47 protein-coding genes and 2 tRNA genes are annotated in these 57671 nt (G+C 60.0%); 13 read left to right on the top strand and 36 right to left on the bottom strand.

The annotated features are described in order from the left end of the window. Nucleotides 1-254 precede the first annotated feature (254 nt). Nucleotides 255-509: a PAAR domain-containing protein gene (locus DBP26_RS21025; RefSeq protein WP_108239449.1), complete on the top strand. Its 255-nt coding sequence runs from the start codon at nucleotides 255-257 to the stop codon at nucleotides 507-509. A 709-nt stretch (nucleotides 510-1218) separates the two neighbouring features. On the opposite strand, the gene DBP26_RS21015 is transcribed toward DBP26_RS21025, so the two are convergent. From DBP26_RS21015 to DBP26_RS21005, 3 genes are all read right to left on the bottom strand, one after another. Further along, complete coding sequence (locus tag DBP26_RS21015; protein WP_108239447.1) at nucleotides 1219-1974, bottom strand: hypothetical protein; 756 nt, start codon at nucleotides 1972-1974, stop codon at nucleotides 1219-1221. Nucleotides 1975-1976: 2 nt separating this feature from the next. Continuing rightward, nucleotides 1977-2849 carry an NAD synthetase gene (locus tag DBP26_RS21010; RefSeq protein ID WP_108239446.1) on the bottom strand — a complete coding sequence of 291 codons (873 nt, stop codon included), beginning with the start codon at nucleotides 2847-2849 and terminating at the stop codon, nucleotides 1977-1979. Between the two features lie 188 nt (nucleotides 2850-3037). Further along, nucleotides 3038-5344 carry a YgiQ family radical SAM protein gene (locus DBP26_RS21005; protein WP_108239445.1) on the bottom strand — a complete coding sequence of 769 codons (2307 nt, stop codon included), beginning with the start codon at nucleotides 5342-5344 and terminating at the stop codon, nucleotides 3038-3040. A 214-nt stretch (nucleotides 5345-5558) separates the two neighbouring features. On the opposite strand from DBP26_RS21005, the gene DBP26_RS21000 reads away from it, so the two are divergent. Then, entirely contained in the window at nucleotides 5559-8507 is a 2949-nt protein-coding gene (locus tag DBP26_RS21000; RefSeq protein ID WP_108239444.1) for an RHS repeat-associated core domain-containing protein, read from the top strand. A gap of 34 nt (nucleotides 8508-8541) precedes the next feature. Here the strand turns inward: DBP26_RS21000 and dnaB are convergent, their stop codons facing one another. From dnaB to rnr, 7 genes are all read right to left on the bottom strand, one after another. Next, nucleotides 8542-9939 carry a replicative DNA helicase gene (gene dnaB, locus DBP26_RS20995; RefSeq protein ID WP_108239443.1) on the bottom strand — a complete coding sequence of 466 codons (1398 nt, stop codon included), beginning with the start codon at nucleotides 9937-9939 and terminating at the stop codon, nucleotides 8542-8544. A 161-nt stretch (nucleotides 9940-10100) separates the two neighbouring features. Then, on the bottom strand, nucleotides 10101-10547 hold the full coding sequence (rplI, locus tag DBP26_RS20990; protein WP_108239442.1) for a 50S ribosomal protein L9: 447 nt from the start codon (nucleotides 10545-10547) through the stop codon (nucleotides 10101-10103). Between the two features lie 20 nt (nucleotides 10548-10567). Beyond that, the gene (locus DBP26_RS20985) at nucleotides 10568-11464 is read right to left on the bottom strand and encodes a hypothetical protein (protein WP_108239441.1); all 897 of its coding nucleotides are present in this window, start codon (nucleotides 11462-11464) and stop codon (nucleotides 10568-10570) included. Between the two features lie 41 nt (nucleotides 11465-11505). Further along, on the bottom strand, nucleotides 11506-11736 hold the full coding sequence (gene rpsR, locus DBP26_RS20980) for a 30S ribosomal protein S18 (RefSeq protein ID WP_037015707.1): 231 nt from the start codon (nucleotides 11734-11736) through the stop codon (nucleotides 11506-11508). A 28-nt stretch (nucleotides 11737-11764) separates the two neighbouring features. Then, nucleotides 11765-12187, bottom strand: a complete 423-nt coding sequence (rpsF, locus tag DBP26_RS20975; RefSeq protein WP_108239440.1) for a 30S ribosomal protein S6 — start codon at nucleotides 12185-12187, stop codon at nucleotides 11765-11767. A gap of 248 nt (nucleotides 12188-12435) precedes the next feature. Then, nucleotides 12436-13197 (bottom strand): 23S rRNA (guanosine(2251)-2'-O)-methyltransferase RlmB, encoded by a 762-nt coding sequence (rlmB, locus tag DBP26_RS20970; RefSeq protein WP_108239439.1) that lies wholly within the window; start codon nucleotides 13195-13197, stop codon nucleotides 12436-12438. Continuing rightward, nucleotides 13194-15803 carry a ribonuclease R gene (rnr, locus tag DBP26_RS20965; RefSeq protein WP_108239438.1) on the bottom strand — a complete coding sequence of 870 codons (2610 nt, stop codon included), beginning with the start codon at nucleotides 15801-15803 and terminating at the stop codon, nucleotides 13194-13196. Before rnr ends, rlmB begins: the two co-directional genes overlap by 4 nt. A gap of 216 nt (nucleotides 15804-16019) precedes the next feature. Here rnr and DBP26_RS20960 point away from each other — a divergent pair. Together DBP26_RS20960 and DBP26_RS20955 are read left to right on the top strand one after the other, a co-directional pair. Continuing rightward, nucleotides 16020-16106: transfer RNA gene (locus tag DBP26_RS20960), tRNA-Leu, on the top strand. A gap of 252 nt (nucleotides 16107-16358) precedes the next feature. Beyond that, nucleotides 16359-16445 (top strand) — tRNA-Leu (locus tag DBP26_RS20955). A 121-nt stretch (nucleotides 16446-16566) separates the two neighbouring features. Here the strand turns inward: DBP26_RS20955 and DBP26_RS20950 are convergent. From DBP26_RS20950 to DBP26_RS20895, 12 genes are all read right to left on the bottom strand, one after another. Next, the gene (locus DBP26_RS20950; protein ID WP_108239437.1) at nucleotides 16567-18501 is read right to left on the bottom strand and encodes a methyl-accepting chemotaxis protein; all 1935 of its coding nucleotides are present in this window, start codon (nucleotides 18499-18501) and stop codon (nucleotides 16567-16569) included. 151 nt (nucleotides 18502-18652) lie between these two features. Continuing rightward, nucleotides 18653-19945, bottom strand: coding sequence for an adenylosuccinate synthase (locus DBP26_RS20945; protein WP_108239436.1), 1293 nt, complete (start codon nucleotides 19943-19945; stop codon nucleotides 18653-18655). 56 nt (nucleotides 19946-20001) lie between these two features. Then, complete coding sequence (locus tag DBP26_RS20940) at nucleotides 20002-21189, bottom strand: ATP phosphoribosyltransferase regulatory subunit (protein WP_108239435.1); 1188 nt, start codon at nucleotides 21187-21189, stop codon at nucleotides 20002-20004. Between the two features lie 296 nt (nucleotides 21190-21485). After that, nucleotides 21486-22355, bottom strand: a complete 870-nt coding sequence (gene hflC / locus DBP26_RS20935) for a protease modulator HflC (protein WP_108239434.1) — start codon at nucleotides 22353-22355, stop codon at nucleotides 21486-21488. Further along, nucleotides 22355-23536 carry an FtsH protease activity modulator HflK gene (hflK, locus tag DBP26_RS20930; RefSeq protein WP_108239433.1) on the bottom strand — a complete coding sequence of 394 codons (1182 nt, stop codon included), beginning with the start codon at nucleotides 23534-23536 and terminating at the stop codon, nucleotides 22355-22357. The genes hflC and hflK overlap by 1 nt, the downstream gene beginning before the upstream one ends. A 97-nt stretch (nucleotides 23537-23633) precedes the next feature. Next, a complete protein-coding gene (hflX, locus tag DBP26_RS20925; RefSeq protein WP_108239432.1) occupies nucleotides 23634-24935 on the bottom strand; it encodes a ribosome rescue GTPase HflX in 1302 nt (433 codons plus the stop codon). Between the two features lie 12 nt (nucleotides 24936-24947). Further along, complete coding sequence (gene hfq, locus DBP26_RS20920) at nucleotides 24948-25208, bottom strand: RNA chaperone Hfq (RefSeq protein ID WP_108239431.1); 261 nt, start codon at nucleotides 25206-25208, stop codon at nucleotides 24948-24950. 90 nt (nucleotides 25209-25298) lie between these two features. Continuing rightward, nucleotides 25299-26270, bottom strand: coding sequence for a tRNA (adenosine(37)-N6)-dimethylallyltransferase MiaA (gene miaA / locus DBP26_RS20915; protein ID WP_108239430.1), 972 nt, complete (start codon nucleotides 26268-26270; stop codon nucleotides 25299-25301). Next, nucleotides 26270-28204, bottom strand: coding sequence for a DNA mismatch repair endonuclease MutL (gene mutL / locus DBP26_RS20910; protein WP_256601406.1), 1935 nt, complete (start codon nucleotides 28202-28204; stop codon nucleotides 26270-26272). The genes miaA and mutL overlap by 1 nt, the downstream gene beginning before the upstream one ends. A 59-nt stretch (nucleotides 28205-28263) precedes the next feature. After that, nucleotides 28264-29703, bottom strand: coding sequence for an N-acetylmuramoyl-L-alanine amidase (locus DBP26_RS20905; RefSeq protein WP_218565116.1), 1440 nt, complete (start codon nucleotides 29701-29703; stop codon nucleotides 28264-28266). A 2-nt stretch (nucleotides 29704-29705) separates the two neighbouring features. Then, nucleotides 29706-30176 (bottom strand): tRNA (adenosine(37)-N6)-threonylcarbamoyltransferase complex ATPase subunit type 1 TsaE, encoded by a 471-nt coding sequence (gene tsaE, locus DBP26_RS20900; protein WP_108239428.1) that lies wholly within the window; start codon nucleotides 30174-30176, stop codon nucleotides 29706-29708. Next, nucleotides 30164-31660, bottom strand: a complete 1497-nt coding sequence (locus DBP26_RS20895) for an NAD(P)H-hydrate dehydratase (protein ID WP_108239427.1) — start codon at nucleotides 31658-31660, stop codon at nucleotides 30164-30166. Before DBP26_RS20895 ends, tsaE begins: the two co-directional genes overlap by 13 nt. A 63-nt stretch (nucleotides 31661-31723) precedes the next feature. Between DBP26_RS20895 and queG the strand changes: the two genes are divergently transcribed. Beyond that, nucleotides 31724-32821, top strand: coding sequence for a tRNA epoxyqueuosine(34) reductase QueG (gene queG, locus DBP26_RS20890; protein ID WP_108239503.1), 1098 nt, complete (start codon nucleotides 31724-31726; stop codon nucleotides 32819-32821). A gap of 66 nt (nucleotides 32822-32887) precedes the next feature. Here the strand turns inward: queG and DBP26_RS20885 are convergent, their stop codons facing one another. Together DBP26_RS20885 and orn are read right to left on the bottom strand one after the other, a co-directional pair. Then, nucleotides 32888-33499, bottom strand: a complete 612-nt coding sequence (locus DBP26_RS20885; protein ID WP_108239426.1) for a trimeric intracellular cation channel family protein — start codon at nucleotides 33497-33499, stop codon at nucleotides 32888-32890. Nucleotides 33500-33634: 135 nt separating this feature from the next. Then, complete coding sequence (gene orn / locus DBP26_RS20880; RefSeq protein WP_108239425.1) at nucleotides 33635-34171, bottom strand: oligoribonuclease; 537 nt, start codon at nucleotides 34169-34171, stop codon at nucleotides 33635-33637. A 110-nt stretch (nucleotides 34172-34281) separates the two neighbouring features. Here orn and rsgA point away from each other — a divergent pair, with 110 nt between their 5' ends. Next, complete coding sequence (gene rsgA, locus DBP26_RS20875) at nucleotides 34282-35313, top strand: small ribosomal subunit biogenesis GTPase RsgA (RefSeq protein WP_108239424.1); 1032 nt, start codon at nucleotides 34282-34284, stop codon at nucleotides 35311-35313. A gap of 135 nt (nucleotides 35314-35448) precedes the next feature. Here the strand turns inward: rsgA and motB are convergent, their stop codons facing one another. Together motB and motA are read right to left on the bottom strand one after the other, a co-directional pair. Beyond that, on the bottom strand, nucleotides 35449-36495 hold the full coding sequence (gene motB / locus DBP26_RS20870; protein ID WP_108239423.1) for a flagellar motor protein MotB: 1047 nt from the start codon (nucleotides 36493-36495) through the stop codon (nucleotides 35449-35451). Nucleotides 36496-36498: 3 nt separating this feature from the next. Next, nucleotides 36499-37350: a flagellar motor stator protein MotA gene (gene motA, locus DBP26_RS20865; protein WP_108239422.1), complete on the bottom strand. Its 852-nt coding sequence runs from the start codon at nucleotides 37348-37350 to the stop codon at nucleotides 36499-36501. A gap of 210 nt (nucleotides 37351-37560) precedes the next feature. Between motA and DBP26_RS20860 the strand changes: the two genes are divergently transcribed. The 4 genes from DBP26_RS20860 to DBP26_RS20845 all read left to right on the top strand — a co-directional run bounded on the left by DBP26_RS20860 (nucleotide 37561) and on the right by DBP26_RS20845 (nucleotide 42935). Then, nucleotides 37561-39096, top strand: coding sequence for an HDOD domain-containing protein (locus tag DBP26_RS20860; protein WP_108239421.1), 1536 nt, complete (start codon nucleotides 37561-37563; stop codon nucleotides 39094-39096). A 45-nt stretch (nucleotides 39097-39141) separates the two neighbouring features. Continuing rightward, complete coding sequence (locus tag DBP26_RS20855) at nucleotides 39142-39957, top strand: rhodanese-like domain-containing protein (protein ID WP_108239420.1); 816 nt, start codon at nucleotides 39142-39144, stop codon at nucleotides 39955-39957. 43 nt (nucleotides 39958-40000) lie between these two features. Beyond that, a complete protein-coding gene (gene asd / locus DBP26_RS20850) occupies nucleotides 40001-40870 on the top strand; it encodes an archaetidylserine decarboxylase (protein ID WP_177411104.1) in 870 nt (289 codons plus the stop codon). Between the two features lie 280 nt (nucleotides 40871-41150). Further along, the gene (locus tag DBP26_RS20845; protein WP_108239418.1) at nucleotides 41151-42935 is read left to right on the top strand and encodes a molecular chaperone; all 1785 of its coding nucleotides are present in this window, start codon (nucleotides 41151-41153) and stop codon (nucleotides 42933-42935) included. Between the two features lie 71 nt (nucleotides 42936-43006). Here DBP26_RS20845 and serB read toward each other — a convergent pair whose 3' ends face one another. Further along, nucleotides 43007-44224, bottom strand: coding sequence for a phosphoserine phosphatase SerB (gene serB, locus DBP26_RS20840; protein WP_108239417.1), 1218 nt, complete (start codon nucleotides 44222-44224; stop codon nucleotides 43007-43009). 130 nt (nucleotides 44225-44354) lie between these two features. Between serB and DBP26_RS20835 the strand changes: the two genes are divergently transcribed. After that, entirely contained in the window at nucleotides 44355-45881 is a 1527-nt protein-coding gene (locus DBP26_RS20835) for a HAMP domain-containing protein (RefSeq protein WP_108239416.1), read from the top strand. A 147-nt stretch (nucleotides 45882-46028) separates the two neighbouring features. On the opposite strand, the gene DBP26_RS20830 is transcribed toward DBP26_RS20835, so the two are convergent. From DBP26_RS20830 to DBP26_RS20790, 9 genes are all read right to left on the bottom strand, one after another. Next, the gene (locus tag DBP26_RS20830; RefSeq protein ID WP_108239415.1) at nucleotides 46029-46736 is read right to left on the bottom strand and encodes a PqiC family protein; all 708 of its coding nucleotides are present in this window, start codon (nucleotides 46734-46736) and stop codon (nucleotides 46029-46031) included. Between the two features lie 180 nt (nucleotides 46737-46916). Next, entirely contained in the window at nucleotides 46917-49175 is a 2259-nt protein-coding gene (gene parC / locus DBP26_RS20825; protein ID WP_108239414.1) for a DNA topoisomerase IV subunit A, read from the bottom strand. A gap of 10 nt (nucleotides 49176-49185) precedes the next feature. Beyond that, nucleotides 49186-49707: a TIGR02281 family clan AA aspartic protease gene (locus tag DBP26_RS20820; protein WP_108239413.1), complete on the bottom strand. Its 522-nt coding sequence runs from the start codon at nucleotides 49705-49707 to the stop codon at nucleotides 49186-49188. Next, nucleotides 49704-50687 (bottom strand): esterase-like activity of phytase family protein, encoded by a 984-nt coding sequence (locus DBP26_RS20815; protein WP_256601404.1) that lies wholly within the window; start codon nucleotides 50685-50687, stop codon nucleotides 49704-49706. The genes DBP26_RS20820 and DBP26_RS20815 overlap by 4 nt, the downstream gene beginning before the upstream one ends. A gap of 11 nt (nucleotides 50688-50698) precedes the next feature. After that, entirely contained in the window at nucleotides 50699-52603 is a 1905-nt protein-coding gene (parE, locus tag DBP26_RS20810; RefSeq protein WP_108239411.1) for a DNA topoisomerase IV subunit B, read from the bottom strand. A gap of 100 nt (nucleotides 52604-52703) precedes the next feature. Then, nucleotides 52704-53324 (bottom strand): YqiA/YcfP family alpha/beta fold hydrolase, encoded by a 621-nt coding sequence (locus DBP26_RS20805; RefSeq protein ID WP_108239410.1) that lies wholly within the window; start codon nucleotides 53322-53324, stop codon nucleotides 52704-52706. A gap of 116 nt (nucleotides 53325-53440) precedes the next feature. Next, nucleotides 53441-54250 (bottom strand): 3',5'-cyclic-AMP phosphodiesterase, encoded by an 810-nt coding sequence (gene cpdA, locus DBP26_RS20800; protein ID WP_108239409.1) that lies wholly within the window; start codon nucleotides 54248-54250, stop codon nucleotides 53441-53443. Nucleotides 54251-54418: 168 nt separating this feature from the next. Next, nucleotides 54419-54877, bottom strand: coding sequence for a DUF1249 domain-containing protein (locus DBP26_RS20795; protein WP_108239408.1), 459 nt, complete (start codon nucleotides 54875-54877; stop codon nucleotides 54419-54421). Next, nucleotides 54868-55485, bottom strand: coding sequence for an NUDIX domain-containing protein (locus tag DBP26_RS20790; protein WP_108239407.1), 618 nt, complete (start codon nucleotides 55483-55485; stop codon nucleotides 54868-54870). The genes DBP26_RS20795 and DBP26_RS20790 overlap by 10 nt, the downstream gene beginning before the upstream one ends. A gap of 231 nt (nucleotides 55486-55716) precedes the next feature. On the opposite strand from DBP26_RS20790, the gene DBP26_RS20785 reads away from it, so the two are divergent. Continuing rightward, nucleotides 55717-56463 (top strand): RsiV family protein, encoded by a 747-nt coding sequence (locus DBP26_RS20785; protein ID WP_108239406.1) that lies wholly within the window; start codon nucleotides 55717-55719, stop codon nucleotides 56461-56463. A gap of 263 nt (nucleotides 56464-56726) precedes the next feature. After that, on the top strand, nucleotides 56727-57671 hold a 945-nt coding region (locus DBP26_RS20780; protein ID WP_112235852.1), incomplete at its 3' end, for a DUF6861 domain-containing protein.

Genomic DNA, 57671 nt, shown 5'->3' with positions numbered 1-57671 from the left:
CGCCAACTTAGATAAGGGGTGCAAGGGGTGCGCGTGAATGGGGCAGTCATGGGTGAGCGAGAAAAACCCGTGTCTCCGCGCCGACACCATCACACACTTTTTCTTTCTTGTAGGACTTATTCCCTGCAGTCCGTCAGAACGCTCTTGAAAAAAATGGGACCCCCTTTCGACACCCTGGGTCGTGTTAGCGTCTGCCGGACCTAACACCTGGAGCATGGAAGCTCGGCCTATCCAACTGATCAAGGAAGTCTTGCATGCGCCCCATCATTGTTCTGAACGACCCCACCAGCGCCGGAGGACGCGTCATCGCCGGTGCGCCTTCTACCTTTCTGCATAACCTGAATGTCGCCCGGCTCGGCGATGCCGTCCTTTGCCCCCATGGCCTGTGCAAGATCGTCAGCGGCGACAGTTCACTGCTCATCGATGATCGGCCGGTCGCCCGCCAGGGCGACTTGCTCGCCTGTGGTGCGACACTGCTCGCCACCTACACCGACGTGATGATCGGGTAGAGGCGTCTATGTTGAAATCACTCTGGGGACGCTTGGTCGGCGGTCCCCCGCCGTCGCACGCCGTACCTGTCCACCCACCCTACATCCCGCAGCGCTGCATGTACGATCGCATCAGCGAACGGCGTCTGCTCGAGAAAGAAAGGCTGCGCCTGAGTCAACAGCACTTGCCCCCTCCAGGCAATTACTGCGTTCATTCCACCGCCCTTCAGGACGCATGGGCCTGGTTGCCGGGGTGTACGTTGGATGGCCAGGCTTGCGCCAGCGAACTCGTCTTCGCCGGATGGCAGAAGACACATGATGCCCGCCTGGTGACCCGACATGGGACCCGTCGCCCCCTGCGACGGCTTGATGTCGGTTCGGCTCGAAGGGTCTCGGTCAACGCGACGGAGCGCGCGGTTGAATTGCTCCAGGCCACCCTCGCGAATTGTCCGTTGCTGCCCCGAATGCAGGAGTGGGATCAGACCGAGGTCCATCTGCTGGCGCCCAGTGGCGTCGACGAGTTGGCCTGGCTCGAAAGGGCAATCGCTTTGTGGCCCGAGCATCACCGCCAGAATGTGCAAGGAAAAAGAACTCGACCCTGCCACAGGATGGCCGTTAAGCGGGTTGCGTTAATCGACCTAGCGCAGCGCAGCGGGCCAATGACGTGGGGTAGGCATTTTTCGTGGCGGAACAAGCCCACGTTGTCGGGGAAATTTGATGTGCAGGTGTCTCACTTACGGAGTAACAAGAGCACTCTCAAAAAAAGCGTGCATGCTCCGACAGTCAGTAAGTGTATTGCCATTGATAACCAATACAGCCAGGGCTGATCCGCCAGCGAATAGGCCCTCGGAGGCCCATTTCGATTTGCACCAACGACGATGCCGTCGCTCAGACCAAGGTAAATAAAATAGAGCTTGAGCGCCGACACCACCACAAAAAAAAGGCCAGCGAGCCAGCCTGCGATCGTCAACAGGGTGAAGCCAAAATCCGAGACTCCATAAGAGGTTTTCGACTTTCTCCTCAATAGATTCACCCCGGCGTGACGCTTGCAGAGAGCGGGCTGCGACTCAACGAAGTTTCCCAGCCGCATCGCTTTTGCTGCCTGCGCCATTGACCGGTAACGTAAGCTGTTCAGGCAATACAGCCCCGAGAGCGCGCTGATCAAAGTAACAACGTATAACCCCATGGGGGGACTATAAGTGATGGCGGGTATCGATATTATTAAGTTGAACAGAAATAAGAGCACCGATCCCGTTGCCCAGCGCGGGTAGCCTCGAAACACGTTTATGCTGCAAACCGATTGGATAATATTGACGACAATCATCAGTGCAAACGCCATCGTGAAATCCAGATCGACGCGCTTGAGATATGTACCGTTGACCATTACGAGGACGGAAGCAGTTGAAAGTATGCCTAAAAATATGGAACTGATGAACGGAGGAAAATGCTTTCTCCTGAATTCAGCTAGTTTCCGGGCGGTATACACGATCAAAACTCTCCGTAAACAGCCACAGCAATCGGCTTCAAATGCCCCGAGTGCAGACTGCCGCCGATCGATGCACCTGCTGCCAGCACATCCCTGAGCTGCGTGTAGGTCTGCTGTTTGATTTCTGTGTTCGAATAACGTCTGGGAAGTCCAAATGTATCCTTTCTGTACCTGTGCACTTCGTTCGTGAGAGCCAGTCGCTCCCGACGTGACAATCCCCGAAGGATTTCGCGGTAGCTCTTCCCTGTCGCCGCTTTTTTGGCCAGCGTATACCGCAGGGTTGAGTAGATTGAGAGAGCAGCGCCCGCAAGAGTTATGCTGTCTAGGACAGCCGTCATGGACTGATACCAGGGCTCGGCGTCGACTTCGTCAAGTGTCTCGGGGTTGAACATTGAAGTCCCGACTCTCCCTAAACTCACTAGGCACTGTAGGGACCCTGCCACCGCCGCCGTGGCTCCTATTGCAGTCACCAGTAAACCTACTCCTGCGGTGAACGGAGCGGCCATTATCCCGCCATATACAACCTTCCAGCTAAGATAGGCTCCGCCGCATGCAAGGCCGGCACCAATCGCTTCCTTGATAACCGTGGATTCGCGAACGTTGAATTCAAGCTGTTTGTGAAATTCGAGCGCACTCATATGGCGGGGTGCTTCGCGCAAGATCACTCGCTTCACTGCCACGCTGCAAATTGGCTGAAACTCCCTGAGCACCACGACATTGAAATCGCTGTCGATAAATACGATGCCTGCCCCGACGAGCGCAGGATCCGTATCAATGACCCGAAAAAGCTTCCTGAGGTCGATTGCGCTTTCGACCCGTTCCCTGGCCTCGCGTCGGGAGACTGAGAAACCATCCCGAACTGATAAACCGCTCATTCCTTGATTCCTGTGTGGTACCCGAAATCGAACGAGGATAAACATCCCTGCTCTGGGACGATGTAGGCAGGTTTGATCTGGCGTGTGGGAATGGTCCTAATGTACGCCCTAAACTTTCGTTGATTGGAAAGCGAAGGAATAAGAAAACGCCAGCTCAAAAGCTGGCGTTTTCTTCACATCGATTTCGATCAGCGCGGAAACACTGGCTGACGTGAGGGCTTTTTCTTGCCGCCCTTTCCGCCTTTGGCCGCTTCGGTTCGATCCTTCGCGGCCTGCTTGTTTCGCGCAGCGGCAGCCGCCTTCGCTTCTTCACGCTTGTCCCACGGCTTGCTGCCGTCACTGCCCCGTTGCGGCAGGCCGGTGTGCTGGGTGAGGAGTTTGGTGGTTTTCGCGACCTTGTGGCTGCCAGCAGGCGTCGAGTTCTTGCGACGGGCGCTCTGGTAGCTGTCGGTTTCCGGCTGATGCAGCGGAATCAACTGATGCTTGCCCGGGCCGATCAGGTCGGCCCGGCCCATGCGCTCGAGCGCTTCACGCAGCATCGGCCAACCTTTCGGATCGTGGTAGCGCAAGAACGCCTTGTGCAGACGGCGTTGTTCTTCACTCTTAACGATGGTCACCGGATCGCTCTTGTACGTCACCTTGCGCAGCGGGTTCTTGCCAGAATGGTACATCGCGGTGGCGCTGGCCATCGGCGACGGGTAGAACGCCTGCACCTGATCCGCGCGGAAGCCATTGGCCTTGAGCCACAGCGCCAGGTTCATCATGTCTTCGTCGGTGGTGCCGGGATGGGCAGCGATGAAGTAAGGGATCAGGTATTGCTCCTTGCCCGCCTCTTTCGAGAACTTCTCGAACATGCGCTTGAAGCGGTCATACGTGCCGATGCCCGGCTTCATCATCTGGTTGAGCGGACCTTGCTCGGTGTGTTCCGGGGCGATCTTCAGGTAACCGCCGACGTGATGGGTCACCAACTCCTTCACGTATTCCGGCGATTCCACAGCCAGGTCATACCGCAGACCCGAAGCGATCAGAATCTTCTTCACGCCCGGCAACTCCCGCGCGCTGCGGTAAAGCTGGATGAGCGAGGAGTGATCGGTGTTGAGGTTCGGGCAGATGCCGGGGAACACGCAGGACGGCTTGCGGCACGCGGATTCGATTTCCGGGCTCTTGCAGGCGATGCGGTACATGTTCGCGGTCGGGCCGCCGAGGTCGGAAATGACGCCGGTGAAACCTGGCACCTTGTCGCGAATCTCCTCGATCTCGCGAATAATCGAATCGTGCGAGCGGTTCTGGATGATGCGACCTTCGTGCTCGGTGATCGAGCAGAAGGTGCACCCACCGAAGCAGCCCCGCATGATGTTCACCGAGAAGCGGATCATGTCGTAGGCCGGGATTTTTTCCTCGCCGTACGCGGGGTGAGGAATACGTGCGTAGGGCATGCCAAACACGTAGTCCATTTCTTCGGTGGTCATCGGAATGGGCGGCGGATTGAACCAGACGTCAACATCACCATGCTTCTGCACCAATGCACGGGCGTTACCGGGGTTGGTTTCCAGGTGAAGCACGCGATTCGCGTGGGCGTAAAGTACGGCGTCGTTGCGCACCTTTTCCATCGACGGCAGGCGGATGACCGTCTTGTCACGGGTCATGCGCGGGCTGGCGAGGATCTGCACCACCTTGGCTTCGTTCGGGTCTTCAACGTCACCCTTCTCCTGCTCGATGGCACAGGCCGCGGTGTCTTGAGTATTGACGTACGGGTTGATGATCTTGTCGATCTTGCCCGGCCGGTCGATACGCGTGGAGTCGACTTCGTACCAGCCTTCAGGCGTGTCGCGGCGAATGAATGCAGTGCCGCGTACGTCAGTGATGTTTTCGATCTTTTCGCCACAGGACAGGCGGTTGGCGACCTCGACGATCGCCCGTTCGGCGTTGCCGTACAACAGGATGTCGGCGCAGGCGTCGATCAGGATCGAGTTGCGAACCTTGTCTTGCCAGTAGTCGTAATGCGCAATGCGACGCAGCGAAGCCTCGATGCCACCGAGGATGATTGGCACGTTTTTGTAAGCTTCCTTGCATCGCTGGCTGTACACCAGGCTCGCACGATCAGGGCGCTTACCCGCCAGGCCGCCTGGGGTATAAGCGTCATCGGAGCGGATTTTCTTGTCGGCGGTGTAGCGGTTGATCATCGAGTCCATGTTGCCGGCCGCAACGCCGAAAAACAGGTTCGGCTCGCCCAGCTTCATGAAGTCGTCTTTGGACTTCCAGTTCGGCTGGGCAATGATTCCCACGCGAAAGCCTTGCGATTCCAGCAATCGGCCAATGATCGCCATGCCGAACGAGGGGTGATCGACGTACGCATCACCGGTGACGATGATGATGTCGCAGGAATCCCAGCCGAGCTGATCCATCTCTTCCCGGCTCATCGGCAGGAAAGGCGCTGGTCCGAAACATTCGGCCCAGTACTTCGGATAGTCAAATAACGGCTTGGCTGCTTGCATGTCGATGACCAGGGTTCGTAATCAGGAGAGGCGATTCTTCTACGGGAATTCGCGGGCGCGGAGAATAGCACAAATTTTGATCAAATCCGACTGGAACAGTCAGTCTTGCGAGCGGTATTTTGAAGGGCGCACTGTCATTTCTGACAGTATCCCGCCGCCTGGCATCGCGGCTAGATTACCGGCACAGCCCTGATAACTGCAGGATGCAGGCATCATGACCGACTCCATGCATCGCCACACACCTTCGCTCACGGTTTTCGACAGCCGGGGCCTGACGGTGCGGCAGACGGCCTACTATCGCGCGCAGATCGACCTGGACGCTCAGGCCTGCGTCAACGCTCAGGTGTATGACAATCAAGGGCGGGTTATAGAGGTGTGGGATCCGCGCCTATTCGAGTTGCGCTCGATCCGACCTGATGTGCAACCCAATCTCGCCATGGTGTACAGCCTGTCGGGGGCCACGCTGTCCAGCCAAAGCGTGGATGCAGGTGCCGCCCTCTCCCTTTCTGCAGAATCTGGCGTTGTGCTTGAACAGTGGGACGCGCGGGCGACGCACTGGCAGACGGAATATGACGATTACCCAAGGCCGATTGCGATCCATGAGCAGATGGCGGGGCAACCGAGCCGGACCTGCGAGCGGTTTACCTATGCAGGCAGCGGTAGTGAATCGGCTTTGCGTAATCAGTGCGGGCAACTCATCCGTGTCGACGATAGTGCGGGCACGCTGGCGATCACCGAGTACGGGCTGCTGGGCGGGACACTCCTAGAGGAGCGTCGCCTGCTCACGATGATCGAGCCGCCTGACTGGCCGCCGTCAGCGGAGGAGCGTGACGCGCTGCTGGAGCCCGGTCAAGGCGCCGTTACCCGCAGGCAGTTCGACGCCACAGGCACCGCCATCAGCGCCACAGACGCACGCGGCCACCTGCAAAGCATGGGGTTGAACATCGCAGGTCATCTGGCACAAGTGACGCTCACGCTAAAGAACAGCCCTTCTCAGTTACTGTTGCGTGACGTGCAGTACAACGCCAACGAGCAGATCACATCGCAAACCGCAGGCAACGGAGTGATCAGCCAATACCTCTACAACGATAGAGACGCACGCCTGGCCACGCTGAAAACCACCCGCGCAGCCAACGACCCGCTGCAACTGCTGACCTACGGCTATGACCCGGTTGGCAACGTCACCAGCATCACCGACGATGCTCAGGCCGTGCGGCACTTTGCCAACCAGCGCATCGAGCCGATCAACCGCTACACCTATGACAGCTTCTATCAGTTGGTCGAAGCCCAGGGGCGGGAGACGGCCAAGGTCTCCAGCGGCCCGCAGTTGCCAGACATGCAGCCCCTACCCATCGACAGCAGCCAGTGGCTCAACTTCACAGAGCGCTACCGTTACGATTCGGCTGGCAACCTGACGCAGTTGCGTCATGAGGGTAGCCAGCCCTACACCCGCGACTTTGAGGTTGATGGGACCAGTAACCGTGCGCTGGTGAAGTTTGAGGGCAGCGCACCGCCGGACTTTGCCAGCGGTTTCGATGCTAGCGGCAATCTGCAACGCCTGTCTCCCGGCCAGACGATGTCGTGGGACGCGCGCAATCGCCTGTTGAAGGTCACCCCCGTCAGCCGCAAGGACGCAGATGACGACGCAGAACACTACGTGTACGACAGCAGCGGACAGCGGGTTCGCAAGATCGGCACATCGGCAGCCCGAGCCGCCTCCCACACACGGGAAGTCCGCTACCTCCCTGGGCTGGAACTGCGCAGCGACAGCGCCAACGACGAACAGCTGGAAGTCATCGTGATCCAGGCCGGCCGATGCACGGTGCGCTGTCTGCATTGGTCGAGCGGACGTCCTGCCGGCATCGAAAACGATCAATTGCGGTATTCGGTGGACGACCACCTGGGCTCCAGCGTGCTGGAATTGGACGCCCACGCACACCTTATTAGCTACGAGGGCTACTACCCTTTCGGCGGAACGGCTTGGTGGGCGGCGCGCTCGGCGGTCGAAGCGAAGTACAAAGTGGCGCGGTATTCGGGGAAAGAGCGGGATGCCAGCGGCTTGTATTACTACGGACTGAGGTACTACGCGCCATGGTTGATGCGCTGGGTGAGTTCGGATCCGGAAGGATTTGTGGATGGGCTTAATCTGTATTGCATGGTCAGGAATAACCCGATTAATCGGGTGGACGTGCAGGGAGGTCAGAGTTCAGATTTAGATGACGTGCCCGAAGAAGTGCAGCTTGCGATTTTTGTACTTGTGACACTGGCATCCGCAGGGCTTATTTTCTGGCAATTGCGAGACTTTTACGTGAGCGCCGCCACCGCTTACCAAGCTGAAACTAAGGCCAATCTGGCAGCTCGCGCCCAAAGAGATGAAGAACGGACTCAAAATATCAACCGGGCGGTGAAGGGGGCCACCTCCAACTACTCACTTACTTCTGGTGAAGCTGATTTGCTTAATGGACGCTACTTGAGGACGCAAAATCCGGTGAGTTGGCTGCATATTGCACAGGACAGTAAGGGCGCCATCAACCTGTACCAAGCGATTAGTGCTGACCAGCACAATGAGCTGGCTAAAGCGAGGCATATACCGTCGAAAGCCCAGAAGCTGGGAATAAACCCCTATCAGTTAAGAACGGCCCGTGAACCGAGGCCACCGCTCACTCTCAGCAACGACTCCTCTGCCAGCGCTAGTGCCAATTCGACGCCGCGCACGTCAATTGACGCCGCGGTGCCGGGTACGAGTGCAGAGCTCAGAGCTGTTCAAGAGGGACTCCCGCAAAAACGAGGCTCTACCGTATCGAACGCAAGCCTTGGTTCAGACAACGAAATCACCGCTCCAGCGCCTGCCAGCCGCGTAGCCGGACAAATTTTCACCATGGACCCCAGCGGCTTTTTCGAGGATGCAGATATTGTCGCCTGGCTTCGCGGCCGTCCTGGTATGAAAGACAATCTGAGAGCGGCATTAGATAGGTTCAACCCTAATCGCAAAGGACATACCGGATTACTCCGGATGAAAACGACGGATATCCCCAGTGGCACCGCGGGCGGCAGGGGAGATTTGCGTCTGGGCTTTACCGTCCGGGGTAACGTTTTTTACCCGCAAGCCATCCTGTCACATAAAGGCAAGAAGGGTACGATCCTCGCGCAGCGCCGGGCATAGTCGAACAATCCACACAGGCTCTGCGCAGGGCTCACTACTCATCATCATCAAAGTTGTAACTACCCGGCGCCAGGTTCTCGAAGCGCGTGTACTTACCGATAAACGCCAGACGCACGAAACCAATCGGGCCGTTCCGCTGTTTACCGATGATGATTTCAGCGATGCCTTTGTGCTCGGTTTCCGGGTGGTACACCTCGTCCCGGTACACGAACATGATGACGTCGGCGTCCTGCTCGATCGCTCCGGATTCCCGCAAGTCGGAGTTCACCGGCCGCTTGTTCGGCCGCTGCTCCAGCGAGCGGTTGAGCTGGGACAAGGCGACCACTGGGCAGTTGAATTCCTTGGCCAGCGCCTTCAAGGAGCGAGAGATTTCAGAAATCTCGTTGGTCCGATTGTCGCCACTGGAGCCTGGGATCTGCATCAACTGCAAGTAGTCGATCATGATCAAACCGATGTCGCCGTGCTCGCGAACCAGGCGGCGGGTGCGCGCACGCATCTCCGACGGGCTGATACCGGCGGTATCGTCGATGAACAGCTTGCGATCGTTGAGCAGGTTGACCGCCGACGTCAGGCGAGGCCAGTCATCGTCATCCAGTTGGCCCGAACGCACCTTGGTCTGGTCGATGCGACCGAGCGAGGACAACATACGCATCATCAGCGATTCGCCAGGCATCTCGAGCGAGTACACCAAGACCGCCTTGTCGCTGCGCAGCACGGCGTTTTCCACCAGGTTCATGGCGAAGGTGGTCTTGCCCATCGAGGGGCGACCCGCGACGATGATCAGGTCCGCAGGCTGCAAACCACTGGTCTTCTCGTCCAGGTCGGTGTACCCGGTCGACAGGCCGGTAATGCCTTCGCCCATGTTGAACAACGTGTCGATCCGATCGATGGCTTTGGTCAACAGGTCGTTGACCCCCACCGGGCCACCGGTTTTGGGCCGGGCTTCGGCGATCTGAAAGATCTGCCGCTCAGCCTCATCGAGAATCTCTTCGGCAGTGCGCCCTTCTGGGTTGAAGGCACTGTCGGCGATTTCGTTGCTGATACCGATCAACTGGCGCAACGTGGCACGTTGGCGGACGATTTGCGCGTACGCCTTGATGTTTGCGACCGACGGGATATTTTTCGCCAATTCGGACAGGTAGCCGAGCCCGCCCACTTGAGAAGTCTGCCCCTCCTTGTCCAGTTGCTCGGCAAGGGTCACGACGTCAATGGGCAGGTTCTGATCGGCCAGTTTCGCAATGGCCCTAAAGATCAGGCGGTGGTCATGACGATAGAAATCGCCGTCCGACACCTGATCAAGTACCCGCTCCCACGCGTTGTTGTCCAGCATCAAACCACCGAGCACGGCCTGTTCGGCCTCGATGGAATGCGGCGGTACCTTCAGCGCAGCGGTTTGCAGGTCGTATTGCTCGGGAGCGGAAATATCGTTCATGGCCACACGGTGTCTGGGGTTTGAATCAAAAGTTGATCAACAATACCTAGAAAAGACAAAGGGCACGACCTGTATAACAGGAGCGCACCCTTTGCTGACCGGCTGACGCACAGGTCGTCAGCCAATCGGATCTCGGCACCGAAGCGCCAAAATCGAACAGCTTACGCAGCCACCACGACAACGCGGACGGTCGCTTCAACGTCGCTGTGCAGGTGCACGGCAACGTCGTACTCGCCAACGTTACGGATGGTGCCGTTCGGCAGACGAACTTCGGACTTGGCCACTTCAACGCCAGAGGCGGTCAGTGCGTCAGCGATGTCGTGAGTACCGATCGAACCAAACAGCTTGCCTTCGTCACCGGCGGTGGCAGTGATGGTCACTTCCAGTTCGCCCAGTTGAGCGGCGCGAGCTTCAGCCGAAGCTTTCTTCTCGGCAGCTGCTTTTTCCAGCTCGGCACGACGCTCTTCGAATGCAGCCAGGTTGGCAGCGGTCGCAGCGGTGGCTTTGCCGAAAGGCAGCAGGTAGTTACGGCCGTAACCAGCCTTAACGTTTACTTTGTCGCCCAGGTTGCCCAGGTTGGCGATTTTTTCCAGCAGGATCAGTTCCATTTGGTAATAACCTCTTAACTTTAACCTTCACCGTTCGCAGCGCCGTCATCAGGGCCTTTCGGCACCAGGCGGCTGCGAAAATCAATCAGGCTGTCGACAATGGCAAACACCACCAGCAACGGATAAATCAACTGCATGAACAACACCAGCGTGACGTACAACCCCACCAGCCAGAACCGTGTCAGGTGCTTTGCAGCCACCATACCGTGAACCAGTGCCAGGCCCGCGAACGCCAATGGGACGCTGCACAGCGGCGTAAGCATTGCCAGTTGCGGCCCGAAATTCGGCGCCACCAACATGCACACCAGCAGCACCAGCATCGGTGCCCGCGGGAGCCTCAAGCTGCGAAACTCGCGACCGAAGCCTCCCGGGTTGTACAACAGCGCCTGCCAGTACCGCCCAAGAATCAGGCAGACCACGCTGACGATCTGCAACACCGCCGCTATCAGGCCGTTGAGGACCGGAGTAATCAGTGCGCCCAGACGCGCTCGCTCTTCTACCGACATTTGCTGGTAGACCTCACCGAAAACATGGGGCAAAAGCTTCTGCAGCTCTGCGGCCATGGCCTCGATGGGCTCGCGAAACACGGCGCCCAGGATCACGCCATACAACAATCCAAGCCCCACGCTGACCAGCAGCACGCGAACCCAGGACTCGCTGGCGCGCAACAGCGCCGCCAACCCCCACGAACCCACCAGCACCATCAAGGTGCGAGGGTCCCCGAAGTACCACCAGGCAACCGCCGGCAGCAACCCCCAGGCGAGGACGCTCGTCGCATCACCCAACCCGCGTCGCAGGAGCACCAGGCACCCTGCGGCAGCACTCAACCAGAACAGCAGCGGCAATGCCGCACACCCGACCACTACCAGAGTGGCCTGCACGCGACCGCGCATGATGAAGTCAGCCATGGCGCGCATGCGATTTATCCCTTACTGCGTTTTGTCGACTGAACCTGGTCTCAGCGGCCGTGGCTGTCGGTGTAGGCCAGCAGGGCCAGGAAGCGGGCGCGCTTGATAGCGGTAGCCAGCTGACGCTGATAACGAGCTTTGGTACCGGTAATGCGGCTAGGAACGATCTTGCCGGTTTCGGATACGTAGGCTTTCAGGGTGTTGAGATCTTTGTAGTCGATCTCTTTAACGTTTTCTGCGGTGAAACGGCAGAACTTACGACGACGGAAGAAACGTGCCATGTGATTGGCTCCTCAAAAGGTCCGTGGATTACTCGTCAGCGTTATCGCTGTTGTCGCTGTCATCACTGTCAACGCCTTCAGCGTCGGAGTGCTCAGGACGGTCGCGACGCTCACGGCGCTCACTGCGGTTCTCTTCAGCCTTGAGCATCTCGGACTGGCCAGTGATGGCTTCGTCGCGACGGATGACCAGGTTACGGATCACGGCATCGTTGTAACGGAAGTTGTCTTCCAGCTCGGCCAGTGCCTTGCCGGTGCACTCAACGTTCAGCATCACGTAGTGAGCCTTGTGAACATTGTTGATTGCGTAGGCCAGTTGACGACGGCCCCAGTCTTCCAGGCGGTGGATCTTGCCGCCGTCTTCTTCGATCAGCTTGGTGTAACGCTCAACCATGCCGCCGACTTGTTCGCTCTGGTCCGGGTGAACCAGAAAGATGATTTCGTAATGACGCATGAATGCTCCTTACGGGTTGTAGCCTGCCGCCAGAGCGGTCAGACAAGGAGTGAAAAACACGGGTTTGGCTTGCACAGGAACAGGCACATCAGTGCCTGCCATGACAGCAAGGGGCGCAATTGTAGAGAAGGGCCCGAAACGGCGCAAGGTAATTGGCGATTATTTGAACAAACGCGGATTCAACGGTATTGAGCCACAAGCCACAAGCTGATCACGGACGGCTTCAGCTTGTTGCTTGCAGTTGAAGCTCACGACGACCGAGCGGCGGCCTTGGCGGCGCGCTGGCGCATGGCTTCGAACAGGCAAACGCCCGTGGCTACCGAAACGTTGAGGCTGCTGACGCTACCGGCCATCGGCAAGCGAACGAGGTAGTCACAATGCTCGCGAGTCAGGCGACGCATGCCTTTGCCTTCGGCACCCATGATCATGATCAGCGGCCCCGTCAGATCCTGCTGATACAGCTCCTGCTCCGCCTCGCCTGCCGTGCCGACGATCCACAACCCACGCTGCTGAAGTTTTTCCAGTGTGCGCGCCAGGTTGGTGACGGCCACGAGAGGAATGACTTCCGCCGCACCGCAGGCAACTTTTCGCACTGTCGGCGTCAACGTCGCTGACTTGTCCTTGGGCACGATCACCGCCAACGCACCTGCAGCATCAGCCGTGCGCAGACAGGCGCCGAGGTTGTGCGGGTCCGTCACACCGTCGAGCACCAGAATCAATGGCGCCCCCTCTGTGCGGTCCAGCAGCTCGTCGAGCATCGCTTCGCCCCAGACCTGGCTGGGGCTCACCTCAGCGACAACGCCCTGGTGCACGCCTTCGACCCACGCATCCATTTCTCGCCGCTCGGCCTGGCCGACTTGCACTCGATTTTGCGCAGCCAGATCGACCAGCACCTGAACGCGCGGATCGCTACGCCCCTCGGCCAGCCAGATTTGCTTGACTCGCTTGGGGTGATGACGAAGCAATGCCTCCACGGCATGCACACCGTAGATTTTTTCCAACTGACTCATGATTTGGCCTTAGGTTTACGTGCGCCACCGCTTTTGGAAGCCGTGGACGAGCCCGATCCGCCCTTGCGATGCTTGGTTGGCTTCGAGCTTTTGCCCGAACCACTGTCGTCACCCTTGGCAGACTTGCCGCCGCTCTTGGCTTCGGCCAGCAAGGCCTTTTTCATCTCGCGACTCTTGCGGACTTCAGCATTTTTGGCTGCAGCATCGCTGGCGCGGTAGGCTTCGACAGGCTCCTTGGCAGGACGACGACTCGGCTTGGAGAGCGTCACCGTTTCCTTTGCCTTCTCGGCTTTCTGCACCGGTGCAGGCTTCGCTTCGGCAGCCTTGCGCTTGCGACCTGTGGGTGCCATGGCAGGCTTGTCCGACATTTCGAAGTCGATTTTCCGCTCATCGAGATCGACGCGCATGACTCGCACTTCGACCGAATCCCCCAGTCGGAAGCTTCGACCTGTGCGCTCGCCCGCCAGGCGGTGATGAACCGGGTCGAAATGGTAGTAGTCACCTGGCAGTGCGGTGACGTGCACCAAGCCCTCGACGTAGATGTCGGTCAGCTCGACAAACAGACCAAAGCCGGTGACTGCGGTGATCACACCGGGGAACGACTCGCCCACGCGATCCTTCATGAATTCGCACTTGAGCCAGTTCACAACGTCGCGGGTAGCCTCGTCAGCGCGGCGTTCGCTCATCGAGCACTGCTCGCCCAGTTGCTCCAGCGCCGCTTCGTCGTACGGATAGATCCGCGCCTTCGGAATGGTGGGAGCCCCGGCGCGTCGCACGTGGGGCGTATCCTGCTTGGAGCGAATGACACTGCGAATGGCGCGGTGGGTCAGCAGATCCGGGTAACGGCGGATAGGCGACGTAAAGTGGGTATACGCTTCGTAATTGAGACCGAAATGCCCGTTGTTGTCGGAGGTGTACACCGCCTGGCTCAACGACCGCAACATGACGGTCTGGATCAGGTGATAGTCCGGACGATCCTTGATCGACTCCAGCAGCGCCTGATAGTCCTTGGGCGACGGGCCGTCCTTGCCTTTGTGTAGCGACAGTCCCAGTTCACCCAGGAAAGCGCGCAGCTTTTCCAGACGCTCTGGCGGCGGACCATCGTGAACCCGATACAACGCAGGGATTTCATGCTTCTTGAGGAACTCCGCCGTGGCCACGTTGGCGGCCAGCATGCACTCCTCGATCAGTTTGTGAGCGTCGTTGCGCTGCGTCGGCCGAATTTCCGCAATCTTGCGCTCCGAGCCGAAGATGATGCGCGTTTCCTGGGTTTCGAAATCGATCGCACCCCGGGCATGACGCGCGCCCAGCAGAACTTTATACAGCGCATAAAGCTGCTTGAGGTGTGGCAGGACTTCGCCGTATTCACCCCGCAGCTTTTTCGCGTCGGCCGTTTTCGAGTGCTCCAGCAGGGTACTGACCTTGTTGTAGGTCAGCCGCGCGTGGGAGTGAATAACAGCTTCATAGAACACGTAATCGGTCATCTCGCCGGTCTTGGAGATGGTCATTTCGCAGACCATCGCCAGGCGATCGACCAACGGGTTCAGCGAGCACAACCCATTGGAGAGCTGCTCAGGCAACATCGGCACCACGCGCTCGGGGAAATACACCGAGTTGCCACGCACCTGCGCTTCGGCGTCCAGTGCGGAGCCGATCTTCACGTAGCTGGAAACGTCCGCGATCGCGACGTACAGCTTCCAGCCCCCGGAGAAAAGCCGCAGCTTGCCGGGTTTGGCTTCGCAATAAACAGCGTCGTCGAAATCACGCGCGTCTTCGCCGTCGATCGTGACAAACGGAAGATGGCGCAGATCGACACGATGCTCCTTGTCTCGCTCCAGCACTTCGGGCTTGAGCCGTCCGGCTTCCTTGAGCACGCCCTCGGGCCACACATGGGGAATGTCGTAAGTGCGCAACGCCACATCGATTTCCATGCCCGGCGCCATGTAGTTGCCGACCACTTCGATCACATCGCCCTGTGGCTGGAAGCGCGGGGTCGGCCAATGGGTGATTTTCACCTCGACGAACTGACCGACCTTGGCGTTGGCGTTCCGCCCTGGCGTCACCAGGACTTCTTGCTGAATCTTGGGGTTATCGGCAACGACGAAACCGATGCCCTGCTCTTCGAAATAGCGACCGACGATGGTTTCGTGCGCGCGGGAGACGACTTCCACGATCACACCTTCGCGGCGGCCGCGACGATCCAGACCCGACACACGCGCCAGGGCGCGATCGCCATCGAACACCAGACGCATCTGCGCTGGACTCATGAACAGATCGTCGGATCCATCGTCGGGCACCAGGAAACCGAAGCCGTCGCGATGCCCGCTGATACGACCCAGGATGAGGTCGAGCTTGTCTACGGGTGCGTAGGTGCCGCGCCGGGTATAAATCAGCTGAGCATCACGCTCCATTGCGCGCAGACGTCGGCGCAGGGCCTCGATCTGGTCTTCAGTCGTCAGGCCAAACTCGGCAACCAGTTCTTCGCGGGCAGCGGGCGAACCACGCTCGGAGAGGTGCTGCAGAATCAGCTCGCGGCTGGGGATGGGGTTTTCGTATTTTTCCGCTTCTCGAGCGGCCTCGGGATCGAGGGACTGCCAATCGGCCATTAGAATGAATTCACCTTATCTGTATGCAATTAGTTTGGCATATACCCGATTGAAACGCGAAGCCAGCGTTAATAGGGCAATTGCGCGCTTTCAAAAAAAATTTCACTGCGGGTCTTTACAGGCCCGAATCTCATCCGTAAGATGCGCCCCACAACGACGGCACTGCCCACGTTGTAGTTGAAATCAGACGAAATATTCGATTGAAATCAACGACTTGCCCAGATGGTGAAATTGGTAGACACGCCAGCTTCAGGTGCTGGTGACCTTACGGTCGTGGAAGTTCGAGTCTTCTTCTGGGCACCAATTCAACGAAACCGAGCCATGCGCTCGGTTTTGTGCTTTTCGGCATATGAAAAACCTCTCCGCACGAAACAGCCTCCAGCCTAGAACATTTTTATTGCCGCTACCCACTGGGGGCTATGGCGGTCCACGTTGTGCTCATTCCAAGAAAACGCGAAAGAAAAGCGCCTCTGCCGACGGCCTGAATGCCCCAGCGGTAAAAAATCTCAAATTTATGTTGCACTTGGACGAAATATCTAATTAAATCAGCGCCATGCCCAGGTGGTGAAATTGGTAGACACGCCAGCTTCAGGTGCTGGTGACCTTACGGTCGTGGAAGTTCGAGTCTTCTCCTGGGCACCATACAAAACGAAACCGAGCCAAGCGCTCGGTTTTGTGCTTTATGGGGTATGTAAAATCGCCTCGATCACCTGCAGCGATCACCAAGATGCTGCAGGCGCCCTTCCCCACGATCACTCACCCCTCAAGCGCGAAACTGGCCGAGACTGGCCTTGAGCTGCGCCGCCAGTTTGTCCAACGTCTTGCCACTGGCGGTGGTTTCGACGACGGCCTGCGCGGCTTTCTCCGCCTGAGCATGGATCACTTCGACGCGTCCCCTGACCGCTTGAGCGTCTTTGGCCTGATGCTCGGCGGCCCGTGTCGCCAGCCCGATTGCGGCATGAACCTGCTCGACAGAAGCCTGGACACTTTGCTGCAGACGCGCACTGTCTCGAAGCACTTCAAGCCCTTCCTTGGCTTGCCTTCCCGCCAGACCGATGGTGGCGACCGCCTCTTTTGCACCCGATTGCAGTTTGGTGATGTGCTCCTGGATGTCTCCCGTCGAACTCTGTGTCTTACTGGCCAAGGCGCGTACTTCATCGGCAACCACCGCAAACCCGCGACCGGTTTCACCCGCACGGGCTGCTTCGATCGCTGCGTTGAGCGCCAGCAAGTTGGTCTGCTCAGCGATGCCATGAATGACCTCCAGCACCACCTCAATCTGTTCGCTCTGCTTGGCAAGACGCTCGATCACCTGAGCCCCGGCATCGACCTGCCCGGCCAAGGCCTCGATGAGGCTGCCCACCTGATTCGAGGTTCGCGTGTTTTCATCGGTGGCCTGTCGAATATCCACAACCTGCTGCAAAGCCGCCTGCATCGCCTGACTCTCGGCCTGCGCCTCATCGGCCATCTGGGACAACGCCTGAAGACTGGCCGCGACCTCGTCACGCTGCAATTCAGCCGCTGCATCGGCGCCTGCGTTGCGTTTGCTCATCGCACCGATCTCGACACCCGTCTGCTGGGCAACATCCCCTGCCTCACGGACGATGGGCTGCAACTTGTCAACGAAGCGGTTGACGGCGGAAGCCATATCACCGATCTCATCATTGCTGTTGAGTTTGACGCGCTTGGTTAGGTCACCCTCCCCGGCCGCCAAGTCATCCAGCGCGCGGTTGAGCAGTTGCAGGCGCAACACGACACGACGCCCCAGGACTACCGCCAAGGCAAGAAGAACACCCAAGCCGACCAACGCCAGACCGACACCGATCCTCCAACGCAAGGTCGTCGCAGCATCCTGCACGGCGGCGCTGGTATTGGTCGCCATCGCATCAGCGGAGGACTGGGCAGTTTGCAGCCGTGCACGCAGGGCCGACGAACTCTCGGCAGCCGCTCCGCCCAGGCTGTCAGACACCAGTTGCTCGCCATTGGCGATCAGCGCAGCGAATCGCTTGTCCAGGGCAGCCAAGTCGGCCTCGACCGATGCAGTCGACACGCCCATGCGGACTTTGCCGATCTCAACCCCGTTCGGACTGATCGACGCTTCGACGTAATACACGGAAGGGTCTTTTTGAGCCGCATTCAGCACTTTATCCATCGCCCGCTCCCCTTCACCTTTAGCGAGCAGGTTCTTGATCGATTCGTTATCGCGATTCAAGTAACGAGTGAGGTGTTCACCCTGAGCATCGTCGTAAACCATGAACAGAACGTTGGGATTACGCTGTGCGCGTCGTGCGAATTCGGAAAGTGTTGGGGTGTCGTTGTCCCACATGGCCCGCGGCGCTACAGCCGCCAGAAGCTCGGCCATATCAGTGGCGGAGTCCTTCAGCGCTTTCTCCAGCGTTGCTCGAAGTTGTTTCTGCTCATCCTTCAGACGAGTCGAAAGCCCTGCGCTCAGGCGCTGCCGGGTATTCTGCGAGAGGCTGTCGAGGCTCGCGGTAACGTCGCGGCTCGCTTGCTCAAGTTCGCCCGACAAGTGTTGCGAATCTACACCCAGGCGCGCTGCCAGATCAGCTTCGAGCGCAGTGACGGTGCTCCGGGTAAGGGCGACAGCCACCAGCACTTGCACCAAAAGGGCAATGCCAAGAGCGATGAAAACGGGACGCAGCAAACGACTGCGCAGAAGCGATAGGACGGCTGACACTGGAGACTCCCCCGACAACGAACGCCATTAAAATGGTGGCATCTTGTTTGACGTTATCTACAGCAAGGGGCGTGCCGTTCTGATGATCAGGATCATAAACACATAAAAAAAGGGTCGCAGTTGCGACCCCTCTTTGCATTTCAACGACTTATCAGCCAAACGGGTGACGCAGGATGATGGTCTCGTTGCGATCCGGGCCCGTCGAAATAATGTCGATGGGCGCCCCAACCAGCGCTTCCAAGCGCTTGATGTAAGCGACAGCGTTGGCTGGCAATTCTTCCAGGGTCTTGGCCCCCAGGGTCGACTCCGACCAGCCGGGCATCTGCTCATACACGGGTTTGAGGCCCACGTAGCTGTCGGCATCGGTCGGTGCATCGATCACAGCGCCGTTTTCGTTTTCGTAGCCTACGCAGATGTTGATGGTTTCCAGTCCATCCAGGACGTCCAGCTTGGTCAGGCAGAGGCCCGAGATACTGTTCACGTCGATGGCGCGGCGCAGGATGACGGCATCGAACCATCCGCAACGACGGGCACGGCCGGTGGTAGCACCGAACTCGTGGCCACGCTTGGCCAGGAAGGCACCGACGTCGTCGAACAGTTCGGTCGGGAACGGACCGGAACCGACGCGAGTGGTGTACGCCTTGGTGATGCCCAGGATGTAGTCGATGAACATCGGGCCCACACCGGAACCAGTGGCGATACCACCAGCAGTGGTGTTGGAGCTGGTGACGTAGGGGTAGGTGCCGTGGTCGATGTCCAGCAGCGAACCTTGAGCGCCTTCAAACATGATGTCTTTGCCAGCGCGACGCATCTCGTGCAGCGCAGCAGTGACGTCCAGCATCATCGGCTTGAGCAGTTCGGCGTATTCCATGCACTCGTCGAGTGTTTTCTGAAAGTCGATCGCAGGCTCTTTGTAGTAATTGACCAGCACGAAGTTGTGGTAGTCCAGCAGCTCGCCCAGCTTGGCGGCGAAACGCTCGCGGTGGAACAGGTCACCGATGCGCAGGCCACGACGTGCAACCTTGTCTTCGTAGGCCGGGCCGATGCCACGACCGGTGGTGCCGATCTTGTGCTCGCCACGAGCCTTTTCACGGGCCTGATCGAGCGCAACGTGGTACGACAGGATCAGCGGGCAGGACGGGCTGATGCGCAGACGCTCGCGCACCGGAATGCCTTTCTCTTCCAGCTTGGTAATTTCACGCATGAGCGCATCAGGCGCTACGACCACACCGTTGCCGATCAGGCACTGCACGCCTTCGCGCAGTACACCGGACGGAATCAGGTGCAGAACGGTTTTCTCGCCATCGATCACCAGGGTGTGACCGGCGTTGTGGCCGCCTTGATAGCGAACTACCGCGGTAGCATGTTCGGTCAGCAGATCAACGATCTTGCCTTTGCCCTCATCACCCCACTGGGTGCCCAGGACTACGACATTCTTACCCATAACACTTGTCCTCATTCACGCAAACTGGGTGCCGGCCTGCAGCCGACTGGAATAACTCAAACGGCCAGCGGCATTACCTGCCAGCGCTCGCCATGCTGAACCAATTGCCGATCGCAATCGGCTTCTTTCGCTGCCGAGACCGGCTGGCCAGGCAACGCTTGAACCACGCGCTGCCCCTCACTGCGCAGTTGGCAGACTGCCTGCCAAAGGGCCGCATCCGTACTGTCCGGCATCCAGATGCCGCCAGACGGCAATTCGATCTGCGCCCGCCCCAACGTGACCAGGGTTTTCAAATCGGTAGAAAAGCCCGTTGCCGGACGTGCGCGGCCAAAGTCAGCGCCGATGTCATCGTAACGACCGCCTTGTGCGATGGACTGCCCCACGCCAGGCACGAACACCGCAAATACCACGCCGGTGTGATAGTGGTACCCACGCAGCTCGCCGAGGTCGAAATACAGCGGTAGATCCGGGAAACGCGCCGACAAGCGCTCGGCGATCTCCGTCAGATCATCCAGTGCATCGATCACTGGCCCAGGCGCCTTGGCCAGCCGCTCACGTGCAGCGTCCAACACTTCGCGACCGCCGCACAGATCGACCAACGCGCGCAGCATGGCGGCCAGGTCGGCTGACAACCCTTCGGTCAAGGCGACGACCTCGTCGATGGCTTTGCGCTGCAGCGCATCGAACAACTGTTGCTCGACTTCGCCGGATAACCCTGCCGCACGGGCCAGGCCACGGTAGATGCCAACATGTCCCAAGTCCATGTGAACATCGGGCACCTGCGCCAGTTGCAGCATGGCCAGCATCAGGCTGATGACTTCGACGTCACTGCTCGGACTGGCGTCGCCGTACAACTCAGCACCGAGTTGAATCGGGCTACGCGAGGACGACAACGCTCGAGGCTGAGCGTGCAGGACACTACCAGCGTAGCAAAGACGGCTCGGACCCTCGCGGCGCAATGTGTGGGCATCGATCCGCGCCACCTGTGGCGTGATGTCTGCACGAAATCCCATCTGGCGACCTGATTGCGGATCGACCACTTTGAAGGTGCGCAGATCCAGATCCTGACCCGCGCCCGTGAGCAGAGATTCGAGGTATTCGATGTGAGGGGTCACGACGAACTCGTAACCCCAGCTTTGAAACAGATCCAGCACCTGACGACGCGCCACTTCAATGCGCGCCGCTTCCGGCGGCAGTACTTCTTCGATGCCATCCGGCAGCAGCCAGCGGTCAACCGTTGCCATTACGCCTTTCCCCTATGATCCGGGCGGCCAACCCCTTGGGCGAGCCTTGAGTGAAGCAGACAGCGTTCAACAGGACGGCCGCGCCGGGTCGATGATGCCCAGACAAAACCGCCCTGCGCGTTGCGAACGCCGCCCTCGAAAAAACTGCCGGGCACGAGTTACGCCACGGCCAATCAATCGTGTAGACGCAAAAAAGCCGGGAATTTCCCGGCTGCCGCATCATACACACGTTTTGCCTTGCGATCACCCCGCCGGACAGTTTTGCCGCCCGGCGGAGCTCTCGGATACGCGTGCAACTACGGTTTGGCTTTTTCCATATAGCGGAAGAACTCGCTGTTCGGATCCAGCACCATCACGTCGCTCTTGTTTGCGAAGCTCTCGCGATAGGCGCGCAGACTGCGGTAGAACGCGTAGAACTCCTGATCCTGAGCGTAAGCCTTGGAGTAAATCGCTGCGGCTTGCGCATCACCGTCACCGCGGGTTTCTTCGGACTCACGGTAGGCTTCGGCCAACAGAACGCGGCGCTGGCGATCGGCATCGGCACGGATACCTTCCGCCAGCTCGTTACCCTTGGCGCGATGCTCGCGGGCTTCTCGCTCGCGTTCGGTGCTCATGCGCTCGAACACGCTGCGGTTGACTTCCTTCGGCAAGTCGATGGCCTTGACCCGAACATCGATGATTTCAATGCCCAGCTCCTTTTCCGCCATCTTGTTGAGGGACGCCGTGATGTCAGCCATCAGCGCGTCACGCTCGCCCGACACTGCTTCGTGCAGGGTGCGCTTACCGAACTGATCACGCAGACCCGACTCCAGGCGACGGGAAAGGCGCTCATCGGCATTCTGCTTCAGGCCCGACGTTGCGGTGTAGAAACGCTCGGCGTCCTTCACGCGCCATTTGGCATAGGCATCCACCATGACGGCTTTCTTTTCCAGCGTCAGAAACCGTTGTGTGGGCGCATCCAACGTCAGCAAACGCCCGTCGAACTTGCGCACCTGGTTCACATAAGGAACCTTGACGTGCAAGCCGGGCGGTACGTCCGATTCGACGACACGACCGAAGCGCAGCATCACCGCGCGCTCGGTCTGAGCGACGATATAGAAGCTGTTCCACGCCACCACGGCCAGCACGACACATACAATCAAGGCGACCAGAGATTTATTGCTCATCAACGACTCTCCCTAGTGCGCGTGTCACGTGGCGTTTGCATGTCCGATGCGCGTACGCCCGGATCGGTGGCAGTCGTCGAGGCGCCGCTCGTGGAAGCCCCTGAACCGCTACGGCTGCTGTCGATCATTTTGTCCAATGGCAGATAAAGCAGGTTGTTCTGGCCTTTGTCGCCGGTCACCAACACCTTGCTGGTGTTGCTGAAGACTTCCTGCATGGTTTCCAGATACAGGCGCTCGCGAGTGACCTCGGGGGCCTTGCGATATTCGGCTACCAGCTTGGTGAAGCGATCCGCCTCACCCTTCGCCCTGGAGATCACTTCATCACGGTAACCATTGGCGTCTTCAACGATGCGCTGTGCCTGACCCCGGGCTTCCGGAATCACGCCATTGGCATAGGTTTCCGCCTGGTTGCGAGAACGTTGCTCGTCTTCACGGGCACGGATCACGTCATCGAAGGCTTCCTGCACTTCGCGCGGGGCTGCGGCACTTTGCACGTTCACCTGAGTGACCGTAATACCGGTGCGATAGGTATCGAGGAAACGCTGTAGCCGCTCCTTGATTTCGCTGGCCATCAGCTCACGCCCCTCGGTCAGCACCTGATCCATCGCGGTCGACCCGACAACGTGACGCAAGGCACTTTCAGTGGCGTGCTGCAGGCTGACTTCAGGCTGATCGACGTTCAGCACGAAGTCCTGCAGGTTAGTGATCTTGTACTGCACGGTCAGCGGCACTTCGACGATGTTCTCGTCTTCGGTGAGCATCTGGCCCTGCTTGCTGTACGCCCGCTCACGCGTGACGTTTTCGAGGTACTTGCGATCGAACGGCGGGAAGTAGATGTTCAGGCCCGGACCGACGGTTTCGTAGTATTTGCCGAACCGCAGGACCACGGCCTGCTCCTGCTCGTCCACCACGTAGATGGCGTTGTACAGCCAGATGGCAAGCAACACGACCAGGCCGATACCGAGCAGACCGAAGCCGCCGCCCTTGCCCGAACTGCCGCTGCCGCTGCCGCCACCGTCACTGTTGCGTTTTTTTCCACTACCGAACAACCCATTCAGGCTTTCCTGCAGCTTTCGGAAGGCCTCGTCGAGATCCGGGGGCCCCTTGCGGTCGCCGCCTTTGCGCTTGCCACCCCAGGGATCCTGATTATTCGAGTTGCCACCCGGCTCATTCCAAGCCATAGCGCTCTCCATCTGATAAAGCAAAGACGCGCCCGCGGCGCGCCGACCAATGCTACAGAATGCCCGTCGCGGCAGGACTACCGCCGCGAAGGGCTTTTTATTGCAAAGTGTGTTGCTCGATGAATTCCAGCGGCTGCAGTCCTTCGCGACTCACCAGGCGATTGAATTCAACACGGGGCAAACGAACTGCCAACAGGCTGCTACCCTCGTCATCGTGCGCCTCGCTCTGCACGGCACCCAGTTGGAAAAACTGAGCGCGCAACCGCGCGAAACGCTGCGACAAACGCAAGGTGCCAACGAACAGGTCGTCCCCCAACAGCTCGGCAATGGCTTGCTTGAGCAAGTCCAGCCCTCGACCATCACGCGCAGACACCCAGACCCTTTGCGGTTTGCCATTGGCATCGCGCTGAATCTGAGGCTCGACCCCCTCGAGCAGATCGAGTTTGTTATAGACCTCCAGCATCGGCAAGTCCTGCGCACCAATCTCGCGCAGCACCTCCAATACCTGTTCGATCTGCTCCATCCGGTCAGGCTCGTGGGCATCGATCACGTGCAGCAACAGGTCCGAATTGCTCGACTCTTCGAGCGTAGCCCTGAACGCCTCGACCAGCTTGTGCGGCAAGTGACGAATGAAACCTACGGTGTCTGCGAGCACGATCGGCCCCAGGTCGTTCAGCTCAAGGCGGCGCAGCGTCGGGTCCAGCGTTGCGAACAACTGATCAGCAGCGTAGACCTGCGAATCGGTCACTGCATTGAAAAGCGTGGATTTCCCGGCGTTGGTGTAACCCACGATGGAAACCGTAGGAATATCCGCCCGAGAACGCCCGCGACGGGCCTGGTCGCGCTGGCTGCGAACCTTCTCCAGACGGCTTTTGATCTGACGCAGGCGAACCCGCAGCAAACGGCGGTCCGTTTCAAGCTGGGTTTCGCCCGGCCCACGCAGGCCGATACCCCCACCCTGTCGTTCAAGGTGAGTCCACCCTCTGACCAATCGGGTACTCATGTGCTCAAGCTGAGCGAGTTCGACTTGCAGCTTGCCCTCGTGGGTGCGTGCACGCTGGGCGAAGATGTCGAGAATCAGACCCGTGCGATCGAGCACGCGACACTCGAACACACGCTCGAGGTTGCGCTCCTGACTGGGCGTAAGGACGTGGTTGAAAATAACCAGATCGGTTTGTTCGGCGTGGACCAGGTCGCGCAATTCATCGACCTTGCCGCTGCCGACCAGAAACTTGGCGGTTGGCCGATGCCGGGGCACGTTGACGAACGCAACGATGTCGGCACCTGCCGAAAGAGCCAGCTCCCTGAACTCCTGCGGATCTTCGCGCGCCTCAGGGTCCTGACCATCCAAATGAACGAGGATCGCCCGCTCACCACCACCGTGGCGCTCAAAGAACAAGGCAGACTCCTATCAGGCGTTACCTGGCTCAGCGTCACTCTGGTCGGATTCGGAAGCGCTAGGCAGACGAATTGGACGGACCGGAACAACGGTCGAGATTGCGTGCTTGTAAACCATTTGGCTGACAGTGTTTTTCAGCAGAATAACGAACTGGTCGAAGGACTCGATCGTGCCTTGCAGCTTGATGCCGTTTACCAGATAGATCGAAACCCCAACCTTCTCTTTACGCAAAGTGTTCAGGTAAGGGTCTTGTAGCGAATGCCCTTTTGACATGTGCCGCACTCCTTTAAGGATCAATAGAATAAATTCGAAAACATTGGCTCAGGCCGTTACCCCCCAAGGATAGACGGCAATTGCAAGGACTCAGCCCAATATGGAGACCGATCCCAGGTATTTCAAGGTGCGTGGCAGATTGTCGCAAGCCAGGCTGTCCAACCAGTGTAAATTTTCCCAGCTTCGCAGCCAGGTGAACTGTCTCTTGGCCAACTGCCGCGTGGCGATGATGCCGCGTTCCTGCATCTCGTCCCGGGTCAGGCTGCCATCAAGATAGTCCCAGACCTGGCGATACCCTACAGCTCTTATAGACGGCAAATTCGAGTGCAGGTCACCCCTCGAACGTAACGCCATCACTTCCTCAACGAACCCCTCATCAAGCATTTGCCTGAAACGTAGCGCGATTCGGTCGTGCAATACCTTTCGATCCTGAGGCGCGATCGCAAGATTGGCGACAGTATAGGGCAATTGATGTCGCCCCGAAGCGCCAGCTTGAGCACTTTGCGCACTTTGTTGCGCTCTGTGTTCGGTCATGCTGATCCCGCTCACCCGGTACACTTCCAGCGCGCGGACCAGCCGCTGCGGATCATTGGGATGAATACGGGCCGCCGATACCGGGTCAATGGCCGCCAATTCATCATGCAACGCCTGCCAGCCGCGGCGGGCGGCCTCGTCTTCCAATTGGGCACGCACCTGCGCATCCGCCGCAGGCATGTCCGCCAGGCCTTCCAATAGAGCTTTGAAATACAACATGGTGCCGCCCACCAACAACGGAATTTTTCCCCGGGCGGTTATTTCGGCCATGGCCTGGAGCGCATCGGAACGAAAATCCGCTGCCGAATAGCTCTGCGCCGGATCGAGGATATCGATCAAGCGGTGGGGATACTTGTCCAGAAGCGCTTTTGCAGGCTTGGCGGTGCCGATGTCCATGCCGCGATAGACCAGAGCCGAATCGACGCTGATCAGCTCACAGGGCAGCACCTTGGTCAGTTCGATGGCCAGATCGGTTTTGCCAGCGGCAGTGGGGCCCATCAGGAAGATGGCCGGAGGGAGGGCACTCATCAGCGGCCGCGCAGAAACAGTTTGTCGAGATCATCCATACCCAGTTGAGTCCAGGTCGGCCGCCCGTGGTTGCACTGGCCGCTGCGTTCGGTGTTTTCCATGTCTCGCAGCAAGGCGTTCATCTCCGGAATCGCCAGCCGCCGGTTGGCGCGCACCGCGCCATGACAGGCCATGGTCCCGAGCAATTCATTCATGTGTGCCTGAACGCGGTCACTGGTGCCGTACTCCATCAGATCCGCCAGGACATCGTGCACCAGCCGGTTGGCCTCCGCTTGTTTGAGCAATGCCGGGATCTGCCGGATAGCCAGGCTTTCAGGCCCCAGGCGTTGCAGCTCAAAGCCCAACTGCTGGAAGGTGCCCATGTGTTCTTCGGCACAATCGGCTTCGCGCTGACTGACGGCGATCGACTCGGGCACCAGCAGCGGCTGACCGCTCAAGCCTTCGCTGGCCATGGCGATCTTGAGGCGCTCGTACATGATCCGCTCGTGCGCGGCATGCATGTCCACCAACACCATGCCGTGGGCATTTTCGGCCAGGATGTAGATGCCTTTGAGTTGCGCCAGCGCATAGCCCAACGGCGGAATGTCGCCGTGGGATTCGGGTAACGCGACGCTCGCAGGCGCACTCGCGCCGGGCTGGGCTGCGGGCAATGGGGCGAAGAATGCGCTGTAGGCGGCCCGCGCCTCTTCGGCAGGCAACACAGAGGATGGTCGCGGTGTGTACTGATACCCATAACCTGCACCGCCGGAACCCGCGGAGGGCGATGCAGCAGACCCTGCCGAGGTGTTCCAGGCAGAGCCTTGAGGCGTTTCCAGCAGGTTGTTGGCCAGGCGCATTTCACCCTGCGGGCCAAACTCTCCCGCTTCGGGTCCCGTAGGGCGTACCAATGCAGCCACGGACGTGGTACCCGCGAGTTGATCGTCGGGACGCACGTCACCCAGGGCCCGGTGCAAAGTGCCATACAAGAAGTCGTGAACCATGCGGCCGTCGCGGAAGCGCACTTCATGCTTGGTCGGGTGCACGTTGACGTCGACAACGGCCGGATCGACTTCGAAGAACAACACGAAGGTCGGGTGACGCCCGTTGAACAACACGTCACGGTACGCCTGACGCACGGCATGGGCGACGAGCTTGTCGCGCACTGCACGGCCGTTGACGAAGAAATACTGCAGGTCTGCCTGACTGCGCGAGAAGGTCGGCAACCCGACCCACCCCCACAATTTCAGGCCATTGCGCTCGACCTCGATCGGCAGCGCCTGCTCCAGAAAGCCCGGGCCGCAGACTGCGGAAACCCGTCGCGCGCGGGAAACGTCATCGCGGGCTTCGTGCAGGCTCAGAATCGTCTTGCCGTTGTGACGCAGGTGGAAGGCCACATCGAAACGCGCGAGCGCCATGCGCTTGATCACTTCCTGAAGGTGGTCGAATTCGGTTTTCTCCGCCTTCAGGAATTTGCGCCGCGCTGGCGTATTGAAGAACAGATCGCGCACTTCCACCGACGTGCCCACCGGGTGGGCGGCGGGCTGAACCCGGGAGGCCATGTCGCGCCCCTCGGTTTCGACTTGCCAGGCCTGATCGGCACCGCGCGTTCGGGAAGTCAGCGTCAATCTCGAAACGGAACTGATCGATGCCAGGGCCTCCCCCCTGAAACCGAGACTCATGACCCGCTCAAGGTCTTCCAACTCACGAATCTTGCTGGTGGCATGGCGTGCCAGGGCCAGGGGAAGGTCGTCGGGCGAGATACCGCCGCCGTCGTCGCGCACACGCAGCAGTTTCACACCGGCCTGCTCGACTTCGACATCGATGCGACGAGCACCGGAATCGAGGCTGTTCTCCAGCAACTCCTTGATGACCGAAGCGGGTCGCTCGACCACCTCACCGGCAGCGATCTGGTTCGCCAGCCGGGGGCTGAGCAATTCGATGCGTGCGGCATCCACAGCCGGGCTGTGGTCACTCACGGCAAGGTCCAGGCCCTCTCCGTCCACTAACAAGTCGCTCACGGCTCACCCGCCAGTTCCGCGCTTGGAATTTTCAGTTGCTGACCCACCTTCAGCTCATTGGAGCTGAGTTTGTTGGCGTTGCGCAGTGCTTCCATGCTCATGTCGTAGCGAATGGCGATCATGCTCAGGGACTCTCCCGCTCGCACGGTGTGTTCACGGGGGCCCATGGCCAGCTTGCCGTTGTCACGCAGCCACGCGATGTAGGTGCCTTGTGGCGGATTCTGCTGGAAGAACTGCTTCACGCCTGCCGTGATCGAGCGAGCCAAGGCCTGCTGATGGCTGGCGCCTTCAAGCTTGTTGGCTTCGGCGGCGTTGGAGATAAAGCCTGTTTCGACCAGGATCGATGGAATGTCCGGGGACTTGAGCACCATGAAACCCGCCTGTTCCACGCGGGATTTATGCAGCGGCGTCACTCGACCGATGTTAGTCAGGACCTTTTGCCCGACGTTCAGACTCGACGTCAGCGAGGCGGTCATCGACAGGTCCAGCAGGACACCGGCCAGCATCCGGTCCTTGTCATCCAGACTCACCGCGCCGGCACCGCCGATCAGGTCCGAGCGGTTTTCGCTGTCCGCCAGCCAACGCGCCGTTTCAGACGTAGCGCCACGGTCGGACAGGGCGAACACCGAGGCGCCGAAGGCCGCCGATGAGGGTGCGGCGTCGGCGTGAATGGAGACGAACAGGTCCGCACCCTTGGCCCTGGCAATTTCGGTCCGCTTACGCAGCGGAATGAAGTAGTCGCCGGTACGGGTCAACTCGGCACGGTAGCCCTTTTCGGCGTTGATCTGACGCTGCAACTCCTTGGCGATCGACAGCACCACGTTCTTTTCCTTCTGCCCTCGCCCTCCCGACGCACCAGGGTCCTCACCGCCGTGTCCCGCATCGACGACGACCACAATGTCGCGCTTGCCATTGGGCACAGGCGGCAGTTTGATTTCCGGCTTGGATGGGCTGACCGGCACGGCAGGCGTGGCTGGAGCAACGGTGGCAGGCGTGTCGGCAACGGTCGGTGCCGGGTTGGCATCGGCGGGGTTGTCGTACAGATCCACGACCAGGCGATTGCCGTATTGCTGGTTGGGGGCCAAGGTGAAGCTTTTCGGGGTCACGGTCTTTTTCAAGTCGACGACCACGCGCAGGTCGTCGGGCGTACGCTGAGCCGACCGGATGGAGGTAATGGGGGTGTTGGCGGTGGCGATATTGAGCGAGCCGCCTAACGTCGCACCATTGATGTCGATAACCAGGCGATCCGGGGATTGCAGAGTGAAAACGCTGTGCTGAACCGGGCCCGAGAGGTCAAAGACCAGCCGGGTGTTATCCGGTGCACGCCATAAGCGGACACTTCGTACCTGTGAGGCGGCAAACGCGTCGACAGCCAAGGCCATCAGCAGCAATCCAGTCACAGTCACCAGCGCGCGCATGCGCATACCAAACCCCATATCTATTTGAATTCCAAAGCCAAAGCGGCACACCACGTCTCGCCTCGCGAGCTCTCGGGGCTCAGCGTCAGGGCTCGACCATCCGCGTGCGGCCTAATGGTAATGATCAGGTCAGGCTTTGGCAAAAAGCCCGCCCCCAGATCAGGCCACTCGATCAGGCAAAGCGCTTGCCCTTCGAAGTAGTCGCGTATGCCGAGGAATTCTAGCTCTTCTGGATCAACAAGTCGGTAGAGATCAAAGTGATACGCGCGATTTCTCCCAATTTCGTAAGGTTCTACCAAGGTGAACGTCGGGCTTTTTACCGCACCGGTATGGCCCAGCCCCTGGATGATGCCTCGCGACAGCGTGGTCTTGCCCGCGCCGAGATCGCCCACCAGAAAAATAATCCCATTGCCTTCAGTCACTTGGGCAATCCGTGCGCCAAAGTCCGTCATTGCCTCTTCACCTACCAGGTGCAGGGTTACCTCAGACACGGTTGTTGCTCCTCCAGCAGCTTGCGAATTTCGGGAATCAGATCAGCGGCAGCCATGCCGCGCCCGTTTGCCCCACATTTTTCCCCCGCGTACGCATGCAACCATACGCCCAGACACGCCGCCTCGAATGGGGGCATCTTCTGCGCCATCAGCGCGCCGATCACGCCAGAAAGCACGTCGCCCAGCCCGCCCGTCGCCATTGCCGGATGACCGTGATCAGCCAGCGCCAGGTCGCCTGCAGGGTTGGCGATCAGGCTGCCACTGCCCTTGAGCACGCAGACAGCATTGAACCGCTTCGCCAACGCACGCGCGGCAGCAGGACGATCGGCCTGTACCTGTGCAGTGTCCATTCCCAGCAGCCGGGCCGCTTCACCGGGATGCGGCGTGATGACGCATCCTTCGGGCAACTGCACGTTGCCTGCAGCCAATTGATTGAGTGCGTCAGCGTCCCAGACCTGCGGCCGCCTTGCATTGGCAGCCGCCGATAACAGGCTGCGCCCCCATGGGTGTTGGCCCATGCCAGGGCCGACTACCAGCACCGTGGCTGGCCCGATCAGCTCCATCAATTGATTGGCCGACTGAATCCCGGCGGCCATCACTTCGGGAAAGCGCGTCAGCGCCGCGGTTACATGTTCGGGGCGGGTCGCCAGCGTGACCATCCCAGCGCCGCAACGCAAGGTGCTTTCGGTGGCCAACAGCGCAGCGCCGCCGAAGCCGAGATCCCCCCCGATCACCAGCACCCGGCCAAACATGCCCTTGTGAGCGGTCGGCGAACGCGGGTTGAGTGTCGGCAGGTTAAAGGTATCGAGCCGCTTAACGCTGGCGGGGGTTTGGGCGACGATGACGGAGTCGGCCTGCAAGTCGTCGAACACCAGCTCGCCGACCCGGTCAGGCCCATCGGCGGTGAACAGCCCGACCTTCAGCCCGATGAAGGTGACCGTCAGGTCAGCACGAACGGCGACCCCCAGCGTCCTGCCAGTGTCTGCACACAGCCCCGAGGGTATGTCCACCGACATGACCGGCAAGCCACTGTCATTGATGCACTCGATGGCCGAGGCATAGGGCGCACGGACATCTCCCTTGATACCCGTGCCCAGCAGCGCATCGACCACAATGCCGGCCAGCCGCTGTTGATGCCAGGGCAATACCTCGACCTGCTCATCCAGTGCATCTTTATAAGCTGCCGCGGCATCACCGGTCAGAACAGCCGTGCTGCCGACCGCGAGGACGGTCACTCGCCATCCCGCGCGCCGGGCCAGCATGGCAATGAGGTAACCATCGCCCGCGTTGTTGCCGTGACCGGCTAGTACTGTAAGTTCGCGGCCTTCCGGCCAGCGACGCCGGATCGCACGCCAGGCGGCATGCGCCGCTCGGTGCATCAATTCGAAGCCCGGCGTGCCCGCTGCAATCAGCCGTGCGTCGAGGTCGCGGACCTGCGCGGCGCTGTACAGTGCGTCGGGAAATGTGGGTTTGCTGTGCAACATGCGTCTTTGGGCTCCGATGTCTGGCAGAATTATACGCACCTGTACCCCGGTGTCCTCTTCAGCATGTCCGCGATTACTGTCGATCCCTCCACAAACCCCGCATTGCTGTCGGCTGCCGGGTTGGCTGAGCTTGCCCAATCGATCAAGGACTGGGGGCGCGAACTCGGCTTTCAGCAGGTCGGCATCTCGGGGCTGGATCTGGCGGAGCATGAGCAGCATCTGCAACGCTGGCTCGAAGCCGGGTACCACGGTGAGATGGACTATATGGCAGCGCATGGCAGCAAACGTTCGCACCCTGACGAATTGGTGCCGGGCACGCTGCGAGTGGTGTCGCTGCGGATGGACTACCTGCCTGGCGACACTTCGATGGCGAAACGGCTGGCCGAGCCGGAAAAAGCCTACGTTTCCCGGTACGCGCTGGGACGTGACTACCACAAACTGATCCGCAAACGCGTGCAACAACTGGCGGAACGGATTCAACAGGCCATCGGCCCGTTTGGTTTCAGAGCCTTCGTCGACAGCGCGCCGGTGCTGGAAAAAGCCATTGCCGAACAGGCCGGGCTGGGCTGGATCGGCAAGAACACGCTGGTGCTCAACCGCAAGGCGGGCAGTTACTTTTTCCTGAGCGAGTTGTTCGTCGATCTCGCATTGCCCGTCGACTCGCCTCACGCGACGGAGCATTGCGGTCGTTGCAGCGCGTGCCTGGACATCTGCCCAACCAACGCCTTCGTCGGCCCTTATGTTCTCGATGCGAGGCGCTGCATTTCCTACCTGACCATCGAGCTCAAGACGTCGATCCCCGAAGCGCTGCGTACGCTGATCGGCAACCGTGTGTTCGGGTGCGATGATTGCCAGATCGTCTGCCCCTGGAACCGTTTTGCCCGCCCAACGGATCAGAACGACTTCAAGCCTCGCCACGGGCTGGATAACACTGAGCTGGCCACACTGTTCCTGTGGGACGAACCCACCTTCCTCAGCAATACCGAAGGTTCACCGCTGCGACGGGCAGGCTATGAGCGCTGGTTACGCAACCTGGCGGTGGGGCTGGGCAATGCGCCGTCCACCATCCCAGTGATTGAAGCATTGAAGGCGCGCCGAGATCATCCCTCGGAAATGGTCCGTGAGCACGTCGAATGGGCACTGCGGCGGCATGACGCCTGATCGAAGGATCGCTGCTGAATGCGGGCCACCGATCACCCGCCGCAACCGGCGACACACGCCACGCGTTTAATGCCCGTCCTTATAGACGAACTTGGGCATCTCCCAGCGAAATCGGATCGCCAACAACCGCAGCAACAGCCCGCCTGACAGCGTGATCAGCGTTCCTTGCTCAATGGGCAGGCCAGCCCACTGACACAGAAGAAAGCACCACGCGGCCGCGAAGGAAACGCTGGCATACAGCTCGCGACGAAAGATCAGGGGGATGTCGTTGCAGAAGATGTCGCGCAGAATCCCGCCGAATGTGCCGGTGATCACCCCACTGACAGCCGCGACCATCATCCCCAACCCCATGTCCACCGCCGTCGTGCAGCCGATGATGGTGAACGCCACCAACCCCAGGGCGTCTAGCACCAGAAACAGCGAACGCAGGTGCCGCATGAGGGGCGCGATGCAGATGGTGATCAACGCTGCAACGCTGGTCAGTATGAGGTATTCAGGATGCTTGACCCACGTCAGCGGGTAATGCCCCAGTAACACATCGCGCACCGAACCACCGCCCAACGCCGTGATGCAGGCGATCAGCACCACCCCAAACCAGTCCATGCCGCGGCGCCCGGCAGACAGCGCGCCCGTCATGGCTTCCGCGGTAATGGCGATCAGATAGAGCATCAACAGCATGGCGGCGATCCGTGCGAGTCAGGACGAAGTCCTCTTCGTAGGAGCGCGCTTGCCGCGATTGCGGCGTTTCAGCTACCCGCGATGTCGAGGCCGACAACGTATTCGCGGGCAAGCGTGCGCTCCTACACTGAAGGGTTAAACCTTGATGAAGTGTTCGCGATAGAAACGCAACTCCGCGATGGATTCACGGATATCGTCCAGTGCCAGATGCGTGCTGCCCTTTTTGAACTTCAGCTCGGGGGACCAGCGTGCCGCGAGCTCCTTGAGGGTGGAGACATCAAGGTTCCGGTAGTGGAAATAGTTTTCCAGCGTGGGCATGCGCTTATAAAGGAAGCGGCGATCCTGGCAGATGCTGTTGCCGCATATGGGCGAGCTGCGCTCAGGCACCCATTGCTTGATGAACTCTAGCGTCGTGGCTTCAGCTTGTGCGGTGGTGATCGTGCTCTCACGCACGCGCTGAGTCAGCCCCGATCCACCATGCTGGCGGGTGTTCCACTCATCCATGCCGTTGAGGATGTCGTCGCTTTGATGGATGGCGATGACCGGGCCTTCGGCCAGCGTGTTCAATTCGCTGTCGGTAATGATGGTGGCCATCTCGATGATGACGTCGTTATCCGGGTCCAGACCGGTCATCTCCAGGTCGATCCAGATCAGGTTCTGCTTGTTCTGCATATGTCGGCTCCTCAGCGTAGGCGCGCAGTTTAGCTCAGACAAGCGTGCTAGACTCCCGGCGTTTTACTCAATCCTCTGCTTTACACCCCGAAACGGATCACTGAACACCCATGGCCAAACGCCAACTCAACCGCCGCCAAAACTGGCGTATCGAAAAGATTCAGGGCGAGCGCGCCGCCCGAGCGGCCAAGCGTGAGTCCTTGGCCCTCGAAACCCTCGAAGGCGGTGATCTGGGGCCGGAGCAAACGGGCCTGGTGATCGCCCACTTCGGCGTTCAGGTGGAAGTCGAAGCGCAGGAAGGCGAGCTGAGCGGCCAGGTATTCCGCTGTCATTTGCGGGCTAACCTGCCCGCGTTGGTGACGGGCGATAAAGTCGTCTGGCGCCCGGGCAATCAGGGTATCGGCGTGATTGTTGCGCAACTGCCGCGTAGCACCGAACTGTGCCGACCCGACTCTCGTGGCCAGCTCAAACCGGTGGCTGCCAACGTCGATTTGATCGTCATCGTCTTCGCGCCTGCACCGGAACCCCATGCCAACCTCATCGACCGCTATCTGGTAGCGGCTGAGCATGCGGGGATTCGTCCACTGCTGCTGCTGAACAAGTACGACCTGATCAACGAACAGAACGCCCCTGCGCTCGATGCGCTGCTCGCGGTATATCGCACGCTGGGGTATCCGGTGCTGGAAGTGTCCGCCCATCACGGCAACGGCATGCAGCAGCTGCAGGATCTGTTGGACCATAACACCAGTGTGTTCGTGGGCCAGTCCGGCGTCGGCAAGTCATCGCTGGTCAACAGCCTGCTGCCGGAGGTCGGCACGCGAGTGGGGCCGCTGTCCGAATATTCAGGCCAGGGGACACACACCACCACCACCGCCCGGCTGTTCCACTTCCCCCACGGCGGCGACCTGATCGACTCCCCCGGCATTCGCGAATTCGGCCTGGGCCACGTCAGCCGCGCTGACGTTGAGGCCGGCTTCATCGAGTTCAACGACCTGCTCGGCCGCTGCCGTTTCCGCGACTGCAAACATGACCGAGAGCCCGGCTGCGCCCTGCTCAAAGCCCTGGAAGACGGCCGCGTGCAGCAACAGCGGATGAACAGCTATCGCTCGATCATCGCGAGCTTGCCTGAAGACAGTTACTGATCGAGTGCACCCCGCTGTATCAGGGGACGTCTGCAAGATTGCTCCCGCCAGCAAGCCAAGCGGCTATAACTCACCTGTAATGCCTCGAAAAACAAAAACGCCGCGATGATCGCGGCGTTTTCGTCAGACCATAGTTCAGTTCTTGGTCTCGTCGATCTTCAATTGCCCTTGGTCGAAGATGTTCAGCTTTTGCCGGATTTCGTGAGGCTGAGCGTAGGCCTGGGGGTCTACCGGGGGCGCTGCCGTCGATGCCTCCGGCCGAGCGCCGGGTGCCGTTGGCGCAGCAGGCGCGGCAGGGGCAGGTGGCACGTCCGTTTTTGGCGCATCCCCCGTGCCTTGTGCGCCCTCGATGCGCTCCTGGGCCTTCTTGGTCAGCACCACAATGTCGATCCGGCGGTTGATCGGGTTGGTGGGGTGTTCCTTGTCGTACAGCGCGGACGAGGCGTAACCCACCACACGAGCGACTTGCGGGTCCGGATAGCCTCCTGCGGTCAGCGCACGCCGGGCCGCGTTGGCACGGTTGGCTGAAAGCTCCCAGTTACCGAAACCGTTGTTACCCACATAAGGCGTCGCATCGGTGTGCCCACTGATACTGACCTTGTTTGGCACCGCTTTGATGGTATCGGCCATGGCCAGCAGAATGTCCTCGAAATACGGCTTGAGGCGTGCGCTGCCGATGTCGAACATGGGCCGGTTTTCTGCGTCCATGATCTGGATACGCAAGCCATCCTGGGTAATTTCGAACAGGATCTGGTCTTTGAATTTGGCCAGTTGCGGATTTTCGTTGACCTTGGTCTGCAGTTCCTGCAGCAGCATCTCAAGACGCTCCTGCTCGACCTGCTCGGCCGCGGAATCCTGTTGATCCGCATCCACCGGGACCTTGTCGGGCGCTGGGGTGGATTTGACTTCAGGGTTGAGGGTCTGGTCCGGCGACATCTCCGGTGAACCACCCAGATCAATGACATACGGGGATCCGCTGTCCGAGAACCCCACAGGGTCCTTGAAGTAACCCGCAATGGCGATCAACTGCTCGGGCGTGGCCGAAGACATCAGCCACAGCACGAGGAAAAACGCCATCATTGCCGTCGCGAAGTCGGCGAAGGCGATTTTCCAGGCGCCACCGTGATGACCGCCGCCGAAGCGCTTTACGCGCTTGACGATAATGGGTTGATTGTTTTCCATGGATCAGCGACCGCGAACAGCTTGTTCCAGCTCGCTGAAGCTGGGGCGATGGGCCGGGTACAGCACCTTGCGGCCGAACTCGACAGCCAGCGAGGGTGGCACGCCCGACGCAGAGGCGACTAACGAAGCCTTGATCGATTCGAAGACGTTCATCTCTTCTTTCGCGTCGTGGGCGAGACACTGCGACAGCGGACCGAAGAAGCCGTAAGCCGCGAGAATACCGAAGAAGGTACCGACCAGTGCGGCGCCTACGTGCATGCCGATCGCGGCCTTGTCTCCAGAGCCCAGCGACGCCATGGTCACAACGATACCCAGTACGGCCGCGACGATACCGAAACCGGGCATGCCGTCGGCGATACCCGTCACGGCGTGGGAAGGGTGCTCCAGCTCTTCCTTCATGCTCAGCAGCTCCATGTCGAACAGGCCTTCCAGCTCGTGGGGGGCCATGTTGCCGGAGGACATGATGCGCAGGTAATCACAGATGAAGGCGATCATCCGGGTGTCTTTCAAAACGCTGGGGTACTTGGCGAAGATCGGGCTGTTTTCCGGCTCTTCGATGTCGCCTTCGATGGCCATCATGCCTTCGCGGCGGCTCTTGTTGAGGATCTCGTAGATCAAGCCCAGCACTTCGAGGTAGAAGGCGTGCGTGAAGCGCGAACCGAACATCTTCACGGACTTCTTGATGACGTGCATGGTCATATAACCCGGGTTCGCCTGCAAAAATGCACCGAACGCGGCACCGCCGATGATCAGGACCTCGAACGGCTGGATCAGCGCCGCGATTTGACCATGGGACAGTACGTAGCCGCCGAGAACGCTCGCGATAACGACGATGATGCCGATAATTTTTGCCATAGATAAAAATACTTACTGAGTCGGGTTCATGGTCATTGTGCGAGAAGCGGTCGAAACGCTTGTTCTACTTATCGGCATGAGTGCGCCAGACTATAGTCAATTCAGGCGAAAATCCTGTCTGGCGTCTGGCTCGCGTACCGCAGCGCGACGGCCAGCATGATGCCACCATTCGACGCCGATCAAAACCTCCCAGCCGTATGGGCCTTGTGAATGCAATCAGAAAAAGCCTCCACGTTCCCCGTTCCGCAGACGCTCGATGCTTGGGTCAAACAGCTCGACAGCATCGCGCTGCCCGTACCGGCTGCCGCCTACACCAAAGTGCATTCAGCGCTGAACGACAGTCGTCGCTCCCTGCGAGAGATTGCCGAGCTCATGCAGGACAGCCCGGCCTTGGTTCTCAGCGTGTTGCGAGAGGCCAACCTCAAGGCGGGTGGCCTTACCGAGCCTGCGGAAAGCCTCGAAGTGGCTTTGAACCGTCTGGGCCTGGCGCGCACCGGCACCTTACTGGCCCGCCTGCCCAGTGTCGAATTGCAGAGCATTCCGGTCGCGTTTCGCCAGTTGCAACTGATCAGCCAGCACGCCACACAGCAGGCGTACGGACTTTTCGCCAATCAGCTGGCACGCCTATGGCAAGACATCCACTTGGGCAGCCTGTTGTTTCTTGCGCCTCTGTGGCCGATGGCACTGGCACATCCGAAGCTGCTGGAGGAGTGGGAGCTGCGGGTCATCCACAAGGGCGAGAGCGCGAAAGTCGTAGAAAAGGCGCTGTTCGGCGTGCGGCTGGTGCAGCTCTGCCAAGCGGTGGCTCAACACTGGCAGTTGCCCATCTGGGTGACGCAGGGCTATGACCTGCTGATTCGTGAGCAGCGCAATCTAGTGAAAGTGCTGCGTATCGCGCACGAACATGACAATCCGCTTCAACGGCAGCAGGCATTGGACGCTGATCTGCCATTGCGGCGCTGGCTCAATCAGCCCGCCAATACGATATTGCTGGCTAATGGCTTGGCGCTGTCAGCTCAACAAGCGTGGGACACGCCGCACAATCTGCGCTGGCAGTTGCTGACCAGTCTGTACCTGCAACAGCCGTTCGACGAACTGCAGCAACAGGTGCACCAAAACGCCGTTGCCAGCGCACGCCATCACGCCGCGCCCGGCGTCTGGCACCCGGCCGAGGCGCTGCTGTGGCCTTGGGAAGCGCGACGGGTTCACAAAGGCCTGCTGCCTGCGCCTGCGCCGTCGGCCGAAGCGCTGCAGATGTGGCGCAAGCACTGCGGCGATTTACTCAAAGAGCCCAGCGCTTTCACCAATGCCATGCACCTGACCACCTGCGCTCGGGATGCGCTTCTGGCGGCAGGCATGCGACGCACAGTGCTGCTCATGATCGATCGCAAGACCGACACCTTGCGTGTGCATCAACTCGCCGGGGTGCCTTCGGCTGCCGCCGCGCTGCTGATTCCCTATCGCGACAGTACCGTGTTGCAGCGTCTGATGGCACAAGCCACTCAGTTGCGCCTGACGCCCAGCAATAACGCCCAGTTTTCCGCGCTTCTGCCCGTTCAGTTGCGCAGCCTCTTTCCGGGCGAAAACCTGCTGATCCGCTCGCTGGCGAGTCAGGGCCGGGTGGTGATGGTGGTCCTGGCGGATCAGGGCGGGGGCCCTTTTTCGGAAATGACCGTCCAGGCGTTCGGTAAGACCGGACAATGCATCGAGAAGGCGCTGACCACCTTTAGCCAACGCAATGGCTGACGCCTGAGCTACAATTCCTCCCTTTTCACGATCCGGAGTTGTCACATGTCTGCCTTCTCAAGCTTGCCGCTGGTGATCGAGCCCGCAGACCTCCAGGCACGCCTTGGCGCTTCAGAACTGATCCTGGTCGACCTGACGAGCGCCGCCCGTTACGCTGCCGGCCACATTCCAGGTGCTCGCTTCGTCGATCCGAAACGCACACAGCGGGGCCGACCGCCTGCTCCGGGCCTGTTGCCGACCCAGCCGGAACTGGAAAGCCTGTTCGGCGAGCTGGGGCATCACCCGAATGCCATCTACGTGGTGTACGACGACGAGGGCGGAGGTTGGGCCGGCCGCTTCATCTGGTTGCTGGACGTGATCGGCCACTCGAATTATCACTACCTCGATGGCGGTGTCCTGTCGTGGCAAGCCGAGGGCCTGCCGCTGTCCACAGAGGTTCCCGCACCCGCGGGCGGCCCCGTCGCACTCAAGATCCACGATGAACCCACGGCCACCCGTGAATACCTGCGCAGCCGCCTGGGCGCACCGGACCTGGCCATCTGGGACGCACGGGCCCCGAGCGAGTATTCAGGCGAGAAAGTGGTGGCAGCGCGAGGCGGCCACATCCCTGGGGCGATCAATTTCGAATGGACGGCAGGCATGGATCCGGCCCGCCAATTGCGCATTCGCGAAGACATGCCGCAGATTCTGGAAAGCCTGGGCATTACGCCTGACAAGGAAGTCGTGACTCATTGCCAGACCCACCATCGCTCCGGCTTCACGTACCTGGTGGCCAAGGCGCTCGGCTATCCGCGGGTCAAGGGCTATGCCGGGTCATGGGGCGAATGGGGTAATGACCCAGAGATGCCAATCGAGAAATGACGGGGCGCCCCGCGATCTGAACTCCTTTTCAAACGCTTTAGGAATCTTGATGAAACAGCGTCTGTTTATCCTTTTTCAATACCTGCTTCCCCACCATCTGCTGTCGCGCCTGGCGGGCTGCGTTGCTGAATGCCGCGTGCGCTGGTTCAAGAATGCGTTCACGCAGTGGTTCGTGCGCCGGTACCAAGTGGACATGTCCCAGGCGCTGGTGGAAGACTTCACTGCCTACCCGCACTTCAACGATTTCTTCACCCGTGCACTCAAGCCAGGCGCTCGCCCCCTCGACGAGACACCGGGGGCAATCCTCTGCCCTGCCGATGGTGCGGTGAGCCAACTGGGCCCCATCGAACATGGCCGGATCTTCCAGGCCAAAGGCCATAGCTTCAGCGCGCTGGAACTGCTGGGAGGCGATGCACGCCTGTCGGCGCCATTCATGGGCGGTGAATTCGCCACCATTTACCTTTCGCCGAAGGACTACCACCGCGTACACATGCCGCTGGCAGGGACATTGCGGGAAATGGTCTACGTGCCCGGTCGCCTGTTCTCGGTCAACCAGACCACAGCCGAAAACGTGCCTGAACTGTTCGCGCGCAACGAACGTGTCGTGTGTCTGTTCGATACCGAGCGCGGCCCGATGGCGGTCGTGCTGGTGGGCGCGATGATCGTGGCTTCTGTCGAGACGGTCTGGGCAGGTCTGGTGACGCCACCGAAACGCGAGCTGAAGACCTTCCGTTACGATGAAGCGGCCCGCGCGCCCATCCATCTGGAAAAAGGCGCCGAGCTGGGACGCTTCAAACTGGGATCGACCGCTATTGTCCTGTTCGGTCCAAACCAAGTGAAGTGGGCTGAACAACTGACCGCGGGGGCGCCCACCAGAATGGGGCAACTGCTGGCGACGCCCATCCAGGTGTGACTTGCTGCCTCGATAACATCGAGGCGCAGACGGGCGGGGCAGCCGTGATCCACAAGCCCCGCTCTGTTCGTAATAACCGAAGCAACGCAATTCACTTGCAATATCAGTTTGACATTAATGGCTGCGACTTGGCGCCGATGCTGGTAAAGTCATCCATCGGTGCTGTAGGAAACTTCTCTTTCAATTGACGTAAACTCGCTCGTTTAGCTGGATCGCGGCGCCGTTGCATGCCGTTTGACCGCGCCATTCGGGCTGATAGTTGTCGGAGTTTGCCTGTCACATGAGTAATTTAAGTCTCCCGCTGTTGTTGCGCGCCCCCGTGCCGACGCAGTCGAGCCTGTCGTTCTGTGACGCGACGCCAAAAGACCTCAAGCGCTGGATCGCCACGCTGCCCAAGGCGAACCTCGGCGAAATGGCTCGTCAGTTGTACCAAGGCCTCGGCGAGTTGAATCAACTGCTGACGCCGAGTGAAAACCGGCTGCAATTGCTCGAACTGCTGCGTCCGGAAGTCGCCTTCGTCTGCAAGCACTTGGAGCGGCACTTTCTCAACCAGTCAGTGGTGCTGGAGGAGCGGCCGCGCAAAGTGGCCAACTTGTGCCAGGCCCTGCAAAACCACCTGGCAGTCGGTTACAAGCAAATCATCGTCCGCGTGGCTCCCAAACTGAGTCGGGACCGCACCGCGCTGCTGACCACCGCCCTGCAACGTGCGTTGCATTGCCTCAATGGTCCGTTGATTCGCGCCAATCAGTTGTATTGCCCGGTTCAGGATGGGCTGTGGATGGAGCTGCACCAGATCTACCAGATCGCGAGACAGCACCAGCTTCACGCAATACCGGTGCCCGATAACCAGGCGCATCACACCCGAACCCTGACCGTCGAGCAAACCTACATCGTGGCCCTGCTCATGGGTTGCTCGCGCTGCAACCAGATGCGTCAGCACAATATCGGCAAGCTGGCCGATGCGCTGGATGCGTGGAGCGCCATGGTCACGCTGCAACAGCCCTTCGACGAGTCGAGCCTCTACGCCGTCGCCTTCGCCTCCGATACGGCGCCGCGCTATACCTCGCTATTCAGCGACGATCAACGCAGTCAACTGCTCGGGTTCAACCCTCGGCCTCTATCGGCCGCGCTTGAGCGTTATATCGAAACGCCCCCGGAACAGCGCTCGCAGTCCTATCTGCATGTTCCACCCGGCCTGTCGATCGACGTGCTGCAACACCTCGCGGCAGCATGGGGCGATGTGTCGGAGCGGGCATTTCAACGGACGCCGGGCCAGGGCACGCTCACGGTTTGTGTCGGGATGAGTGCCTTGCATTATTTTGTGGGCGGCCAGCGCTGCTTCAGCGATTTGCTGCAGGTCGACCACGCCGCCGTCGGCAGGATGACCGAATACACGTTGCAACCGCTGGAGTCGGCCCGGCACGACCCTTGGGGTCAAGCCATGGACGTCCAGCGCGCAAGCTCCTCCAGCACGATGCTGCCGTTCGAGGAAATCGAGTATCAGGGCAGCGATGCCGAGGCGGCCGCCGCCGCTGACGGGCAGAAAAGCTTTCCGACTTACAGCCTGAATATCGTCAACCACAGCCCCGGAGGTTATTGCCTGGCGTGGCCGAAGGATGTTCCGGACCAATTGCAGGCCGGTGAGATGATCGGCATTCAGGATCATGGCCACGGCTGGAGCATTGCCGTGGTGCGCTGGGTGCGCCAGGTGCGCAGCGGCGGAACGCAAATGGGTGTGGAGCTGATTGCGCCGTTCGCTCAGGCGTGCGGCATGCAGTTGCTGCGTACCGAGCAGAGCAGCCAATACCTGCGAGCGCTGCTGTTGCCGGAAGTACGTGCGATCGACGTGCCTGCAACGGTGTTGGCGCCTCGCCTGCCTTTCGACAATGGCAACAAGGTCATGATCAATAACTGCGGCGAAGAACGCCCCGCCACCCTCAACGGGCGCAAGGCAACGACGGGTAACTACAACCAGTTCGAATACGAGATGCTCGAAGGGCCCAAGATCACTACGGAGCAGTCGGGCCCGGAACAGGAATTCGATTCGCTGTGGACGGTGCTGTAAGGCATTACGCGCCCACTCCAGACCTCTGAAGGTGTGGGCGCAAGCCTCTGCGCCCATGGGGCGATTGCGATTTACAGGCTACGCCCTTCCCGATCGCGGAAACCCAACAGGTACAGCACGCCATCGAGCCCCAGCGTTGAAATCGCCTGCTTGGCGGACTGTTTGACCAATGGCTTGGCGCGAAACGCCACGCCCAACCCCGCAATGGCCAGCATCGGCAGGTCGTTCGCGCCATCGCCGACCGCGATGGTCTGCTCCAGACTCAACCCTTCTTTCGCAGCCAGCTCTCGCAGCAGATCCGCCTTGCGCTGGGCATCGACGATCGGCTCTACGGCGACGCCTGTGCATTGCCCGTCGACCACTTCCAGTTCGTTGGCGAAGATATAGTCGATACCCAGCTTCGCCTGCAGTTGACGGGCGAAATAGGTGAAGCCGCCCGACAGGATCGCCGTCTTGTAACCGAGGCGCTTCAGCTCGGCGAACAAGGTCTCTGCGCCTTCGGTCAGGCGCAATGAGGCACCAATTTCATCCAGCACCTTGATGTCCAGACCTTTGAGAAGGGCCAGACGCTCTTTGAAGCTGGCGCGGAAGTCCAATTCACCACGCATGGCCCGTTCGGTGATCTCCGACACCCGCTCGCCGACGCCGTGCGCCTTGGCCAGTTCGTCGATGACTTCCGCCTCGATGAGCGTCGAGTCCATGTCGAATACCGCCAGACGACGATTGCGGCGGAATACCGAATCCTGCTGAAACGCGATGTCGACGTTCAACTCCTGCGCGACATGGAGGAATTCGGCGCGCATCTGTTGGGCATCTGCCGGCTCCCCACGCACTGAAAACTCGATGCACCCTTTGCCTTTGTCAGACGGCATGTCGAGCGGCATGCGCCCCGACAGTCGGTCGATCCGCTCGATGTTCAAACCGTAGCGAGCCGTGATCCCACTGACTGTCTGCAGTTGCTCGGCGGTCACTTTGCGGGTCAAGAGCGTCACGATGTGCCGGTCCTTGCCCTGATCTTCGACCCAGTGCTGGTAATCGTCATCACTCACATGAGTGAACAGCACGTTCAGGCCCAACTCGTCGGCCTTCAATTGCACCCGATCCAGTAGCGTCGAGCCGCTTTCGGTGTCCGGAATCTGCACCAGGATACCGAACGACAGCGTGTCATGGATCACGGCCTGACCAATATCCAGCACCTCGGCGTCACCCTGAGCCAGGACGCCGGTGATGGCGGCCGTCAGGCCCGGGCTGTCTTCGCCGGTGATGTTTATCAGGACAATTTCGCGCAAGGCGCACCCCCGGTGTGAAAAAAAAGCGCATTCTACTCACTTTCAGTGACCGCCGGGCACAGTGAGCGCTTTGCCGCATCTGGGTCGCTCGCTATACTGCGCCCCAACTTCTCCAAGAGAGCCGTGCTCAGTGAACCGGCCCACGCCAGTAAAAACCGATAATTTCTTCTTGCTGATCTTCCGGGCATTGCGTCATCGACGCGTTCCGATTGCTTTGCGCATCGCCAGCCACAACGTGATCCTCGTCGCGCTGGCGCTGGTGATCTACGCCTGCGTGATGGGTTTGCAGTTCAAGCAAGCCATGCACGAACAGGCCGACGCACTGGGTCAGGCCCTGACGACGCAAACGGCGACCTCTGCCACCGAGCTGCTGGTGTCCAACGACATCCTCAGCCTGAACGTGCTGCTGGGCAATCTGGTCAAGAACCCGCTGGTGGCGCACGCAGCGATCTACAGCGTGGACAACCGCATTCTCGCCGAAGCCGGTCAACGCCCGAAAAACGGCCTGCTCGGTCAGACGGAAGGCCTCTACGAGACCAAGGTCACGTTTCAGGACGTGGTCGCCGGCACATTGCGCATCAGCCTGGACATGAGCCAGTTCCAGCAACCACTGACCATCAGCCTGCAAAGCATGGGGATTCTGGCCGGGATTCTGCTGGCGCTGTCATTGGCACTGAGCCTGCGTCTGGGACGGCACATTTCCACCCCCATGCTGCAATTGCGCATGTGGTTGCGCTATATCGACCCCTACACTCCGGCCACTGATCGCCAGGATGAAATCGGCGATCTGGCCCGTCAGCTCAAGGCGTCCTACGCGCCGCCCGAACCCGAGCCGGCCCCTGTTCCCGAACCCGAACGCCTCGATGACGATGACGAAGACGGAGCGCCCGAGTTCGACACCAGCGACCTGGGCGAGCCTGAATTCGACGATGAACCCAAGCCTCGGGCCACGGCCATCCCGGCTCGCCGCATCGTGGCCGAGGAAGATGAAGAGGACGATCCCTTCGCCGACCTTCGTGACGACACGCCAGTGGCGCAGAAACCTGCACAGCGCCCCGTGTTGCCGGTGGCGCCTTCGCAGCCCCAGTTCAGCGCAGTGCTTGCCGTCCAACTGGGCTCGCAGGAGCAACTGCGCCGCCTGCCCCGCGCCCGCCTGACCGAGCTGCTGGAGCGCTACCGTGACTGCATCGATCAGGCGGCATCGCTGTACGACAGCGAGCTGCACACCTTGAACGATGGCAGCTCGCTGATGGTGTTCAGCATGCAGGACAGCGGTGACGACTATCTGACCAATGCCATCTGCTGCGGTGAGCTGTTGCGGGCCCTGAGCCATGCCCTGCAGATCGAAGTCGCGGACAGCGGCATCACCCTGCAATTGCAACTGGGCCTGACCCTGGGCGAAGGCCTGCACGGCATGAACCAGATCGACCTGCTGCTGACCGAAACGGCACAGGATGCACTGGCGCTGTCGCAACACAGCCGTAACCTGCTGCTGGTCGAGCGCAAGATCAGCGAAGACTCCACCATCCGCCAACGCGCCCGCATTCGTTCGATTGCCAGCCCAGAAGGTGCCAGCTGCGTGGAGCGCTTGATGGAGCCTTATCCGTCCATGCTGGAGCGCCAATTGGCTCGCATGCATGAGGCGCGCAAGGCCTGACTAAGAGGGGGCTGCTCTGGAATCCGTTCCAGGGATGCCCTCTTCTGATTTCGCGGGAGCCGTCAGGCAGTATTCCCTCCATTGCCATCTCGATCACAAGCCACAAAAAAGCCCGCATCGCTGCGGGCTTTTTCGTAAGCGCTGGACTCAGAAGCGGAATACTTCGAGGTCAGTGCGGATGGGTGATGCCATTGGAATCTTCGGTTTGTCCTGATCGGTCCGGGTCTTGGCTGGCTGGGCAGCTTTCTTCGGCTGATCAGCGACCAAAGGCTGATTGGCTACCGGTTTGACCGCCACGCTCAACTGATCGGCCAGCCGCTGCAGGAGAATACCCTGAGCCTTGACCTGCGCCGCGGAGGTGCCTGAATGCGGCTCCTCAAGGTGAATCAGCTTGCTGTCGCGCACCGTCCCACGACGGTCCAGCAAACGCCACTGAGCGTCGAGCACGGCCGGCTGGTTCTCACCGGAATCCAGCCGTGTGATCGACAGCACCACTTGAACGTCAGGGCTGAAGTTCGCCGCCGCTGGCGCCATGACCACCCGCTGACTGTCCAACTTCCACGCCAACTGGCGCAGCAGCAATTGGTCGATGTCCGACGACAGGCTGCCCGCCCATCGCCCGTCCGCCGATGCCGTCAGACTGCCGTCCGGCTGACGCTGAAGTAATGTCTCCCGTTGCAGATAGTCAGCAATGGAGACCGGCCCCAGCAAAACGGCCATGCCTGCACTTTGTTTAGGTTGCCCAGGATCGCCGCTGTCCAGCTGATAGAGCGATTGGGGCTTATGTACGCTACACCCGGCCAAACCAAGAACGCCGGTCAATAACAGAACAACAGGAACGCGTAAGAAATTCATCATTCCGTCCAAGTGAACGCATACAGCGCATCCACGATGTCAATAACCTGTGAAACATGAAGGCACTGAGCCACGCCAGTGCCGAACGACGTCATATCATCCGTGAATATGCGTCGTGACTCCAGCGATTCTGCGTCGATCTTCATGACGAAACGAATATCGAACACTCCAAACGCCGCTTCACGTAGCGCTTTCCACCAACAGCGCGTCCACCCGCTGGAAGCCGCGCGGTAACTTGTTGCCCCGACGGCCTCGTTCGCCTTTGTAATGTTCCAGGTCATCGGGCTTCAGCGACAGCGTTCGCTTGCCCGCCTGGAGCACAAGCGTGGCGCCATCGGGAACCACGGCCAGATCCGTCACGAACTCTTCGCGACTGGCCACACGTTCCCCTGGAATGCCGATGATCTTGTTGCCCTTGCCTTTGCCCAACTGAGGCAAGTCGCTGATTTTGAAGACCAGCAGTCGTCCTTCGGTGGTCACCGCCGCCAGCCAGTTCTGATCACGATCCGGCACCGGGCGTGGCAGGATGACTTTCGCACCGGCAGGCAAACTCAGCAGCGCCTTGCCCGCTTTGTTCTTGGCTTGCAGGTCTTCCCCTTTCACCACGAACCCGTAACCGGCGTCGGAGGCAATGACGTAGAGCGCATCGTCGTCTGGCAACAACACGCATTCGAAGGTGGCGGCAGGGGGTGGTGTCAGACGGCCGGTAAGCGGATCACCCTGGCCGCGAGCCGACGGAAGGCTGTGCGCGGCGAGCGAATAGCTGCGCCCTGTGGAATCGATGAACACCGCGTACTGGTTTGAGCGCCCCGCCGCTGCAGCCTTGAAACCGTCCCCTGCCTTGTAGGAGAGGCCGGTTGCGTCGATGTCATGACCCTTGGCGCAGCGCACCCAGCCTTTTTCGGACAGGACGACGGTCACAGGCTCGGTCGGCATCAACTCGTTTTCGGACAGGGCCTTGGCTTCGGCACGCTCGACAATCGGCGAACGACGATCGTCGCCATAAGTTTCAGCGTCCTTGATCAGCTCGCTGCGCACCAGCTTGCGCAATTTCGCGTCGCTGCTCAGCAACGCCTGCAATTTGGCCTGTTCTTTCAGCAACTCGTCCTGCTCGCCGCGCAGCTTCATCTCTTCCAAGCGCGCCAACTGACGCAGGCGGGTGTCGAGGATGTAGTCGGCCTGGATTTCGGACAGTTCGAACCGTGCGATCAGATCGGCTTTGGGATGATCCGATGTGCGGATGATGTGAATCACTTCATCGAGGTTGAGATAAGCGGTGAGCAAGCCTTCCAACAGGTGCAGGCGCTTTTCGACCTTGTCCAGCCGGAACTGCAAGCGACGGCGCACCGTGGTGATCCGGAATTGCAGCCACTCGGCCAGCAGCGCCTTGAGGTTCTTCAGCTGAGGTTTGCCGTCCAGACCGATGATGTTGATGTTGACCCGGTAGCTGGATTCCAGATCCGTGGTCGCGAACAGGTGCTGCATCAATTCGTCGGCGTCCACACGGTTGGAGCGCGGAATGATGACGATACGGCAAGGGTTTTCGTGGTCCGACTCGTCACGCAGGTCTGCGACCATCGGCAGTTTTTTCGCCTGCATCTGCGCGGCGATCTGCTCCAGGACCTTGGCACCCGAAACTTGGTGGGGCAAGGCCGTGACCACGATGTCCCCGTCTTCGACGCGGTAGACCGCCCGCATGCGCACCGAGCCGCGACCGCTTTCATAGATCTTCAGCAAATCGGCGCGAGGGGTAATGATCTCGGCTTCGGTTGGGTAATCAGGGCCCTGCACGTGCTCGCAGAGCTGTTCGGTCGTGGCTTTCGGCTCATCGAGCAAACGAACGCAAGCCGCTGCGACTTCGCGCAGGTTGTGTGGCGGAACGTCGGTGGCCATGCCCACCGCGATCCCAGTGGTGCCGTTGAGCAGGATGTTCGGCAAGCGCGCCGGCAGCACCGCCGGCTCGTCCAGCGTGCCATCGAAGTTGGGGACCCAGTCCGCCGTGCCCTGCCCCAGCTCGCTGAGCAGCACTTCGGAATAGCGCGACAGCCGCGCTTCGGTATACCGCATGGCCGCGAAGGATTTTGGATCATCCGGCGCGCCCCAGTTGCCCTGGCCGTCCACCAGCGTGTAGCGGTAGCTGAACGGCTGGGCCATCAGCACCATGGCTTCGTAACAGGCCGAGTCGCCGTGGGGGTGGAATTTGCCGAGTACGTCACCGACGGTACGCGCCGATTTTTTGTGCTTGGCGTCGGCGTCCAGGCCCAGTTCGCTCATGGCGTAGACAATGCGTCGCTGCACTGGCTTGAGGCCGTCACCGATGTGCGGCAAGGCCCGATCCATGATCACGTACATGGAATAGTTGAGATAGGCCTGTTCGGTGAAGTCAGCCAGTGAGCGGCGTTCTACGCCATCCAGGCTGAGGTCAAGGGAGTCGCTCATGCGGGCCTCATCATTTCGTCGTCTGACGCAGCAGCAAGGTGCCGCCGCGCTGGGTGAATTCAAGTTGTTTGATGGCGCTCATACCCAGCAGCACCTGATCACCGTCCAGACCGGGCACCACTAGAGCGCGCACGTTGTCCAGGACGATGTCGCCAATTTGCAGGGTTCGCAGCGTCGTGCGGAAAGCGTCCGTCCGGCCGTTGGCCGTGTTGACCTCCACGCGAGCGCCACGCTCCAGCCGCAGTGTTTGCGCAACGCTGTCGGGGATCGCGACCTGAGTCGCACCGGTGTCCAGCATGAACGCCACGGGGCGCGCATTGATCTGCCCCGTCATCACGAAATGCCCCTGGCGATTGCTCACCAGACGCACTTCCACATAACCGTCACCGTGTTCCGAGGTCACGGTGGTATTCGGGTTTTCCTGACGCTGCTCCCAGTCGCCAAAAAAACGCGTCGCCAGAAACAGCGCCGCAGCCCAGGCCATGATCAACATCAGGCGCCCGGCGCGCTTGCCGGGAGGCGCCTGGCTCAAGGCTTGCCGCCCCAGCCGCCTTGCGGGGCGGCAAAGCGCCAGACGATCGGGCGTTTTTCGCCATCGGCGCGCACGCCGAAGTTGTTGTCCGTCCCGACCCACGCGCCGGTTTCGTCAACGATCAGCGCTTCCGTCAGTCCGTATTTCTGGTCGTACAAGCGGTTAGGTTGCAACGCCTCTTTGGCGAACGACCAGCAGGTTTCCAGTTGCCCCGTTTCCAAAGCCCGACGGCAGATGCGATAGGCCGCGCGCTCCAGGGTGTAAAGCTTGCCCTTGTACAGCGAGATGTCGGAAAAATCCTTGGCCACGGATTTGCCGCTCAACTGCGGCGGCAGCACATCGTTCCCGGACTCCACCCGCAAAATGCAACTTGCACCGCAGGCCCAGCCGTCCTTGCCACGCTTGACCGTCAGCAGCCCGCGCTTCTCGCGCTCGGCGGCCAGCCAGAGCTGATCGCCTTCGGGACTGACGGCAATGCCTTCGAAAATCGCATTGAAGTGCTGCAGCATCCCCGCCGACTGAGCCTCCTCGACCACCTTTTTCGGCAACTCCAACCAGCTCGCAGGCCCCTCGACGGGCACCTTCAGGACCGTCGCATAGGCTTCACTGACCAGATACCGATTGCCAGCGGTATCACAGGTGACACCCTCGAAATCCAGATCGCCCCCGCGAATCAGTGCAGAAGCCTTGGCCATCCCTCGCAAGGTGGCCGACAACCCGCTGTCTGGAATTGGCGGAATGTCCAGCACCTGTGCACGCGCTTTCCAGACACTTGCAGTGGTGTCCAGGCGATACAGCAACGTGTCGTCACGGTCGGAGACTGTCCACAGCGTACCGTTGCACGACGCCAAGCCGGATAGATTGCCGCCGACCATGTCATCGACGGCGTGCTCGGACAGCAGCTTCAGTTCCGGCAAGGGCTTGTGGGCAACCGGCTCGGCGGCGAAAACGGGCACGGCGGTCAGCAACAGGGCTGCCAGCCAGACTCGCCTCAAACCAACACCTCGGCGAGGTTGCCTTTGGATTCCAGCCAGGTCTTGCGATCGCTGGCGCGCTTTTTAGCCAGCAGCATGTCCATGATCTCCGAGGTCTCTTCAAAGTTATCCAGGGTCAACTGCACCAGGCGGCGCGTGTTCGGGTCCATGGTGGTTTCGCGCAGTTGAGGCGGGTTCATCTCGCCCAGGCCTTTGAAGCGCGTGACTTGCGGCTTGCCGCGTTTCTTCTCGGCGACCAAACGGTCGAGGATCCCGTCACGTTCGGCTTCGTCCAGCGCGTAATAGATGTCCTTGCCCAGGTCGATGCGGTACAGCGGCGGCATGGCAACGTAGACATGACCGGCGTCGACCAGTGGACGGAAGTGCTGAACGAAGAGCGCGCACAGCAGCGTGGCGATGTGCAGGCCGTCGGAGTCGGCGTCGGCCAGGATGCAGATCTTGCCGTAGCGCAACTGACTCATGTCCGCCGCGCCAGGATCGACGCCTATGGCCACGGCGATGTTGTGCACTTCCTGGCTGGCGAGGACTTCGCCGCCGTCCACTTCCCAGGTGTTGAGGATCTTGCCGCGCAGCGGCAGGATGGCCTGGAACTCCTTGTCGCGCGCCTGTTTGGCCGACCCGCCCGCGGAATCGCCCTCGACCAGAAAAAGCTCGGCGCGCATCGGGTCCTGACCGGCGCAGTCCGCCAGTTTGCCAGGCAATGCCGGGCCCTGGGTGATGCGCTTGCGCTCCACCTTCTTGCTCGCCTTGAGACGGCGGCCCGCGTTGCTGATGGCCAGTTCGGCCAACTGCATGCCCACCTCGGGGTGCGCGTTGAGCCACAGGCTGAAGGCATCCTTGACCACACCGGAAACGAACGCCGCCGCTTCGCGGGAGGACAGACGCTCTTTGGTCTGGCCAGAAAATTGCGGTTCCTGCATCTTCATCGACAGCACGAAGGCAATGCGCTCCCAGACGTCTTCCGGGGCGAGTTTCACGCCACGGGGCAACAGGTTGCGGAATTCACAGAACTCGCGCATCGCATCGAGCAACCCCTGGCGCAGGCCGTTGACGTGAGTGCCGCCCTGTGCGGTCGGGATCAGGTTGACGTAACTTTCCTGCACGCTGTCGCCACCTTCCGGCAACCACAACAACGCCCAGTCAACGGCCTCTTTGTGACCGGCGAACGCACCGCAGAACGGTTCTTCCGGAAGACGCAGGAAATCGCTGACCGAATCCTGCAGGTAGGAGCGCAGACCGTCTTCGTAATGCCACTCCACTTTCTCGCCGGTGCCCTTGTCTTCGAAGCTGACCAGCAGCCCCGGACACAGCACTGCCTTGGCCTTGAGCACATGCTTAAGGCGGCTGACGGAGAATTTAGGGCTGTCGAAATACTTCGGGTCCGGCGAAAAATGCACGCTGGTGCCCGTGTTGCGCTTGCCGACGGTACCGATGACGGCCAGTTCGGTAGCTTTGAAGCCGTCGGCGAACGTCATCTCATATTCGTTGCCGTCACGCTTGACCCGCACCCGGACCTGGGTGGAGAGCGCGTTGACCACAGAAATCCCCACGCCGTGCAGGCCGCCGGAAAACTGGTAGTTCTTGTTCGAGAACTTGCCGCCCGCATGGAGCTTGGTGAGGATCAGTTCGACGCCAGAAACGCCCTCTTCCGGGTGGATGTCCACGGGCATGCCGCGACCGTCGTCGGCCACTTCCAGCGAATTGTCAGCGTGAAGAATGACCTGCACCGATTTGGCGTGCCCGGCCAGGGCTTCGTCGACACTGTTGTCGATGACTTCCTGGGCCAGATGGTTCGGCCGGGTGGTGTCGGTGTACATGCCCGGTCGCTTCCGGACCGGGTCGAGGCCCGAGAGGACTTCGATGGCGTCTGCGTTATAAGAGCTAGCGCTGGGATTGGCCATGGGGTCTCGTCATCAAGTCGTTCATGAAATTTCGGAGTGATGCTGTCGTTGCACGCGCGTTCTACGCTTCATTATTGCCAACGCACCGGCCTGCACGCTGTCACAGCGCTGACCGATCGATGGCCTGCAGCAGATCGGGGGCGAAACCTGCGATGCTCAACAGCGTCGGCATCTTCTGCGCGAAGCCCTGAAAGCTGTGGTCGCCGCCTGCCTCGATCCGCAGCGCGCAGGCCCGATAAAAGCCCTGTGCGCGTCGATAATCCAGTGTCTCGTCGCCGGTTTGCAACCATACCTGAATGCGTTGCGGGTCTTGCGGGGCGGGTACTTCCAGCTCAGCCAAGGCGTCCACGTGGTCGTGGGTCAACTCCCACGTCTGGCCGGTGTAGAGGTTGGTCTGAGTGCCCAGAAAGCCATCGAACAACTCATGCGGATTGACCGCAGGGTTGATCAGCACCGCCTTGAGACCGTGGCGCTCGGCCAGGTGAGTCGCATAGTAGCCGCCGAGCGAGCTGCCGACCAGTAATGGCCGCCCACCCAGCGCTTCGATCGCCGCTTCGAGCTGCGCAATCGCCTGCCGCGGATGATGGTGCAACTCCGGCACCCGCAATTGCTCGGCAAGCCCTAGCCGCGTCATCAACGTCGTCAACTGTGTGGCCTTTTTCGACATCGCCGAGCTGTTCAGGCCATGTATATAAAGAAGCGTCGGCCGATCATGGTTCACGCGTTTGCCTCCAAACCCTGATTCCTAGCCCACAAGGGCAAAGCCACGCAGTTTACAGGGACAACGGCGTGAAGACTCGTGTGATGAGCTGTTGCGGCGAATTCAGGACATTTCCTTCAATAGCCAGCGCCATTGAGGTCGATTTCGAACAGGTCAGGATCAATGCGGGAAACGCCGGTCTCGATCCGGCCGTCATCGTGCAAACGCAGCCAGCGATAGCCCGGGGCCTGCGAGTCCAGGGCAAAATCGTCACTGCCGGGGGCGAATTGGATGCACGTCGAAGGCGAGGCCATCAAGCGCAAGCCTGCGCGAGGCTGATCGAAGACCTGATGCACGTGGCCCCACAGCACCGCCCGCGTCTGCGGAAATCGGTCGAGTACCGAAAACAGGGCCTCTGGATTGCGCAATCCAATCGGCTCCATCCACGCTGCGCCAATCGGCACCGGATGATGATGCAGGCACACCAGATGATGACGATCCGGCGCTTCGCTCAATGCCTGGACGAGGATCTGTAACTGTTTGTCCTCCAGATAGCCAGGCACCGAACCCGAAACGGAAGAATCCAGCATCGTGACGCGCCAGCCGCCGATGTCGGTGATTGCCTCGAGTACATCGCTTTGCCGGGCTGCGATCGCCATTTCCCGCACTTCGTCGTGGTTGCCCGGCAGCCAGCGCTTGGGAGCGTCGAGCCGATCGCTCGCCTCGAGAAACGCTTGATAGGACGCCACGGTTCCGTCCTGGGACAGATCCCCTGTCGCCAGCACCAGATCGATGTGAGGCTGCTCCTCGAGAACCAGCCCGATCACGGCGTGGAGGCTGTCGCGGGTCGGCATGCCCAACAAGGTGCTGTCCGCCTCAGCGAACAGATGACTGTCGGACAGTTGCACCACCAACACAGAGGACGGATTTGAGGATGCGCTCGACAATGGCCATCTCCTTGAGCAGACAAGGCCGGATTATGGTGCGTGATTGTTACGACGGCAAACTTGGAAATGAGTGGCAGGTATCAGTTATCGAATCAAGCGCGTTCGGCCATCGGTGCTTATCCAATCGGCTGAACACCGTGTTCAGTCCTCACTTTTTCAGAGCCGGGATCACCGAACCGATTCGAACTCATGCCCACACGCCAGGCAATGGCTCAACCACTCGCCAAGAAACAGATTCAGCTGTGCCTTTTCATCCGGCTGGTGCATATCGGCGTTGGGGTACGGATAGATACCGCGGAAACGCCGGGCGTGCTCCGCGCCGATGACTTCGGCCATGCGAGCATCGTGGTAGACCTGCACTTCCAGCACCGGGACCGGCAGCCAGGGCAGGCTGTGCTCCTGGCGCACTTGCAACGTGGTGGTGTAAGGACAGTCGAGCAGCACTTCGACGGCCAGCACACCGAGCATCTGATCGCCTTGGGTGACGGCCACCCGGCGAGAACGTTGACCATTGCCTTCGCGCATGTCCGGCAACAGACGCATCAAGCGCGCGTAGTTCGCCTCACAGGCTGCTTGCAGCCCGGCAAGATCGACACGGTAGCGCTCGCGCAGAAGATTCACGACCATAGCCCCCTGATTTCGGCACGATTGAGTGCCAGCCATTGTATTGCGATGATAGTTGCCGCGTTGACAATGCGTCCGTCTTTCACAGCCTGAAAGGCCTCGTCGAATGACCAGACCGACACACGGATGTCTTCGGCCTCTTCCTCCAGCCCGTGCAAGCCACCCGCCCCTTCACTGACGCACTTGCCCAGGTACAGATGGACGAATTCGTTGCTGCCCCCCGGCGACGGAAAGTACTTGGTAATCGGCCACAGCGCCTCGAACGCAAGCCCAGCTTCCTCTTCTCCTTCGCGGTGAGCAACTTCTTCAGGCAGTTCTTTCTTGTCGATGAGGCCGGCGACCATTTCCACCAGCCATGGGTTGGGGTGCTTGCCCACTACACCGACGCGGAACTGCTCGATCAGCACCACCTCGTCGCGCTTGGCATCGTAAGGCAGAACGCAGACGGCATCGTGCCGCACGAACAGTTCGCGCTTGATTTCCGGGCTCATTCCGCCATCGAACAATTCGTGGCGCAGGCGCAGACGGTCCAGTTGGTAGAAACCCTTGAAGCAGGTTTCCCGATGGGTGATCTCATGCTTCGTGGGGGTCGAACTCGCGCTGTCGGTCATAGGTTTCTCACTGCAAAGCATGGCTGACTTCGCGCCATCCTAACGTGGTGTCGCACAGGATGCAGCCCTCTGGGTTGGCAATTTCGGCACTGAGGGTAGACGACTGGAGGGGAAAGGCACTCTAATCCGCCCAGTGGCGAACTGATTGCGTCCCCTACAGTCAAAGCCCGTTGCCATTGCCTACCTGGATGGCCCTTTACGGCCCTTAAAATGCCAACGCCAAGGAACACCATGTCGTTTCTGAAGATCACTTCAATCGCCTGTCTGGCCCTGATTCTCGGCGCCTGCCAAAGTTTTTTCGAACCCAACCTGCGTAAACCGCTGACCGTTCAGCGCGACGCTTCAGAGCTGATCAAACCGGGCTGCACCGCCGCCGACTGTCCCTTGGTGAACATCGACACCGTGCATTTCCCGGACGAGCCAAAACTCGACGAAATCACGCAGCGCACCTTGCTGCAATTGACCCGCAACGACAGTGACGGCCCCGTGCCGCCGACCCTCAAGGCTTATCAAGAGCAATTCCTGGCCACCGCACCGGCGCGCAACGCGAGCTATCTGCAGGCCAAGGTACGCGAGCAGCATGACGGCATCGTGGTGGTTGAGCTGTCCAGCTACCTGGATACCGGCGGGGCCCACGGCAATCCCGGCCGGGCGTTCATTAATTACTCCCGCCAGCAGCAACGTGTTCTGACCCTCAGTGACATGCTGGTGCCCGGCCAGGAAGCGGCTTTCTGGGCGAAGGCAGAGCTGGCCCACCAGGCCTGGCAGGTCAGCACAAAGCTGGACAAGGATGCCGAGTTCCAGAAGATGTGGCCTTTCAAGCGGACTTCCAATGTTGCGCTGACGTACGGCGCAGTCATCCTCAAATACCCGGTTTCCACCATCGCCCCTTATGCCATGGGCCATATCGAGTTGAAGATTCCTTACCCTCAACTCAACGGCATCGTAAAACCGGAACTGTTTCCCGGCCGCAGCTGACGACCGGACTGATCCACCAGGCCCCTTGCAGCGCAATCGCTGCAAGGGGCCTTTTTTTGGGGCCAATTAAAGTTATTTCCCAAACGCGATAATTAAAAAGAAAAGTCCCACATCAATTTAATACTCTTCCCACTTAAAAAGTTCAGAAAACTAAAACTTCCTCACAACGCACTTTTTATTAAACGCTTTGTATATTGAAACGCTGATCAACCGCCTTTAATTTCCGCCCCTGAAAGTTTCATACCGCTGTCAGGGAGACGGGGATGTTTGAAGGGACGGTCCTGCCCTCTTGGTTCGAAATCGAAGAGCGCCTCCTCTTCGAAATAAGGAGTGCGGGCCAAGGGAAGTTTCGCGGCTATTTCAATGAGCACTTGCCATCGGTCAGTACGGTACTGCGCCGTCTGGATCATATTCGTACGGCGTTTTATCGCGCCGAGTTCGAAGCAGCTGATTTATTGAGACAGCGTTTCGCCGATCTTGATATCGGCGAGGTGGTGCAAGAACTGTTAGGCACCGTTGGCCAAATGGCATTGATCGTTGTCGGCAGCGTATTGGCCGGCGGCGTCATTGGCGCCGGTGCCGGCGCGCTGGCGGGCGGTGCGGGTGCTCTGCCAGGTGGCTTGGCTGGCATGGGCGTCGGCCTGCAAGCCAGCGGCTGGATACTGACCGCCCTGGGCTTGGCGTCGATCGCCGAATACTTCGTGAATGGGCTGCCGGTGCTGCTCGACCATTACCTGGTCGGCATCCAAGTGGTGTGGGACGGCATATCGGGTGACGAAGGCCTCAACCCTTTCGGCGAGAACGAGCTCTTGGTGGTGCAGCGTGCCACCCACCACTTCGCCCGGGGTCACGTCGAAGTCGTGGTGCTGCTGCTCAGCGCCATCGTCGACTACCTGACCCGAGGGCGCGGAGGCATCGGCCAACTCGCCAATGAGATGCACTCCACCCGCCAAGGCAAGCGCTTGGCGCAATGGATGATCAAGCATGAGGAGACGCTGAAAAAGCGCCCGGATCTGCACTCCGCCCAGTCAACCCGAGGCAGTTTCGGTTCACAGGAGTCCACACCGCCTCATCGCCAAAATGAGCAAACAGCCGGCAGAAAACCGCTGGGTATGCCCGAACACAAGGTACCCTGCTTCAGCGCAGACAATCTGCACTACAGTAAGATTCCCGAATTCGACCGTCAGTTGGGCGGGCAGGAGAAGGGG

Origin of the sequence: Pseudomonas sp. RIT409, from assembly GCF_003052515.2 — a bacterium.
Lineage (GTDB): Bacteria > Pseudomonadota > Gammaproteobacteria > Pseudomonadales > Pseudomonadaceae > Aquipseudomonas.
The sequence above is the reverse complement of the archived record's forward strand: the minus strand, read 5'-3'. Positions and strand labels throughout refer to the sequence as shown.

Coding starts and splice junctions, on each gene's coding strand:
- DBP26_RS21025 (WP_108239449.1), top strand. CDS start 255: ATGCGCCCCATCATTGTTCTGAACGACCCCACCAGCGCCGGAGGACGC.
- DBP26_RS21010 (WP_108239446.1), bottom strand. CDS start 2,849: ATGAGCGGTTTATCAGTTCGGGATGGTTTCTCAGTCTCCCGACGCGAG.
- DBP26_RS21005 (WP_108239445.1), bottom strand. CDS start 5,344: ATGCAAGCAGCCAAGCCGTTATTTGACTATCCGAAGTACTGGGCCGAA.
- DBP26_RS21000 (WP_108239444.1), top strand. CDS start 5,559: ATGACCGACTCCATGCATCGCCACACACCTTCGCTCACGGTTTTCGAC.
- dnaB (WP_108239443.1), bottom strand. CDS start 9,939: ATGAACGATATTTCCGCTCCCGAGCAATACGACCTGCAAACCGCTGCG.
- rplI (WP_108239442.1), bottom strand. CDS start 10,547: ATGGAACTGATCCTGCTGGAAAAAATCGCCAACCTGGGCAACCTGGGC.
- DBP26_RS20985 (WP_108239441.1), bottom strand. CDS start 11,464: ATGCGCGCCATGGCTGACTTCATCATGCGCGGTCGCGTGCAGGCCACT.
- rpsR (WP_037015707.1), bottom strand. CDS start 11,736: ATGGCACGTTTCTTCCGTCGTCGTAAGTTCTGCCGTTTCACCGCAGAA.
- rpsF (WP_108239440.1), bottom strand. CDS start 12,187: ATGCGTCATTACGAAATCATCTTTCTGGTTCACCCGGACCAGAGCGAA.
- rlmB (WP_108239439.1), bottom strand. CDS start 13,197: ATGAGTCAGTTGGAAAAAATCTACGGTGTGCATGCCGTGGAGGCATTG.
- rnr (WP_108239438.1), bottom strand. CDS start 15,803: ATGGCCGATTGGCAGTCCCTCGATCCCGAGGCCGCTCGAGAAGCGGAA.
- DBP26_RS20945 (WP_108239436.1), bottom strand. CDS start 19,945: ATGGGTAAGAATGTCGTAGTCCTGGGCACCCAGTGGGGTGATGAGGGC.
- DBP26_RS20940 (WP_108239435.1), bottom strand. CDS start 21,189: ATGGCAACGGTTGACCGCTGGCTGCTGCCGGATGGCATCGAAGAAGTA.
- hflC (WP_108239434.1), bottom strand. CDS start 22,355: ATGAGCAATAAATCTCTGGTCGCCTTGATTGTATGTGTCGTGCTGGCC.
- hflK (WP_108239433.1), bottom strand. CDS start 23,536: ATGGCTTGGAATGAGCCGGGTGGCAACTCGAATAATCAGGATCCCTGG.
- hfq (WP_108239431.1), bottom strand. CDS start 25,208: ATGTCAAAAGGGCATTCGCTACAAGACCCTTACCTGAACACTTTGCGT.
- miaA (WP_108239430.1), bottom strand. CDS start 26,270: ATGAGTGCCCTCCCTCCGGCCATCTTCCTGATGGGCCCCACTGCCGCT.
- DBP26_RS20905 (WP_218565116.1), bottom strand. CDS start 29,703: ATGGGGTTTGGTATGCGCATGCGCGCGCTGGTGACTGTGACTGGATTG.
- DBP26_RS20895 (WP_108239427.1), bottom strand. CDS start 31,660: ATGTTGCACAGCAAACCCACATTTCCCGACGCACTGTACAGCGCCGCG.
- queG (WP_108239503.1), top strand. CDS start 31,724: ATGTCCGCGATTACTGTCGATCCCTCCACAAACCCCGCATTGCTGTCG.
- DBP26_RS20885 (WP_108239426.1), bottom strand. CDS start 33,499: ATGCTGTTGATGCTCTATCTGATCGCCATTACCGCGGAAGCCATGACG.
- orn (WP_108239425.1), bottom strand. CDS start 34,171: ATGCAGAACAAGCAGAACCTGATCTGGATCGACCTGGAGATGACCGGT.
- rsgA (WP_108239424.1), top strand. CDS start 34,282: ATGGCCAAACGCCAACTCAACCGCCGCCAAAACTGGCGTATCGAAAAG.
- motB (WP_108239423.1), bottom strand. CDS start 36,495: ATGGAAAACAATCAACCCATTATCGTCAAGCGCGTAAAGCGCTTCGGC.
- motA (WP_108239422.1), bottom strand. CDS start 37,350: ATGGCAAAAATTATCGGCATCATCGTCGTTATCGCGAGCGTTCTCGGC.
- DBP26_RS20860 (WP_108239421.1), top strand. CDS start 37,561: ATGCAATCAGAAAAAGCCTCCACGTTCCCCGTTCCGCAGACGCTCGAT.
- DBP26_RS20855 (WP_108239420.1), top strand. CDS start 39,142: ATGTCTGCCTTCTCAAGCTTGCCGCTGGTGATCGAGCCCGCAGACCTC.
- DBP26_RS20845 (WP_108239418.1), top strand. CDS start 41,151: ATGAGTAATTTAAGTCTCCCGCTGTTGTTGCGCGCCCCCGTGCCGACG.
- DBP26_RS20830 (WP_108239415.1), bottom strand. CDS start 46,736: ATGAATTTCTTACGCGTTCCTGTTGTTCTGTTATTGACCGGCGTTCTT.
- parC (WP_108239414.1), bottom strand. CDS start 49,175: ATGAGCGACTCCCTTGACCTCAGCCTGGATGGCGTAGAACGCCGCTCA.
- parE (WP_108239411.1), bottom strand. CDS start 52,603: ATGGCCAATCCCAGCGCTAGCTCTTATAACGCAGACGCCATCGAAGTC.
- DBP26_RS20795 (WP_108239408.1), bottom strand. CDS start 54,877: ATGGTCGTGAATCTTCTGCGCGAGCGCTACCGTGTCGATCTTGCCGGG.
- DBP26_RS20790 (WP_108239407.1), bottom strand. CDS start 55,485: ATGACCGACAGCGCGAGTTCGACCCCCACGAAGCATGAGATCACCCAT.
- DBP26_RS20785 (WP_108239406.1), top strand. CDS start 55,717: ATGTCGTTTCTGAAGATCACTTCAATCGCCTGTCTGGCCCTGATTCTC.